This window comes from Aeromonas sp. 601039 (assembly GCF_049174415.1).
In the GTDB taxonomy this organism is placed as follows: Bacteria; Pseudomonadota; Gammaproteobacteria; order Enterobacterales; family Aeromonadaceae; genus Aeromonas; species Aeromonas veronii_A.
Map to the genome: position 1 here is coordinate 115,344 of NZ_JAAKTL010000001.1, position 57,671 is coordinate 173,014.

The 57,671-nt window shown below is 60.6% G+C and carries 48 protein-coding genes and 2 tRNA genes (2 of these 50 cut by a window edge); 25 read left to right on the forward strand and 25 right to left on the reverse strand.

All coding sequences use genetic code 11. The features are described from left to right. The 3 genes from G5195_RS00520 to G5195_RS00530 form a co-directional block, all read left to right on the forward strand. On the forward strand, positions 1–188 hold the 3' end of the coding sequence (locus tag G5195_RS00520) for a DNA-binding transcriptional regulator YciT (protein ID WP_216954124.1). The gene continues 559 nt to the left of window position 1, outside the view; only the last 188 of its 747 coding nucleotides appear in the window; the start codon falls outside the window, past its left edge; its stop codon occupies positions 186–188. Positions 189–314: 126 nt separating this feature from the next. Continuing rightward, entirely contained in the window at positions 315–1,208 is an 894-nt protein-coding gene (locus G5195_RS00525; protein ID WP_216954125.1) for an EamA family transporter, read from the forward strand. Positions 1,209–1,337: 129 nt separating this feature from the next. After that, positions 1,338–3,188, forward strand: a complete 1,851-nt coding sequence (locus G5195_RS00530; protein ID WP_216979081.1) for an extracellular solute-binding protein — start codon at positions 1,338–1,340, stop codon at positions 3,186–3,188. A gap of 94 nt (positions 3,189–3,282) precedes the next feature. On the opposite strand, the gene G5195_RS00535 is transcribed toward G5195_RS00530, so the two are convergent. Together G5195_RS00535 and G5195_RS00540 are read right to left on the reverse strand one after the other, a co-directional pair. Beyond that, on the reverse strand, positions 3,283–3,675 hold the full coding sequence (locus tag G5195_RS00535) for a DUF2750 domain-containing protein (RefSeq protein ID WP_227340849.1): 393 nt from the start codon (positions 3,673–3,675) through the stop codon (positions 3,283–3,285). A gap of 156 nt (positions 3,676–3,831) precedes the next feature. Continuing rightward, complete coding sequence (locus G5195_RS00540) at positions 3,832–4,386, reverse strand: hypothetical protein (protein WP_227340850.1); 555 nt, start codon at positions 4,384–4,386, stop codon at positions 3,832–3,834. On the opposite strand from G5195_RS00540, the gene G5195_RS00545 reads away from it, so the two are divergent. Together G5195_RS00545 and G5195_RS00550 are read left to right on the forward strand one after the other, a co-directional pair. Continuing rightward, complete coding sequence (locus tag G5195_RS00545; RefSeq protein WP_227340851.1) at positions 4,385–4,558, forward strand: hypothetical protein; 174 nt, start codon at positions 4,385–4,387, stop codon at positions 4,556–4,558. The genes G5195_RS00540 and G5195_RS00545 overlap by 2 nt on opposite strands. A gap of 73 nt (positions 4,559–4,631) precedes the next feature. Continuing rightward, positions 4,632–4,880: a TIGR02647 family protein gene (locus G5195_RS00550; RefSeq protein WP_005334209.1), complete on the forward strand. Its 249-nt coding sequence runs from the start codon at positions 4,632–4,634 to the stop codon at positions 4,878–4,880. Here G5195_RS00550 and G5195_RS00555 read toward each other — a convergent pair. The 11 genes from G5195_RS00555 to G5195_RS00605 form a co-directional block, all read right to left on the reverse strand. Next, on the reverse strand, positions 4,867–5,172 hold the full coding sequence (locus G5195_RS00555; RefSeq protein ID WP_421173091.1) for a hypothetical protein: 306 nt from the start codon (positions 5,170–5,172) through the stop codon (positions 4,867–4,869). The genes G5195_RS00550 and G5195_RS00555 overlap by 14 nt on opposite strands. Before the next feature lie 90 nt (positions 5,173–5,262). Next, entirely contained in the window at positions 5,263–5,472 is a 210-nt protein-coding gene (locus G5195_RS00560; RefSeq protein WP_005302803.1) for a cold-shock protein, read from the reverse strand. Positions 5,473–5,680: 208 nt separating this feature from the next. After that, entirely contained in the window at positions 5,681–6,781 is a 1,101-nt protein-coding gene (locus tag G5195_RS00565; RefSeq protein ID WP_421221477.1) for a dihydrolipoamide acetyltransferase family protein, read from the reverse strand. Next, complete coding sequence (locus G5195_RS00570; protein ID WP_421221476.1) at positions 6,778–7,764, reverse strand: alpha-ketoacid dehydrogenase subunit beta; 987 nt, start codon at positions 7,762–7,764, stop codon at positions 6,778–6,780. The genes G5195_RS00565 and G5195_RS00570 overlap by 4 nt, the downstream gene beginning before the upstream one ends. Further along, on the reverse strand, positions 7,757–8,845 hold the full coding sequence (gene pdhA, locus G5195_RS00575; protein ID WP_064338306.1) for a pyruvate dehydrogenase (acetyl-transferring) E1 component subunit alpha: 1,089 nt from the start codon (positions 8,843–8,845) through the stop codon (positions 7,757–7,759). The genes G5195_RS00570 and pdhA overlap by 8 nt, the downstream gene beginning before the upstream one ends. Before the next feature lie 253 nt (positions 8,846–9,098). Next, positions 9,099–9,968 carry a hypothetical protein gene (locus G5195_RS00580; RefSeq protein WP_421235714.1) on the reverse strand — a complete coding sequence of 290 codons (870 nt, stop codon included), beginning with the start codon at positions 9,966–9,968 and terminating at the stop codon, positions 9,099–9,101. Beyond that, positions 9,965–13,954: an amino acid adenylation domain-containing protein gene (locus tag G5195_RS00585; RefSeq protein ID WP_421235715.1), complete on the reverse strand. Its 3,990-nt coding sequence runs from the start codon at positions 13,952–13,954 to the stop codon at positions 9,965–9,967. The genes G5195_RS00580 and G5195_RS00585 overlap by 4 nt, the downstream gene beginning before the upstream one ends. A 126-nt stretch (positions 13,955–14,080) precedes the next feature. Continuing rightward, a complete protein-coding gene (gene dhbA, locus G5195_RS00590; RefSeq protein WP_421235716.1) occupies positions 14,081–14,842 on the reverse strand; it encodes a 2,3-dihydro-2,3-dihydroxybenzoate dehydrogenase in 762 nt (253 codons plus the stop codon). Continuing rightward, positions 14,839–15,771 (reverse strand): isochorismatase family protein, encoded by a 933-nt coding sequence (locus G5195_RS00595; RefSeq protein ID WP_421235717.1) that lies wholly within the window; start codon positions 15,769–15,771, stop codon positions 14,839–14,841. Before G5195_RS00595 ends, dhbA begins: the two co-directional genes overlap by 4 nt. After that, a complete protein-coding gene (locus G5195_RS00600) occupies positions 15,768–17,420 on the reverse strand; it encodes a (2,3-dihydroxybenzoyl)adenylate synthase (RefSeq protein ID WP_421221471.1) in 1,653 nt (550 codons plus the stop codon). Before G5195_RS00600 ends, G5195_RS00595 begins: the two co-directional genes overlap by 4 nt. Beyond that, positions 17,417–18,565, reverse strand: a complete 1,149-nt coding sequence (locus tag G5195_RS00605; protein WP_421221470.1) for an isochorismate synthase — start codon at positions 18,563–18,565, stop codon at positions 17,417–17,419. The genes G5195_RS00600 and G5195_RS00605 overlap by 4 nt, the downstream gene beginning before the upstream one ends. A 266-nt stretch (positions 18,566–18,831) precedes the next feature. Here G5195_RS00605 and G5195_RS00610 point away from each other — a divergent pair, with 266 nt between their 5' ends. Then, entirely contained in the window at positions 18,832–20,784 is a 1,953-nt protein-coding gene (locus G5195_RS00610; RefSeq protein WP_421221469.1) for a TonB-dependent receptor domain-containing protein, read from the forward strand. Between the two features lie 126 nt (positions 20,785–20,910). Further along, positions 20,911–21,975, forward strand: coding sequence for a 3-deoxy-7-phosphoheptulonate synthase (locus G5195_RS00615; protein WP_421235718.1), 1,065 nt, complete (start codon positions 20,911–20,913; stop codon positions 21,973–21,975). A 77-nt stretch (positions 21,976–22,052) separates the two neighbouring features. Here the strand turns inward: G5195_RS00615 and G5195_RS00620 are convergent, their stop codons facing one another. The 3 genes from G5195_RS00620 to G5195_RS00630 all read right to left on the reverse strand — a co-directional run bounded on the left by G5195_RS00620 (position 22,053) and on the right by G5195_RS00630 (position 27,734). Beyond that, the gene (locus G5195_RS00620) at positions 22,053–23,051 is read right to left on the reverse strand and encodes a LacI family DNA-binding transcriptional regulator (RefSeq protein WP_201990420.1); all 999 of its coding nucleotides are present in this window, start codon (positions 23,049–23,051) and stop codon (positions 22,053–22,055) included. A 177-nt stretch (positions 23,052–23,228) separates the two neighbouring features. Next, complete coding sequence (locus G5195_RS00625) at positions 23,229–25,130, reverse strand: transglycosylase SLT domain-containing protein (RefSeq protein ID WP_421235719.1); 1,902 nt, start codon at positions 25,128–25,130, stop codon at positions 23,229–23,231. 99 nt (positions 25,131–25,229) lie between these two features. Further along, entirely contained in the window at positions 25,230–27,734 is a 2,505-nt protein-coding gene (locus G5195_RS00630) for a putative bifunctional diguanylate cyclase/phosphodiesterase (protein ID WP_421235720.1), read from the reverse strand. A 368-nt stretch (positions 27,735–28,102) separates the two neighbouring features. Here G5195_RS00630 and hpf point away from each other — a divergent pair, with 368 nt between their 5' ends. Continuing rightward, complete coding sequence (hpf, locus tag G5195_RS00635; protein ID WP_005334257.1) at positions 28,103–28,441, forward strand: ribosome hibernation-promoting factor, HPF/YfiA family; 339 nt, start codon at positions 28,103–28,105, stop codon at positions 28,439–28,441. A gap of 110 nt (positions 28,442–28,551) precedes the next feature. Here the strand turns inward: hpf and G5195_RS00640 are convergent, their stop codons facing one another. Beyond that, the gene (locus G5195_RS00640) at positions 28,552–29,061 is read right to left on the reverse strand and encodes a VC2046/SO_2500 family protein (protein ID WP_265061165.1); all 510 of its coding nucleotides are present in this window, start codon (positions 29,059–29,061) and stop codon (positions 28,552–28,554) included. 124 nt (positions 29,062–29,185) lie between these two features. Here G5195_RS00640 and G5195_RS00645 point away from each other — a divergent pair. Next, positions 29,186–29,270: transfer RNA gene (locus G5195_RS00645), tRNA-Tyr, on the forward strand. A gap of 34 nt (positions 29,271–29,304) precedes the next feature. Further along, a tRNA-Tyr gene (locus G5195_RS00650) sits at positions 29,305–29,389 on the forward strand. Between the two features lie 176 nt (positions 29,390–29,565). On the opposite strand, the gene G5195_RS00655 is transcribed toward G5195_RS00650, so the two are convergent. Both G5195_RS00655 and G5195_RS00660 read right to left on the reverse strand, forming a co-directional pair. Beyond that, on the reverse strand, positions 29,566–33,366 hold the full coding sequence (locus G5195_RS00655) for a translocation/assembly module TamB domain-containing protein (protein ID WP_421235721.1): 3,801 nt from the start codon (positions 33,364–33,366) through the stop codon (positions 29,566–29,568). Positions 33,367–33,427: 61 nt separating this feature from the next. Then, positions 33,428–35,203, reverse strand: coding sequence for an autotransporter assembly complex protein TamA (locus G5195_RS00660; RefSeq protein WP_421235722.1), 1,776 nt, complete (start codon positions 35,201–35,203; stop codon positions 33,428–33,430). A gap of 514 nt (positions 35,204–35,717) precedes the next feature. Here G5195_RS00660 and G5195_RS00665 point away from each other — a divergent pair. The 10 genes from G5195_RS00665 to mltB all read left to right on the forward strand — a co-directional run bounded on the left by G5195_RS00665 (position 35,718) and on the right by mltB (position 45,587). Continuing rightward, positions 35,718–36,092, forward strand: a complete 375-nt coding sequence (locus G5195_RS00665; RefSeq protein ID WP_245131465.1) for a hypothetical protein — start codon at positions 35,718–35,720, stop codon at positions 36,090–36,092. A gap of 133 nt (positions 36,093–36,225) precedes the next feature. Then, entirely contained in the window at positions 36,226–36,504 is a 279-nt protein-coding gene (locus G5195_RS00670) for a peptidylprolyl isomerase (protein WP_040066119.1), read from the forward strand. A 179-nt stretch (positions 36,505–36,683) separates the two neighbouring features. After that, complete coding sequence (locus G5195_RS00675; RefSeq protein WP_139406362.1) at positions 36,684–37,358, forward strand: DUF1499 domain-containing protein; 675 nt, start codon at positions 36,684–36,686, stop codon at positions 37,356–37,358. 25 nt (positions 37,359–37,383) lie between these two features. Next, positions 37,384–37,965 carry a carboxymuconolactone decarboxylase family protein gene (locus G5195_RS00680; protein WP_005344442.1) on the forward strand — a complete coding sequence of 194 codons (582 nt, stop codon included), beginning with the start codon at positions 37,384–37,386 and terminating at the stop codon, positions 37,963–37,965. Beyond that, entirely contained in the window at positions 37,965–40,118 is a 2,154-nt protein-coding gene (locus tag G5195_RS00685) for an FAD-dependent oxidoreductase (protein ID WP_421221463.1), read from the forward strand. Before G5195_RS00680 ends, G5195_RS00685 begins: the two co-directional genes overlap by 1 nt. Positions 40,119–40,135: 17 nt before the next feature. Further along, positions 40,136–41,356 carry an ABC transporter substrate-binding protein gene (locus tag G5195_RS00690; RefSeq protein ID WP_421221462.1) on the forward strand — a complete coding sequence of 407 codons (1,221 nt, stop codon included), beginning with the start codon at positions 40,136–40,138 and terminating at the stop codon, positions 41,354–41,356. A gap of 77 nt (positions 41,357–41,433) precedes the next feature. After that, positions 41,434–43,068 (forward strand): ABC transporter permease, encoded by a 1,635-nt coding sequence (locus G5195_RS00695; RefSeq protein WP_421221461.1) that lies wholly within the window; start codon positions 41,434–41,436, stop codon positions 43,066–43,068. 23 nt (positions 43,069–43,091) lie between these two features. Further along, positions 43,092–43,742, forward strand: coding sequence for an ATP-binding cassette domain-containing protein (locus tag G5195_RS00700; protein ID WP_421221460.1), 651 nt, complete (start codon positions 43,092–43,094; stop codon positions 43,740–43,742). 16 nt (positions 43,743–43,758) lie between these two features. Beyond that, positions 43,759–44,373, forward strand: a complete 615-nt coding sequence (locus G5195_RS00705) for a CDP-alcohol phosphatidyltransferase family protein (protein WP_042010154.1) — start codon at positions 43,759–43,761, stop codon at positions 44,371–44,373. A 131-nt stretch (positions 44,374–44,504) separates the two neighbouring features. Further along, positions 44,505–45,587 (forward strand): lytic murein transglycosylase B, encoded by a 1,083-nt coding sequence (mltB, locus tag G5195_RS00710; protein WP_227273366.1) that lies wholly within the window; start codon positions 44,505–44,507, stop codon positions 45,585–45,587. Between the two features lie 102 nt (positions 45,588–45,689). On the opposite strand, the gene pgm is transcribed toward mltB, so the two are convergent. Together pgm and seqA are read right to left on the reverse strand one after the other, a co-directional pair. Continuing rightward, the gene (gene pgm, locus G5195_RS00715; RefSeq protein WP_216954158.1) at positions 45,690–47,339 is read right to left on the reverse strand and encodes a phosphoglucomutase (alpha-D-glucose-1,6-bisphosphate-dependent); all 1,650 of its coding nucleotides are present in this window, start codon (positions 47,337–47,339) and stop codon (positions 45,690–45,692) included. Between the two features lie 58 nt (positions 47,340–47,397). After that, positions 47,398–47,907 carry a replication initiation negative regulator SeqA gene (seqA, locus tag G5195_RS00720; protein WP_227273364.1) on the reverse strand — a complete coding sequence of 170 codons (510 nt, stop codon included), beginning with the start codon at positions 47,905–47,907 and terminating at the stop codon, positions 47,398–47,400. A gap of 274 nt (positions 47,908–48,181) precedes the next feature. Here seqA and G5195_RS00725 point away from each other — a divergent pair, with 274 nt between their 5' ends. From G5195_RS00725 to fldA, 4 genes are read left to right on the forward strand one after another with little or no spacing between them, the layout of a single operon-like run. Next, complete coding sequence (locus G5195_RS00725; RefSeq protein WP_227273363.1) at positions 48,182–48,964, forward strand: alpha/beta fold hydrolase; 783 nt, start codon at positions 48,182–48,184, stop codon at positions 48,962–48,964. A 55-nt stretch (positions 48,965–49,019) separates the two neighbouring features. Beyond that, positions 49,020–49,241, forward strand: coding sequence for a DUF2788 domain-containing protein (locus G5195_RS00730; protein WP_005334296.1), 222 nt, complete (start codon positions 49,020–49,022; stop codon positions 49,239–49,241). A 20-nt stretch (positions 49,242–49,261) separates the two neighbouring features. Then, the gene (gene ybfE / locus G5195_RS00735; RefSeq protein ID WP_005334297.1) at positions 49,262–49,558 is read left to right on the forward strand and encodes a LexA regulated protein; all 297 of its coding nucleotides are present in this window, start codon (positions 49,262–49,264) and stop codon (positions 49,556–49,558) included. A gap of 39 nt (positions 49,559–49,597) precedes the next feature. Further along, positions 49,598–50,122 (forward strand): flavodoxin FldA, encoded by a 525-nt coding sequence (gene fldA, locus G5195_RS00740; protein ID WP_005334298.1) that lies wholly within the window; start codon positions 49,598–49,600, stop codon positions 50,120–50,122. A 90-nt stretch (positions 50,123–50,212) separates the two neighbouring features. Here fldA and G5195_RS00745 read toward each other — a convergent pair whose 3' ends face one another. Beyond that, the gene (locus G5195_RS00745) at positions 50,213–50,686 is read right to left on the reverse strand and encodes a DUF4442 domain-containing protein (protein WP_005334300.1); all 474 of its coding nucleotides are present in this window, start codon (positions 50,684–50,686) and stop codon (positions 50,213–50,215) included. Positions 50,687–50,927: 241 nt separating this feature from the next. On the opposite strand from G5195_RS00745, the gene fur reads away from it, so the two are divergent. After that, positions 50,928–51,356 (forward strand): ferric iron uptake transcriptional regulator, encoded by a 429-nt coding sequence (gene fur, locus G5195_RS00750; protein WP_005334301.1) that lies wholly within the window; start codon positions 50,928–50,930, stop codon positions 51,354–51,356. 114 nt (positions 51,357–51,470) lie between these two features. Here fur and glnS read toward each other — a convergent pair whose 3' ends face one another. The 3 genes from glnS to nagE form a co-directional block, all read right to left on the reverse strand. Further along, on the reverse strand, positions 51,471–53,132 hold the full coding sequence (gene glnS / locus G5195_RS00755; RefSeq protein ID WP_005334302.1) for a glutamine--tRNA ligase: 1,662 nt from the start codon (positions 53,130–53,132) through the stop codon (positions 51,471–51,473). A 355-nt stretch (positions 53,133–53,487) separates the two neighbouring features. Then, entirely contained in the window at positions 53,488–56,151 is a 2,664-nt protein-coding gene (locus G5195_RS00760; RefSeq protein WP_421221459.1) for a beta-N-acetylhexosaminidase, read from the reverse strand. Between the two features lie 121 nt (positions 56,152–56,272). Continuing rightward, positions 56,273–57,671, reverse strand: partial view of an N-acetylglucosamine-specific PTS transporter subunit IIBC gene (nagE, locus tag G5195_RS00765; RefSeq protein WP_021231106.1) — the 3' portion only. The gene runs 80 nt beyond the window's last position; the window shows 1,399 of its 1,479 coding nt (coding positions 81–1,479); its start codon lies beyond the right edge, outside the window — the gene reads right to left on this strand; it ends in the stop codon at positions 56,273–56,275.

Sequence of the window (57,671 nt, forward strand, 5' to 3'; positions counted from 1 at the left end):
ACAGCGTGCTGGCCAAGGGGATGACCAATGTGGTGATCACCGACAGCAGCAAATTTGGCGCCATCCACCCGAGCCAGCTTGGCGCGCCGGGCCAGATCAACGTGCTGGTTACCGACGATGCCCTGCCCGCCCCCATGCGGGCCACCCTGGCCGCACGCGGCATCACAGTGCACTGCGTCTCTGCCTGAATCGCACCTGGCCCCCGTTGCCGGGTTGCTCCCCCGCCGGTCGGCTTGACGGCGCCCACCCTGGCGGGGGTATGCTCGTCCTCTTTTGGCCTCTCATGGCAGAGGCCACAGACCGAAGGACACCGCATGCACACCAAAGACAAGTTTCTGGCCGCTCTGGTCATCCTCTGCTGGGGGCTTAACTTCGTGGCCATCAAGTGGGGGCTGGAGGGGATCCCCCCACTGCTGCTGGGTGCGCTGCGCTTTATCGGCGTGGTCTTCCCCGCCATCTTGCTGGTACCCAAACCCGCCATGCCCTGGCGCTGGCTGCTGGCCTATGGCGGCGCCATCAGCCTCGGTCAATTCGCATTTTTGTTCAGTGCCATGAAATTCGGCATGCCCGCAGGTATGGCCTCGCTGGTGCTGCAATCCCAGGTGGTGTTCACCCTGCTTTTTGCAATGATCTGGCTGGGGGAGCGCTGGCAATCCCACCACTGGGTGGCGCTGCCCTTGGCGGGATTCGGCCTCTATCTCATCGCCACTCACGGTGAAGGCAACCTGACCTTGCTCGGGTTTATCCTGACGCTGTGTGCCGCCGCCTGTTGGGGCCTTGGCAACGTCATCAATCGCCAGATTGGTCTGCGCTACCAGACCACGCTGCCGAGCCTGATCGCCTGGGGCGGTCTGGTGCCCATCCTGCCATTTTTCGCCCTCTCCTGGCTGTTCGAAGGGCCGGAGCTGATGGCCAGCAGCCTGCGCGACTTCAGCTGGCAGGGATTGCTGTGCGTGCTCTATCTCTCGTATGTCGCGACCTGGCTGGGTTACGGCCTGTGGGGACGACTGCTGATGCGCTATCCGGTGGCGCAGGTGGCACCGCTCTCCCTGCTGATCCCCTGTGTCGGCATGGTCACGGCAGCGCTGCTGCTCGATGAACATCCAACACCCTTGCAGTGGCTGGGCTCAGCTCTGGTGCTGCTCGGCTTTGTGGTCCATCTGCTGGGTAGCCGACTGCGCTGGTTCAAACCACAGAGAGCGACATGATGAGCGCCTGCCCATTTACGCTATTTCATTGACCTGACAGGATAAAATTTTCATGATGAGCCAGTCCCCATCGGGACTGACATCACCAGTGTGTGATCTGCAGGAAGCAGACTTCAGGAGAGCAAGGACATGCCATCGACCATCACCGCCGGGGGGCGCCGCCTCCCCCCTATCATTCGCGCCACCGCCATCACCCTGACCCTGTGCTGGAGCCCGTTTGGCTGGAGTGCCACACTGCCCGCTGACTTGAAGTGGGAGAGCAACAACCAGGACCCTCTCTATGCCGATCCGGCCGCCAAACGCGGCGGCACCTTTCGCACCTTTATGACCAGCTTCCCCCTGACCCTGCGCAAATATGGCCCCGACTCCAACGGCGGCTTTGCCGGTTACGTGCGGGAAACCAACCTGCCACTGCTGAGCACTCATCCCGTCACCGGCAACCCCATGCCAATGCTGGCAAACGAGTGGGCCTTCGGCGCCGACAACAAGACCCTCTATTTTCGCATCAATCCCAAAGCGCGCTGGTCAGACGGCCAGCCGGTCACCGCCGATGACTGGCTCTTTACCCTCAAGATGATGCGCAGCAAGGAGATCAACGACCCCTGGTACAACAACTACTACAGCACCCAGATAGCAGACATCACCAAGTTTGATGATCACACCCTGGCTATCACCAGCGGCACCGAAAAGAGCCGCCAGGATCTGCTCGAATCGCTGCCCATCAGCCCGGAGCCGAGCCATGCCATCAAGCTCACCGCCAACTGGGTCAAGGAGTACAACTGGAAGGTGTTGCCGGTCACCGGTCCCTATCAGATCGATCAGGTGAAAAAGGGCAAATCGGTCACCTTCAAGCGGATTGAAAACTGGTGGGGGGATGACGAGCGCTACTTCCAGCATCGCTTCAATCCTGCGCGGATCGAGATCAAGGTGCTCAGGGATCTGAACATCGCCTGGCAGCACTTCCTGCGCGGCGATCTCGACAGCTTCCCGCTGGTGATCCCCAACTGGTGGCACGACAAGACCAACACCGCCGAGTTCGAGAAGGGGTATATCGAGCGGCGCTGGTTCTACAACCAGACCCCGCAACCGCCGATGGGGCTCTATCTCAACACCGCCGATCCGCTGCTGCGCAATCTCGATGTTCGCCTCGGCATCCAGCATGCCCTCAATTTCGACAGAATGCTCGCTACCCTGCTGCGGGGGGATTACCAACGCCTCAACAGCTATGGCTCAGGTCAGGGGGAGTTTACCAACAGCGAGATCAAGGCCCGTCCGTTCGCTCCCAAACTGGCACGGGAATACTTTTCCAAGGCAGGCTTTAACAAAGTGGGGCCGCAGGGGATTTTTCAAAACGACAAGGGGCAGTCACTGACCCTCGCCATCACCTACACCACCGCAGAGCACGCCCAGCGGCTCACACTGCTGCGGGAAGAGGCCAAAAAGGCGGGGCTTAATCTGGAGCTCAACCTGATGGATGCATCGGCCGGTTTCAAATCGATGCTGGAGAAAAAGCACCAGAGCGCCTGGATGGCCTGGGCGGGTAGCCGCTATCCCGCCTATTGGGAGTTCTTCCACAAGGTCAACGCCAACAAGCCCCAGACCAACAACATCATGAACATCGATGACGACGCCATCACAGCCTTGGTGGAGCAGTATGACAAGGAGTTCGACTTTGCCAAAAAAGCGGCCCTGTCACGGCAGATCCAGCAGCGGCTCTATGAGCTGGCCAGCTTCGTGCCTGCGTATCAGGTGCCCTACACCCGGGAAGGGGCATGGCGCTGGATCAAACTGCCAAAAGTACCAGCAACGCCCAAGAGCGAGCAGCTCTATTGGCCACTCGGTGGCGACAACAGCGGTTACAGCTATGGCGGTCTGCTGTGGATCGATGAAGAGCTAAAATCCGAGACCAGGGCAGCCATCAAGAGTGGCAAGACTTTCCCGGCCGAGCCCATCATCGACACCACCTATCGCCAGCCCTGATAGCCACAACTCGTTTGGCAAACAGACCTAAAACAAAGACCCCGCCAGATAGCGGGGTCTTTGTTGGCAACCGGTGTTGCGAATAGCTCGGTGATCAGCCGCGTTTGGCCTGCTTCTCGGCAATGGCGTCAGCCACGTCAGCCGGCTCCAGTACGATGCCTTCCTGATCCGGGGTCGGGAACACGGCAACACACAGCTCGTCCTGCTCCATGCCGTCAATCCACCGCTCCAGCCACACCTTGAGGGTGATGGACTGTGGTTTGCAATCGGCCCACTCGCCTTCGGCCCACGCCTTGGCGTACTCCGGGTGCGGCCATACCGGGATGCAATCTTCATCGTCGGTGGTCAGCATCATGACGCCATGCTCGTCAGTCAGGACGAACAGCTCTTCATGCTCGACCAGCTTGCTGATGAAGTGATCGTAACGGTAGTCAGCGTTCAGTTGCAGCGCGGCATTGCGCTCGGTATCGCTCAGTTCATAGCTCATTGGCCAAGTCTCTCTCTCGATAAAGGGCGCCATGTTCACATCTTGTGGTCAGCTTGTCCAGCTTGCCGCCTCCTGACTCCCGTCGGGGAAACAGCAACGCTCATAAGGATAGAGCAGGGCGGCGAATAAAACGTCTCACCCACCTTCCAGACCTGATTAAAAGGTCGGGGTGATCAGCTCTACATCAGGTTGCTCGCTCAACTTCTGTCGCAGCCAGTAGGCAGACTCTACTTCGACGAAACAGAGTTGATCCCGACCGTCAGCCGCACTTTTCATCAACTGCTCAAATCGCTGCTGTTGTTGTTGCTCCCAGAGAGCGGCAAGCTTTTCGCCATGGGCCTCATCCACCACTTCGCGACGAAGTTCGAACAAATTATCTGTGATCGGGCTGTTGATCTTGCCCGCGCTATGCCAGTACATCTGCAAGTTGTCCATCATCTCGGTGTCGTAGTTGGCCAGCGCATCCAGCTCCGCAGTCGCCCCTTCCTGACCAGATATAAAATCGCACCAACCGGCATCGAGATTTGCCAGCTCGCGGGCGCGAGCCCCTTTAGCATGTTTGCGAAGATGGGTAATGTCGCCCCCCTTGCGGGCAGGTAGCCACACCTCTCCCTCATGGCCCTCCAACAAGGAGGTCAGCAAGGAGACTGGGTAAACAGGGAAAGTGGCGGTGTGTGAATGCAGCAGGGATACCAGCGTGATCTTGACCATGAGCAATACCTTGGACTGGGCGAACAGCCGCCAATGGACCGTCCGATATAAAGAATTCCCCTATCCTACCACGTTTGGTCCGGCTCGGCCCTTGGCGAAGCTGTCAGCCAACCATCTGATTACGCCGAAAAAAACAGCATTTGAAACGCAGCATCCAGCCAAAGATCAATAATTTGAGCCAGCGCCCACTAAAGTGGATCCGGGGATGCTAGTTTGCATACATCTTTAGCGTAAGGAGTAAATCCATGATTGGGATCGACCAGGTTTCTAACGAATTCGTGAACGATTTGAAAATACTGGCATGCTTTGATCCGGCCAACATGAGCCTAGGGATTAAATTACGCAGCGATATGTCTGAAGAGTTGTGCCAGGCGGCAGCCCGTCTGCACCAACAGGGGCTCATCAGCGCAGAAGATGGCGGCTATCTCACCCCGTTTGGCATGACCATGGTTGAACACCTGCAACATCTGCTGGTTGCACTCAAACCGCTTTGACCGGCTGTGGTGCCCAAAGTGAAAAGTTGAGTAGCTCCCAGCGCTCCCCTTGGTGAAGATGACAGGCAAACAGCAAAGGACCTTCGGGTCCTTTTACTTTACCATCCACCAGCCACTCCCCCTCCCTTTCAGGGACCAGTCGCGCATTCACCTCATCAGGTTGCTGTGCAGTGCCCATCCGGATCTGGACAAATTGCTGGCAGATCACCTGCGCTTCCATCGCGGATTGAACCGGTACCGGCGTATCTGAAGTCGGAGTCAAGGTGGCAGCAAGCAAGAGCGATAGCAGCATGATTCAGCACATGAGAGTCAGTAGCAGAAGCCAGATAAACAAAAAGCCGTGGCACCAGAGGTACCACGGCTTTCTTAAATTCTGTAAGAATTACAGAGCGGTTACGTTCTCAGCCTGCGGGCCTTTCTGACCTTGGGTCACAGAGAACTGTACGCGCTGACCTTCAGCCAGGGTACGGAAACCGTTACCTTGAATGGCGCTGAAGTGAACGAAAACGTCCGGGCCGTTTTCTTGCTGGATGAAGCCAAAACCTTTGGTTTCGTTGAAAAACTTAACGGTACCGGTGATCATGTTAGACATATCTTTTAAACCTGTATTCAAAATAATTACTTATGCTTTTCAGCGGGTAAAGCTCAAAAAACGGGATTAACTTATGAACAACAGGACAAGATGTGAAACATCGTATTCATTGACATAACTATCGCCCTTTCAAGCTGGTTTGGATTATACGTGGCTTTGTAGATTACGCAAACAAATTTGTGCCCTGCCAACGACAGGGCACAAACCGTTATAAGGTGGCCGCTTCCAACGCTTCCACCAGTGCTCTCAGAAAACGAGCCGCCTCCCCGCCAGTGCAGGCTCTGTGGTCAAATGTCATCGACAGCGGCAATGCCCTGACGGGACGCGCTTCACCATGGATGAACACCACTTTTTCGAACAGTTTGCCAGCCCCTATGATGGCCACCTGCGGCGGCGTGACGATGGGGCTGGCATAGCGGCCTGCGATGGCGCCGAAGTTGGTGAGCGTAATGGTCGCCCCCTGCAACATCTCGCGGGGCACGGCGCGCGCCTTCACATCGGCGATCATCCGATCCAGCCCCTGCCGGATATCCGCCCCCTCCCGCTCGGCCACGTTCTCCATCACCGGCACATAAAGGCCATGCTTTGAATCCACCGCGATGGCTACATTGACCTCTTTGAACAGACGCCGTGAAAGGGTGTCGCCATCAAACCAGGCGTTCATCGAGGGCTCGGCGCGGCACGCCACGCCAATGGCCTTGATAAGGCGCACCGTCACATCCTCATCAGGGCTCCAGTGACGCAAATCCACCTCATCGGTGATGCTGACCGGCACCACAGTCTGATGAGAGAGCTCCATCGCCTTGGCCATGGCCCGCCGTGACCCTTTGAGGAATTCGTTGCCACTGCTCTGCTGTGACTCGAATGCCTGCTGCACATCCAGCTCGGTCACCATGCCGCCGCTGCCACTCCCCTTGATCCGGTCGATATCCAGACCCAGTTTTTGTGCCAATAACCGTACGGCTGGCATGGCTTGCACCAGCGATCCCCCCGGGGCAATGGCCCCCACCACGAAGTGATCCTCGATATGTTGCTGATGGGCGCTCACCTTGCCCACCACGGTGCCATCATCTTCGCCCCCCTCGAACTCCACCAGCGGCGCACCGATATGGAGGATATCCCCCTCGGCGCCACAGAGACGGGCAATCACCCCGGCTACCGGAGAGGGTACATCCACCAGCGCCTTGGCCGTTTCCACCGACAAGAGCACCTGATCGACCGCAACGGTATCACCGGCACTCACCTTCCACTCGACGATCTCGGCTTCGGCCAACCCTTCACCCAGATCCGGTAATTTGAAAAATTTCATAGCCACTGGTTCTCCATCAGCTGATGAGCCGCATCTGCGATATCCTGCTCGGTGATGAGGTAATACGCTTCGTTGCGATAGTAGGGAACGGCTGCATCCACGCCGGTCAGCCGTTTGGGCGGCGCCTTGAGGCTGGGGAGTGCCTGCTCGGTCACCCGCGCCACAATCTCGGCCCCGACCCCGAAGCTGCCACACGCCTCGTGTACCACCAGCAACCGGCCGGTCTTGCGTACCGAGGTGAGGATGGTCTCCATATCCAGCGGCTTGATGGTGGCCAGATCCAGCACCTCACACTGGATATCCTGCTCGGCCAACAGGTTCGCCGCCCGCATCACCTCCTGAATGCAGGCCCCCCAGGCCACTACCGTGATATCCCGGCCCGGGCGCAGGGTAAAGCAGACATCCAGCGGCAGGCCGACACCGTCATCCACCACCTCGGATTTCATCGAGCGATAAATGCGGTCCGGTTCGAAAAACATCACGGGATCCGGATCGCGGATGGCCGATAGCAGCAGGCCATAAGCACGCCTCGGGCTGGAGGGGATCACCACCCGCAGCCCGGGAATATGGGCAAACAGCGCCTCGACACTCTCGCTGTGATGCTCCGGCGAATGGATGCCCGCGCCATACGGGGAGCGATAGACGAGGGGACAGGAGAGGCGGCCACGGGTGCGGTTTCGCATCCGCGCCGCCTGACAGATGATCTGCTCCATCCCGGGGAAGATGAAACCCTGAAACTGGAACTCAGCCACCGGCTTGAGCCCCTGAGTGGCCATGCCAACCGCCACCCCGGCGATCAATCCCTCGGCCAGCGGCGTGTCGATCACCCGCTTGAAACCGAACTTATCGCGCAGTCCCACTGTGGCGCGAAACACCCCGCCGTTGACTCCCACATCCTCGCCGAGTACCACCACATCAGGGTCGTGCTCCATCTCGTGGTGAAGGGCCATGTTGACCGCTTCCAGCAAACTGATCTCACTCATGGCCAACCTCCTGCTTCATCCCCTTGGCAATGACTCGCTCGCGCTGGGGCAAGAGTTCGGCGGGCAGGCTGGCGTAGTGATAATCGAGCATCGCCTCCGGTGGCTGGGGTGCCATCGCCTCATAACGGGCGACCGCTTGCTCCACCTCTCGGGTGGCTTCCGCCAGCAGGCTCTGCTCCTGCTCTTCATCCCACCACCCTTTGCTATGCATAAACTGGCGCAGCCGCTTGACCGGCTCTTTCGCCCAGGCGGCCTCGACCTCGGCCCCGTCGCGATAGCGAGTGGCATCATCGGCCGTGGTGTGATCGCCTAGACGATAACTGACCGCTTCTATCAGGGTCGGCCCCTTGCCGCTGCGGGCCCGTTCGACGGCACTGCGGGCAGCATCGTAGACCGCCACCACATCATTGCCATCCACCTGCAGACTGCGCACCCCGGCGCCAATCCCCTTCTGGGCCAGCGTAGGAGCGCTCGATTGCAGTTTGCGTGGCACCGAGATGGCCCACTGGTTGTTGTTGACGATGATGACCATCGGCAGGTGCCAGACACCGGCGCAGTTGAGCCCCTCCAGAAAATCCCCCTTGGAGGTGCCACCGTCGCCGATGGTGACTACGGCAACGCGCGGTTGATTACGCAGTTTGAAGGCAGACGCAATACCGCATGCGTGGGTGATCTGGGTAGCGATGGGGACGCAGATGGGGAGATCTTCAGAGGGAGTCCCATCGGGTTTGAGAAAATAACTGCCCCGCTCGTCACCGCCCCAATATTGCAGGTTTTTCTCCATCGGTACGCCCCGCACATAGAGGGTGGGCATGTCCCGATAGTAGGGGACGTAGACATCCTGCGGCTGCATGGCGAGACCAATGCCAATCCCCACAGCTTCTGCGCCGAGATGGGAGGGAAAAGTACCGAGTTTGCCGGTTCGTTGCAGCGCTATCGCTTTTTTGTCATAGCTGCGCACCATCACCATATTGCGGTAAAAGGTGTGCAGTATCGCCTTGTCCAGCCAGGTCGGTAAGGTGGCGACCGGGCACCCTTCCGCATCGAGGTAACGAAGGAAAGGGATGTCGACATGGGTCATAACTGGCTCCTTGCCGTTGTAGGCGTCACCGATGCTGGTGACACTTAGATGTAAATACCTTGTTAAATAAAAAGCAAAGGGATTTACTCAGGTAAGACCAGTAGAAACTTCTTTAAAGTAGCGAAGGAGCTGAATTTTCGGCGATGAGTTGCAAGGTATGCCGTAAATGGTGCAACTTTGCAGCGCTGAATGCAGGATGCAAAATGTGAAAAAGGGGAGCCTTGCTCCCCCATTGAGTTACTCAAGTCAGCAGTTACGCCAGCCACTGTTGCAGCTGGCGGGCCATGCCAACTGGCAGCAGGTGAGCGCGACTCAACAAGCGGCTACGCCAGGACTCGGCCAGCAAGGTGGGGCAAATTCGCATCTCCCGCCCCCTGTCAGCAACGCGCACCAACCTGTCGATAAGAGTTTCCAGCGGCGGATGCACCGGCCAGTGGGGATAGAGATCGGCGGTCGCAATCCCTGCCAGATCGCACACTCGCTCCTCTTCCTCATCTCCCTTCCCAGCAACCATTGGCCAGGGGTGAATGACATGCAGCCAGCCCGGCCGTGCTGCCTCCAGCAACTGGCCCAGCGTCGGCTGAGCAAAGTGGGGATCCCCTGCGGCTTTGAGCAGATGACGCGCCCCTGCCAGCACCACCACGCCGCGGGCGGGAAGTGCAAGAAGATCGTCGGCCAGCGCCTGATCCCGTCCCCTGTTGTGTTGCTGCCACCGCTCCGGGCTCATCTCCTGCCACTCGAATGAGGGCTCGCAGAGATGCACCCGCAGCCGCACATGATCGGGGCGCGCCAGATTGCTCTGACGCAGGGCAGCGAATAGGGCCGGAAACTCGGGGGCCATCCAGGCGGGGAAGGCGCAGGAGTCGAGCCAGACCGGATAGAGCCGTGCCAGCGTCAGCGGCTCCCCCTGCCAGCTCTCCTCCCCCACCAACCAGGCATCGAGCAAGCCTTGATGGCGGCGGTTGCCGCACTCCAGCACCAGATCGGTCATGATTCCCCAGAGCGCCGGATCACACAGCCAGGCGTGCTGGCGCCGGATAAAATCCGGGTGCCAGTGCGGCTCCCCCAGCCCCACCAGCTTGCCCGCCTGCAAGGCTTCCCGGATGGCGGCAACCGGGGTCATGCATCCCCTTCCTGCCGGATGTGCGGTTGTTGCCCGACCCCATCGACCCGCTCACAAATAAAAGCGCCGATCTTCGCCAACCAGTCGGGATGCACCATCTCCTGATGCAGGCAGGGGAAGCGCTCATAGCGGATTTCGCCTTTTGTCAGCGGCTCCCAGCCACGTCCATCCAGCCAGGGCTGGCGGGAAGCTGACGCCTCGATAAAGATCACCTCCCCGTGGTAGCAGTAGTCGACCGGCTGACGGATCAGCCGGTTGTTGTGGCCCACCAGCTCAATCATGGCGCTCACCACCTGCTCGTCGAGCATGGCCAGCGCACTCCCCTCCGCTCCCAGCCTGGCCACCACGTCGCCCCGAGTAAGGGAATCGAGCGCCTCGTCCGCAACCGCAATCCCCCCCATCCGCAGCAGCGCATCGAGCATCCGCTGCTCGTCGGGCAACGGCTGGGTCTGCCACTGCTGACAGGGGTAGGCATCGAGCAGCAGCACCATGGCCACCTCCTGTCCCTGCTCTTGCAACATGGCGGCCATCCGGTGCACCAGCATGCCCCCGAGCGACCAGCCGAGCAGCCAGTAGGGCCCCTCGCTCTGCTGACGACGCAGCTCAGTCACATAGTCGAGGGCCAGCTCGTCAAAGCTGGCGGGCAGCGGTGCATCCGGCTGGCAGAGCGCCCGTGCCTGCAGGGCATAGACGGCCATGTCGGTCGGCAGATGGGGCACCAATGGCGCATAACACCAGCCGAGCCCGCCGGCGGGATGGACGCAAAAGAGGGTGGGGCCCGATGTACCCGCCTGCGCACCGGACGCTCGCAGGGGCAACAGCATGGGCATTGCCTCCCGTTCGCCGCCAAGACGGCGCGCCAGCTGGGCAGGGCTCGGCGCTTCGAACAGGCTGGCCAGAGTGAGCGCCTGTCCGGTCGACTCTTCAATGCGCACCACCAGCTGCGCCGCCAGCAGGGAGTGACCACCGAGGGCAAAGAAGTTATCGTCGGCGCCGACCCGCGCCAGCCCCAGTATCTCGGCGAAGAGGCGACAGAGCCGCTCCTCCAGCAGGGTTTTCGGCAGCGCCTGACCCACCGCCAACGCCATATCGGGCAGCGGCAACCCCTTGCGATCCAGCTTGCCATTGGGGGTAAGCGGCAGCTCGGCCAAGTTTACCAAGAGCCCCGGCACCATGTAGTCAGGCAAGGAAGCGCCAAGGGTGGGTACCAGCTCGGCCAGCGTCAGATCTCTGCTATCTGCGGCTACCACATAGGCCACCAGACGGCGATCGCCGGGGGCAAATTCGGGGGCCAGCACCACCGCCTGCACCACCCGGGGGTGGCGCAGCAGCACCTGCTCGATCTCCTCCAGCTCGATGCGCTGGCCACGGATCTTCACCTGAAAATCGAGGCGCCCCAGATACTCGATGGCGCCATCCTCGCGCCAGGCAGCCAGATCGCCGCTGCGATAGAGCCGTCCCGTCCCGAAGGGATTGGCAATAAAGCGCTCGGCAGTGAGCTCGGGCTGACCAAAGTAGCCATCCGCCACCTGTACGCCGCCAATCCAGAGCTCCCCCGCTACACCGGGCGGCACAGGCTGCAACCAGGGGTCGAGAATGTGGATGCAGGTATTCCAGACCGGATAGCCGATGGGCACGCTGGTCACCGCCTCGTCTGCCCGGCAGGGATACCAGGTGACATCCACCGCCGCCTCGGTCGGGCCATAGAGGTTGTGCAGGGGGGCTGAGAATGTCCCATACCAGCGCTGCACCAGATCCGCGGGCAGCGCCTCGCCGGAGCAGAATACCTGGCGCAGGGCGCGGCAACGCGCAGGCTCGGCCTGAGTGACAAAGATCTGCAGCATGGAGGGGACAAAGTGCAAGGTGGTGATCCCGGCCTGCTCAATCAGCTCGGCAAGGTAGGCGGGATCCTTGTGGCCACCCGGTTTGGCGAGCACAAGCCGCGCACCTGTCATAAAGGGCCAGAAGAACTCCCAGATGGAGACATCGAAACCGGCCGGGGTCTTTTGCAGCACCCGATCCGCCGGGCCGATGGGATACATGTGCTGCATCCAGAGCAGCCGGTTGACGATGGCACCATGGCTCACCACTACCCCTTTGGGCCGACCGGTCGAACCGGAGGTGTAGATGATGTAGGCCGCATCTTCCGGCCCGGGAGCTGGCAGCTCACAAGGTGCTGTCGTTGCCAACTCTACCGCCGCCAGCTGCTCTGCCACACCGGGGGCATCGAGGCAGACAAGTGGCGCGACCACGTCGAGCGGCATCTGAAGCGTATGGCTGGTCAGCACAAGCGCAGGCTCGCTGCTGGCGAGAATGTAGCCGATCCGCTCCGCCGGATAGTCCGGGTCAACGGGCACGTAGACGGCACCTACCGCCATGATGGCCTGCTGGGCGAGAATAAGCTCGGGAGAGCGCGGGATCACCACCGCCACCCGGCAACCTGGGCCCACGCCCCTCCCCGCCAGATAGCAGGTTAGCTGGCGGGTACGCTGGCGCAACTCGTCCACACTCCAGCGCTCGGCGCCACACTCCAGCGCGATGGCGCTCTGATCTGCCGCCGCCAGCCCCTCGGCCAGCAGTGCGCTCAGGGTGGTGGTCGGCAACGGATGGTCGGTTTGGTTCCAGCGCGCCAGCTCAGCCTGCTCGCAGGGCAGCAGCAGCGGCAAACGCACCGCCAGGGCCTCGTCATCCGCCTCACTCCAGGCGGCCAGATAGGCCAGCAGCCGGGCAAGATGACGTTCACTCTCCTGTTGGCTGAAGCGCCCCTGACGGGTTTCGAGGGTCAGGGTCATCGCGCCTGCCTCCTCGGCAAAATAGAAGGCGCACTCCTCCACCGGCCCCGCCGCCAGCACCTGCACCTCGCCACGCACCTGGTTGTGTCCTTCACCAAAGCTGAGGGTGCGGGCAAAGGGCATCAGATTGACCTGAGGGCCAAACAGCGGCTGGCCCGGCTGGCGCTGTTGCAACCACTCCTGACGGCAGCCCTGATGACGACGCAGGGCAGTAAATTGCCGCTCAACCTGTGCCAGCAACTCCCCTACCCGGCTGGTGCCGCTCAGCTCAATGCGCAGGGGCACCACATTGACCTTCATGCAAGGGGTATCGGCCGCCGCTGAGCCCAGCCGCCCCATCAGCGGAATACCCAGCACCACCTCGCCAGCGCCGCTCATTCGCTGCACATAGCTGGCCACTGCCGCCAGCAGCAAGCTGTAGGGGTGACAGGCCGAGCGACTCGCCCGTGCCACCAATGCCTGCCACTGGCGGCCTGCCAGCCGCTGTTCGAAACGATAAGTGGGACCTGGCCCTTGCGCCGGACGGCGGGAGAGCGACGCGGGGTTCTCCACCCCGGCCAGCTGCTGCACTAAGAAATCGCGATCCCGCGCGGCGCGAGGCGAATCCTGATAGGCCGCCTCCTCGGCCAACAACTCCTGCTGAGTCGCATAACGGCAGGGGGCAGGCTGTTCGCCCGCACAAAGCGCCTCATACCAGCTCACCACCCGCTGGCAGAGCAAACTCAGGCCAAAGCCGTCGATGGCGATATGGTGCACGGCGATAAACCAGGCCCACCGCCCCTCGCCAAGGTGATAGAGGGTAGTGGCAAACAGCGGCCCCCCGGCCAGATTGAAGGGAACGGCCAGCTGCGCACGCATCTCGGCCTGCGCGGCCGCGAGCGGGTCGGCTTCGCTGCGCAGATCCCGCTCTGCAAGCTGCCAGCAGGCGGGGTTGGCCACCATTTGCGGGCCATCGGCGGTGGCCACAAAGGCGCAGTGCAGACCGGGGATCTCGTCGATGGTCTGGCGCACCGCGCGGGTGAAGTGATGGGGAGCCAGCGCCCCCTCCAGCAGCCAGTACTCGCCGGTATTGCAGGCAGGGCTCTGCGGGTATTTTTGCTGGGCAAACCAGATGCCCGCCTGAGCGATGGTAAGTGGCCAGCGCGGCTGCTCACCACGCTGGTGGGTGGCGCGCATCGCCATTGTCTGTTCCATGGGAATGTCCTTGCGCAAACATAGAGCGGGCAGCGGCTTGCCCCTGCCCGCATGGCTGAAAAGCGAGGAGGCCAGGCCTCCTCCATAAAGTAGAGTGTCACACCTGCCAGATCGGCTGCGCGCGGGCTAGACCCCCAGAGTGGCACCGCCATCGACCACCAGATCCTGCAGGGTGATATGGCTGGCGGCATTAGAGGCGAGAAACAGCACGCAGGCAGCCACCTCGTCGGGGGTCCCAAGTTTGCCAAGGGGGATCCCCAGCTTGAACTGCCCAGGCAGGCCCGCGATGGTGCGCAGCTCCCCTTCGCGCTGTTCCCCCTCCTGCCACATGCCGTACAGCATCGGGGTTCGGGTCGAGCCCGGCGACACCAGATTGCAGCGCACGCCGTAGGGGGCAAGCTCCAACCCAGCAGTTCGGGTCAGGCTGGTCAGCGCCGCCTTGGAGGCGCCATAGATGCCCATCCCCACTCGCGGCACCCGACCGGCATTGGAGGAGACATTGACGATGGCGCCCCTGCGCCGTCCCTGAAACCAGGGGGTCAGGGCTCGCATCAGGTAGAAGGGGGCGAAGGTGTTGATGGCAAAGGTGCGCTGCAAGAGGGCGTCATCCACCTCATCGATCCTGCCGGTCGCCAGTACGCCCGCGACATTGACCAGCACATCGGGCCCCAGCCCCTCGTCGAGCAGCTGTTCGCAGCAGCGGGTCACAGCCTCGCTGTCGCTCACATCGATCACCACTCCCTTCACGTTGCCGGGCAGTGCCTCGGCCAGTTGCAGATCGAACGCCACCACGCTGGCCCCTGCCTCGGCAAAGGTGCCCGCCACCGCATGGCCAATTCCCTGCGCCGCGCCGGTCACCCAGACGGTTCTGCCTTGCCACTCGCTCATGGGGTGCACTCCGGTTCGCTGACGTGCTCTTCGTTGGCCTGATAAGCCGTGTCCTGACTGACATTCAGCTGACGGGAGAGGAGCGCCCACCAGTTGGCCAGGGTCGGCGTGCGAGCCAGCTCGGCCAGCTCCACCACCAGCCCCTGCTGATGCCACTCTTCCACCAGCCCCATCACCGCCAGCGAGTCGAGACCGTAGTCGAGCAGGTTGTCATCCTCGGTGGGCTGCTCATGCTGCATCTCGGCGGGCAGCCGCGCCAACACCTGAGCACGCAGCGACTCGCGAGTCAGGGGGCGTTTGCTGGCCGCCATCACCTCGGCCACGGTAATCACCCGACCGGCATTGCGGCTGACGTAGGAGAGCGCCAGCAGATGATCTTCGCGGGAAAAGTCGGCGATGGCATCTGCCACCAGGAAGGGGCGGATATCCCGCATAAAGGCATCGACCGCCGTCTGCATCACCCCGATATGGCCGTAGATGCCGCAGATCACCAGCTGATCCCGCCCCCATCCGGCCATCAGCTCGGCCAGCGGTGAACGGCAAAAAGCGCTGTAGCGCCACTTGGTCAGCACCGTATCCTGCGGCTCGGGGGCCAGCGCCGAAACAATCGGCTGACGCTCCGGCGCTCGGGTCAATCCGGGCCCCCACATGTCGTTGAGCAGCGCCCGATCGGCCTGACTCTGCTCGGCGGGCTGGGCGGTATAGACCACCGGCATGCCAAGAGCTCGCGCCTGACGGGTCAAGGTGGCGATATGGTCGATGACCTGATTGATCAGCGGATTGTCCGCCCCGTAGAAATCGACGAAATAGTGCTGCATATCGTGGACCAGCAAGGCGGCGCGGCCCGGTTCGAAAGGCCAGTTCACCCGCCCGGTGGGCAGCTCTTCTGCGGTAGGCAGCGGATAGGCGGCGAGGGATTGAATGGTCATGCACACTCCTTGGCGAGCTGCTCGCGCAGCGTCTGTTTGTCTATCTTGCCGACCGGGGTGTGGGGCAGTTTCTCCACCAGCACCAGGCGATCGGGCAGTTTGTAATCGGCCACCCCCTGCTCGCGCAGGAAACGGCGCAAACGGGGCAGATTGAGGGGGGCGCGGCACATCAGAAAGGCGCAGCTGCGCTCCCCGAGCATGGGATCAGGCATGGCGACCAGTGCCGCCTGCCGCACATCTGGATGGGTAATTAGCAGCTCTTCAATCTCGAGAGCGTCGATCTTCTCCCCACCCCGGTTGATCTGATCCTTGTTGCGCCCCACCACCATCAGATGACCGCTGGGCAAGCGGCAGACCAGATCGCCGGTGCAGTAGAAACCGTCTCGGTCAAAAACCCGCTGATTGTGGGCCTCGGCCTTGAAGTAGCCACGAAAGGTGTAGGGGCCACGCGTCCAGAGCTCGCCGCACTCACCATCGGGCAAGGGGCGCCCGTCGCTATCCCTCACTTCCACCTCGTCGCCCGGGCTCATCGGGCGGCCCTGGGTATTGACGATGTGCCACTGGTCATCCTCGATGCGGGTGTAGTTGACCAGCCCCTCGGCCATGCCAAACACCTGCTGCAAACGGCAACCAAGGCGGCTCGCCACCGCCTCGGCATGAGCCGGGCTGAGGCGCGCACCTCCCACCTGCACACACTCCAGAGAGGTCTGCGGATAGTGGCTGGCCACCTCCAGCCAGAGCGCCAGAGCCGGTGGCACCAGTGCCGCCCAGTTGACCTGATGGCGCTGCACCAGCGGCAGACAGGTTGCGGCGGAAGGATCCTTTGCCAGCACCACGCAGCCACCGACATAAAACACCCCGAGTGCCCCGGGGGAGCTCAGGGGAAAGTTGTGGGGCGCTGGCAGAGCGCAGAGATAGATCACCCGCTCATCCCAACCGCACACCGCTACGCTCTGGCGCACGCTGTAGCCATAGTCATCGTGGGTGCGGGGGATCAGTTTGGGGGTGCCGGTACTGCCGCCGGAGAGCTGGAAAAAGGCGACCTGATCGGCCGGAGTCGGTGCAGGTGTTGGCGCAGCAGCCACCTGCACAGAACCATCAGTACTAGCCATCAATTCAGGCCGACGCCATGCAAATCCAGACTGAAGATCACCCCCTTCAGCCTGCTCGAACAGCTGTGTCTGGCAGGAAGGAGATACCAGCTCATCAAGGGCCGCGAGGCTCCCCGCTTCACCGGCAAAGCCGGGATGGGAGGGGCTGAGAACCAGCAAGGCGGGCTCAATCTGGCGGGCAAAGGCCACCAGCTCGCGCCGCTGATGGCTGTAGAGGGCATGCACCGCCACTACGCCGCAGCGGATCAGGGCAAACCAGCAGATATAGAACTCGGCGCAGTTGGGCAACTGCACCAGCGCGGTATCTCCGTGGCCCAGCCCGCGCGCGGCCAGCCGCGCCGCCAGTGCATCGACCTCACGCTTTAACCGGCCATAACTGAGGGTGCGTTCGCCACAGATCAGGGCCGTGCGCTCGGGATAACGTTCGGCGGAGTCATCGAGCAGGGCGGTGAGCGGTTGTCCGCACCACCACCCTTGTGCCCGGTAGTGGGCAGCCAGCTCGACAGGCCAGGGGGTAAAGGGCACCAGCGGCTTCATGCGGTTACCTCCGGCTCCCGGCTTTCGAGGCCGAAGGCACGCAACATGGTGCCAAGCTTGGCGGCGGTCTCCTGCCACTCCGCTTCCGGCGAAGAGCCCACCACAACCCCGGCGCCGGCATAGAGCCGCAGTTGCCTGCCAGCCAGCACGCCACAGCGGATGGTGACCACCCACTCGCCATTGCCATCGGCATCCATCCAGCCGACGGCGCCACAGTAGAAGCGGCGATCGTACCCCTCAAGCCGGGCGATGGCCTGACGTGCTGCCGAGAGCGGCGTGCCGCACACCGCCGGTGTCGGGTGCAACGCCAGCGCCAGTGCCAGCACGGGAGAGGGCTCATGGAGCCGCCCGGCGATGCGGGTCGAGAGGTGCCACATGGTAGGAGTGGCGATCACCTGCGGCTCCAGAGGGACGTCCAGCTCGCGGCAGAAGGGATCGAGGACGGTGGCGACCGCATCGGCCACCAGCGCATGTTCATAGCGATCCTTCTGCGCCCCCAGCAGTTCGACACTGGCCGCCTGTTGATCGGAAAACGCGTGGCGCGGACGGGAGCCCGCCAGCGGATTGCTCACCACCGCCATCTCGCTGCGCGATACCAGCAGCTCGGGGCTGGCGCCAAGCAGGGTCTCCCCATCCGGCAGCGGGATCTGGAACACATAGGCGCCCGGATTCTGGGCCAGCAGAGAGCCATAGGCGTGTGCGGGTGAGGTCTGCTCTGCGCTCTGCACATCGATGGCGCGCGACAGCACCACCTTCTCGAGCTGACCCTCGCTGAACTGCTGCAGCGCCGCCCGCACCGCCCCCTGATAGTGGGCAGCGCCGGTCACTTCGCTCACCTCGCCATGGAGCTGGCAACAGCGGGTGGGTAACAGTGCATCCCGTTTGACCCACTGCGATTGCGCCGGGATCACCAGATGCCAGGGGGATTGGGTATCAAACGGAATGGCGCCGATGGCGATGGGATTGACCATCCCCTGCTGGCGCAACTGACGCAGATGGGCGAGCAGCTTCTCCGGCGGGATGCCGGTAAAACTGTCGTGGATACCGGAGGCGACCAGTACCCTGTCACCGCTGGCAAAACAGCACACTTTATCCAGCCCGACCGCTGTGGCGGGCCACTCTCCTTCCAGTGCATGGTCACACATGACGGTGCTACTCCTTGGAATGAATCACTGCCTGATACGACTTAATGTGAGTCATTTGACTCACCAGATATCAGGGTGAACGGCATCCTAACAAGGAGCGAAAAAACGATCAATACAAATGAGAATCAATTTCATTAACTTCTTTTTAGTCAAAAGAGGGTGACGAACGAAACTGAGCTTCGCCGATAAAAAAGAGTTGCGATCGGAGCAAATTCAACTTGATAATGATAACGCTTATCATTTGAATATTATGGAAGATGTAAATAATGAAATCCTCAACCTCCCGTTTTATTGCTCCCTGCCTGCTGGCCACTACCATCGTCACCCTGCTGACCCAGCAAGCGATCGCCGCCAGCAACGCCCCTCAAGCCGATGAGGTGATCACCGTCACCACCACGGCGCACAATACCCGCTCGGCACCGGCCTCTATCTCTGTCATCACGGCCGAACAGATCGCCGCAGCGCCGGTCAATGACCTTGCCGACCTGCTGCGCCACGAAGTGGGCATTCAGGCTGAAGCTGACACCAATGGCCGCAGCGATATCGGTATTCGCGGCATGTCGGGCAAATACACCCTGGTACTGGTAGATGGCAAACGCCTCTCCTCCTCCAATGCCCTGTGGCGCGGCGGCAACTTCGACAACACTCCCGTGCCCCTTGGCATGATCCAGCGGGTCGAGGTGATCCGTGGTCCCATGTCAGCACTTTACGGCTCCGATGCCATCGGTGGTGTCATCAACATCATCACCAAGCAGCCGGGCAAAACCTGGCAAGGGGCGGCCGATGCCGACTTCAAGGCCATCGAGGGCAAGGATGGCGGCGATCAGCACAGAACCAACCTGGGCTTTACCGGCCCGCTGACCGATAACCTGCTGATCCGGATGAATGGCGAAGTGTACGACCGTCAGGCCTGGACTCCGCCCGAAGCGGCCGACGGCATCCCCCTCATCGAAGCCAAACAGACCCGTAACTTTGCCTCCACCCTGAGCTGGCTGGTGGATGAGCAGCAACGCTTCGAGTTTGACTATCTCTACAACCAGGATGAGCGGCCTCTCGATATCTTCCGCAAGACCGGCAACAAGGTTCACAGCCGCCAGCAGCAGAATGATCGCAACCTGTTTGGCCTGACTCACAAGGGGAACTGGAGCTGGGGTGACACCACCGTCATGGCCAACTACGAGACCTCCCAGATCGACGACTTCAACACCAGCTACTCGGCCCCGCAGCAGCGGGAGCTAGAAGAGAACACCCTGACCCTCAAGGGCTATACCAACCTGGCGCTGGCCAACCACTACCTGACCCTGGGTGGTGAATATCTGGACCGGGAGCTGGTGGATGCGGTGAGCTACAAGGATATCGGCGGCAAAGAGAGTCACTCTCAGGAGGCGCTGTTCGCCCAGGATGAAATTGGCCTGACCGACAGCCTGACCTTCACGCTGGGCGGCCGTTACGATCACCACGAGATCTACGGCAGCCACTTCACCCCGCGCGGCTATCTGGTCTATGAGATGAACGATGTGGTGACAGTGAAAGGCGGTGTCAGCCAGGCCTTCAAGGCACCGGCACCGCACCAGTACTCCAATGGCTATAGCATCGAGAGCTGCGGCGGCAGTTGCCGCATCTATGGCAGTGACAAGGTCAAGCCGGAAACCAGCACCAACTACGAGCTGGGCGTTATCGCAGGGCAAGGGATCTGGGAAACCAGCGCCACTCTCTTCTACTCCGATATCGACGACATGCTCACCTTCAAACAGCTGCCGAACTCCACTGACCGCACCTGGTACAACCTGGAGAAGGCCACCACCAAGGGGCTGGAGCTGACCGGCAGGCTCGATCTGACCGACAACATCAGTCTGGGTGCCAACTACACCTACCTCAAAGCAGAAGGCGATCAGGGTCAGGCACTGCCCGAGCGGCCGGAGCACAAGGCCAACGCCAAGATCAACTGGCAGGCCACCGAGCGGGTCAATGCCTTTGTCGGCACCACCTACACCGGCACCCAGTTTGCCGAGCAGACCGTCAACAAGGTTGTCGTACTGCACAAGCTGCCAAGCTATCAGACCTTCGATCTCGGCACCGGCTTCAAGGTCACCGAGAACTTTGACCTGCGACTGGGGATCAACAACCTGACCGACGTGCGCCTGCAAGAGAAAGACACCGTCTTCCAGAACGTCGAACCGGGTCGCAGCTACTACGTCAGCGGCTCAGCCCGCTTCTAAGGTAGCCGAGGCCGATATAACAGAGCGCGGGCCCATGCCCGCGCTCTGTTAACCAAGAGAATAAGGGGAAGATCCCCACTGGACAGCAAAGAGCATGCAGATTTCCATTTGTCATCAGGATCACTCATGTTCACCTCACTTCTGAATGCTTCACCCCTTGCCACCCTGCCAACCCCTGACGAGATGTTAAAGGCCAGACCCTGTCCGGCACGGCTCGCTCGCCAGATCGCACGCAGCCGCCAGCAAGCCCGCCATATTCTGCATGGAGAGGATGATCGCCTGCTGCTGGTGATCGGCCCCTGCTCCATCCACGATCCGGCAGCCGCCCGCGACTATGGTGGCCGGCTCGCTGAACTGCAGGGCCAATACGGGGAGCAGCTGCAACTGGTGATGCGCACCTATTTCGAAAAGCCGCGCACGACGCTCGGCTGGAAAGGATTTATCTTCGATCCCGACCTCGATGGCAGCGATCAACTGGAAAAGGGACTAACCCAGGCCCGCGAGTTACTGTTGGCCCTTGGACAGGAAGGGCTCGCCTGTGCCACCGAATTTCTCGATCTCACCAGCATGCTCTATCTGGGGGATCTCATCAGCTGGGGTGCCATCGGCGCCCGCACCACCGAATCCCAGCTCCACCGCCAACTGGCCTCGGCCCTTCCCTGCCCCATCGGTTTTAAAAACGGTACCGACGGAAATATCCGGATCGCGGTAGAGGCGATCCTCGCCAGCCGAGCGGCCCACCTCTATACCCAGCCTTCCGGGGATGGCCAGCTGGCACTGGTGCGCAGCCATGGCAACCCCGACTGCCACCTGATCCTGCGCGGTGGCCGCCAACCGAACTATCAGAGCCATCATGTGGCAGAGGCTGGCGACTTGCTGCGCCAGCATCATCTATCATCTAGGCTGATGGTCGATTGCAGCCACGGCAACAGCCAGAAGCAGCATGCCCGCCAGCTGCTGGTTGCCCGAGATATCGCCGACCAGCTGGGCGCTGGTAGCCATGCCATCGCCGCCATCATGGTGGAAAGTTTTATCTGCGAAGGGCGTCAGGAGATTGGCAGCAAACCGCTACGCTACGGCCAGTCGATCACCGATAGCTGCATCAGCTGGGAACAGACAAGGCAGCTGCTCGATATGGTGGCAGAAGGGGTGGAGGCGCGCCGTCAGCAGCGGATCGCCCTCGCGGGATAAATGGCGGATTATTCAGATAACGCAGAAAACACTGTGGCCCCGATGGGGCCACCTTGTTGTTCGCTGTTTGACACTCGTCAGGCGACTGACTCCCGCTCCACCAGCTGGGCTTCAAACTTGAGCGCCAGGCCGTCCACCGGCTTGTGATCGAGCAGGCGCAGCGCCAGCTCGGCAGCGCGGCTGCCCATCTCCTCGATGGGGTAGCGCACCGTGGTGAGCTTGGGATAGATGTAGCGGGCGTAAGGGATATCGTCGAACCCCACTACCGACACCTGCTGCGGGATCTTGTAACCCCGCTCCAGCAGGCAAGAGATCGCCCCCGCCACCATGCCGTCGTTGAAACCGAGCACGGCAGTGAACTCGACACCACGGGCCAGCAGTTCACTCATCGCCACATAGCCGCCATTTTCGTCGGCAAAGGCGCGGCTGACGAGTGCAGGATCAAAGGCGATCCCGGCTCTGGCCAGAGTCTGGGTGTAACCGGCCATCCGCTGCTGACCATCGACAAACTCTTCATCATCGGAGGTGATAAAGGCGATGTTGCGATGCCCGGCATCCAGCAAGTACTGGCACGCGGTGGTGATCCCCGCCTGGTTATCGAGCCAGACGCAGCGATCCTCAAAGCCCGGTACCTGACGGTTGATGAAAACGATGGGGGTAGAGCCAGCCGCGAGCTCGCTCAGCTCCTCGTCCGGAAGCGCCTTGCTGTGGAGGATCAGCGCATCGCACTGGCGCTGCAGCAGCGCCTGAATGGCGTGACGCTCGCGCGCGATATCATGGTTGCCAGACATGACGATGGTGAACTTGTTGGCCTGATCGACCATGGTTTCGATGCCACGCATCATCTGGGCAAAGAAGGGGCCGCCGCAGAGGTCGCCCACCAGCACGCCAATGCAGTTGGAACGCTTGCTGACCAATGCCTGGGCAAAACTGTTGGGTCGAAAATTCAGTTCCTTCATGGCCGCCAGTACGGCCTCACGCTTTTCCGGTGCTACCTGTGCCGTGTTGTTGATAACCCGCGACACGGTGGAGATAGACACATTTGCCAGCTGAGAAACGTCTTTAATCGTTGCCACTATCCATTCCTTTATTGTGGGGGAACCTGTCGATGCCGACGCCCGAGTATACCCTGCGGCCTGATGCAATTCCCGGAGCCAGGTCACCAGGCATGTTTCCTTTGGTAACAAAACCTTACCCGATGATACCCGGCAGCAGGGAAATTTGAAAACAGGGGCCGGCTTGCGGCCCCCGACTCAATAGGCGTGATTGAGCTCCCGCTCTGACATGAAGCGCAGCGGCTGCTGCAGCTTGTGCTGATAAATGAGATCGAACGACAACACGTTTTGCACGTAGTTGCGGGTCTCCTTGTAGGGAATACTCTCGACCCACACATCCATCGGCTTGTTGTCACTCTGCTCTCGCCAGCGTTTTACCCGTCCCGGCCCGGCGTTGTAGGCGGCCGCCGCCAGGATCCGGTTGCCGTCATAGACATCCAGCAAGCGCTTGAGATAGGCGCTTCCCAGACGAATATTCATTTTCGGATCAAACAGTTGCTGCTCGTTGCGATAGGGCACCCCCAGCTTGCCGGCAGTCTCTTTGGCGGTGGCAGGCATCAGCTGCATCAGACCGCGCGCCCCCACCGGCGACTGGGCCAGCGGATAGAGGGCACTCTCCTGACGGGAAATGGCATAGAGCAAACTGGTGTTCATGGTGCGCTCTTGCGCCATCTGGGAGAAGGTACGCTTGAGCGGCAGCGGGAAGCGCAGGTCGAGGGCATCCCACGCTTCGGCGCGAATGCTGGCGAGAATGGCCAGCTCGTGCCAACCCTGATTGAGGGCGATATGACCAAACTCGATGCGCTGGGCCACCGGATTGCGATCCATGTTGTGGATCCACTCCGAGCGGGCCGCAGCAATCTCGTTCATCGACAGCAGCTCGCGCACCCGCAACAGGAAGGGCCAGCGCTGGCTGGCCGTACGCCAGTCCGGTACATGCTTGACGCTCTGGTTCTTGATGCGATAAGGCACCCCGGTGCGCTGGGCGGCCATGAAACCGTAGAAACCGCGCAAGTTGGCGGTCTCCAGATAGAGATCCCGCGCCGGTTTTTGCTGCCCCTGCACTTCAAGGGAGCGCGCCATCCAGTAGCGCCAGCGATCCTCTTTCTGACGGGCCATCGGCATCATCTTCACCCAGCCGGAGAGGCCACGCCAATCCTGCTCCCAGATGGCCAGTCGCGCCCGCAGCTCGGTAATGTCGGGATCCGCCAGCTTTTTCACCGTGCTGTCGACCCAGCTGCGCTGGGCAATGGAGCGATCCAGCAGCAGGCGGCGAGCAATGGCACGCTCTACCGGTTTCACCTCGGCCTGGGTCAGGCCAAAACGGCTGCGAAACAGCGTAAGCTGGCGCAGCACCGACTCCGGCTCCTGATTGGCATAGCGGGTCAAACCAAGAGAGAGCAGCTTGCGGGAATAGGGGTTGCTGCTGAAATAGGCCGGGTTCATCACCTTGGCGGGCTGCTCGAACAGGGTCACCATCTGATCGCCATAGCTCTGCAAGCCGCTACCCAGGGTCGCGCCAAGGTGGCGGATCAGGTTGGGGTTTTCCGCCTCGAACGCCAGCGTCATCCGCTGCCAGATCTTCTCCTGGGTACGCTGACCGGATGCCTGCCACAGCTGGAACAGCGGGGAGCAGGCATCGGGACGGGATTGACCGCTCATCCAGATCTTGCCCGCCCCCTGCAACGCCTCTTTCTGCTTGCCGGTGTAATAGAGCGCCTGATAGTGCATGCAGAGCAGATCGGTGGAGCTCGGCTTGGCCGGATAGAAGCGCAGGAACTGCGACCACTGCTGGCTCTGGGCCAGATAGGTCAGATAGCTGCGCTCCAGCCGGTTGGACTGGGGGGTATCTCCATGCTGGCGGATAAAGCGGGTCACATCGTTGTAATCCGCCGCCCCCGGACGAAAGGCGAGCTGATAGTAATCGAGGTAAGGGAGCAGGGGGTAATGGGTCAACCGGGCACGAATTTGCTGGAAACGGGCCTGATCATTGGCCCGTACGGCGTCATACGCCTGACGGTAGAGCGTCTGGTCGGCAGTCTGCGCCATCAGGGTCGGCACGAACAGCGCCGACAAAACAATTCCCCATACAGCTTTCACTGAGCATCTCCATTGAGGGCAATACACCGCCCGGTGGCGGTGGGTCTACTGCCTCTCATTCTACCCGTTGCCGGGCAGCGCTACAGCGGGGAGCAAGGACTATTTTTCTGCCTCGCTCAGCTGCATTTCACGCAGTTGCTCCGGTCTGGTCAGCCGCTGTACATATTTCTCCAGATAGGGCACCGGCAGCGGCTTGGAGGCGAGATAGCCCTGATAGAAACTGCACCCCTGCGCCTTGAGAAACTCCAGTTGCTGGCGGGATTCCACCCCTTCCGCCGTGACGTTGAACCCCATATGGCGCGCCATGGCGATCACCGCCTCGACGATGGCCATGTTGTCGCCATCTTTCGGGATGTCCTGAATGAAGGAGCGGTCGATCTTGAGCTCATCGGCAGGCAGCCGCTTGAGGTAGCTCAGGGAGGAGTAACCGGCGCCAAAATCGTCGATGGCAAAGCTGATGCCGAGCTCCTTGAGCTCGGTCATCTTGCTGATGGTGTCCTCGGCATGACCCAGCACCACGGACTCGGTGATCTCCAGATTGAGGCAGGCCGGATCCATGCCGGTTTGCGCCAACACATCGTGGATCCGCTCGACAAAATCGGTGGCATGGAACTGCTTGGCACTAACGTTGACCGAGATCTGCGGAATGTGGATGCCGTTTTCCTCCCACAGCACATACTGGGCGCACGCCTCGTGCAGCACCCAGTTGCCGATATCGACAATCAGGTCCGTCTCCTCGGCGATGGGGATAAATTCGGCCGGCGAGACCAGCGAGCGACCGGCTGGCTGCCAGCGGATCAGCGCCTCGACACCAATGATATCGCCGCCATCGACCATATGCTGGGGCTGATAGTAGAGGGTCAGCTCTTGCTGGCTGAGGGCGTTGCGCAATTCGTTGTGAATGAGCAAACGGCGATCCGCCTGCTGCTGCATCGAGGCATCGAAGAAGCGACGGGTCTTGCGGCCAGCGGACTTGGCCTGATACATGGCGGTATCCGCCTGCTTGAGCAGGTCATCGACCCCCTGCTCCCGATCCGGAAACAGGGTAATGCCGACGCTGGCGCCGATGTGCAGCACTTGCCCCACATAGGTATAAGGAGCGGCAATCTCGGTGATGAGCCGCTCGGCAATGATATCGGCCTGCATCTCCGCCTGGGGCGGGCTGGCCGAGAGCGATGGCAGCAGCAGTACAAACTCGTCACCACCGAGGCGGGCCAGACAATCCCCCTGTCTCACCAACCGTTTGAGACGGGCGGCGACCTCTTTGAGCAACCAGTCACCGGTGGCGTGGCCGAGGGAGTCGTTAATGGTCTTGAAGTGATCGAGATCGATAAAGAGCAGCGCGCCAATCAAGCCATCGCGGGTCGCCTCGTTGAAGGTCTGCACCAGGGTCTCATGCAACTGACGGCGATTGGGCAATCCGGTCAGCTCGTCGTAATAGGCGAGATCCTGAATGCGCCGCTCGGCCGCCTTGCGCTCGGAAATATCTTCAAAACAGATGACAAAGTGGCTGATCACCCCCTTCTCGTCCTGCACCGGCGTCACTATCTCCCACTGGGGATAGGTGTGACCATCGACATGGCGACGCTGGGTCTCCCCCTGCCAGCGGCTGAGGGTATTGAGCTCGTAGCCGAGCCCCCCCAGATTTGGCCAGAGATCCTCTTCCAGATGCAGGCCCAGCACCGACTGGCTGTCAAAGCCGGTGATCTGACTGAAGGCGTTGTTGACCCGCAGGATCTTGAACCCCGGATCCGTGATGATGATCCCCTCATGGGTCTCGAATGCAACGGCAGAGAGGCGCATCTGGGCATCTGATTGCAATCGCTCCAGCTCGGCCACCATCCGTACCGAAAAGGTATTGAGCACCGAGGTGAGGTTGCTGGTATCTGCCGGGGCCGAATAGAGCAGCGCCAGATGGCCCAGAAGTTGGCCTCTGGCATCAAACAGCGGCTGACCATAATAAGTCTGCCCGGCCGCCAGCCAGGGTTGATACTCCTGCGACTCGTCGATCACCTCGAAACAGATGGCCCCTTGCTTGTAGAGCTCCTGACAGGGGGAACCCGCCAGCGGATAGTCCTTCAGCGCCAGCCCGTCGGCAGCCAGCACTTTGACCCGGTCTGCACCACACAACTCCCCCACCCAGACCGCATCCACCTTGAGGATATGAGCCAGCTGGCTGACCAGGGTATTGAAGAAATCGAGCCCGGTGCGGGCAGAGAGCGCCTGCGCCAACTGGGTGAGCAGGGTGGTTTGCAGCAACGGCAAAGAGAGGTTGAGAGAGGAGACCGCACTGTTGGCGGTATCAAGAGGGGCCAGCCAGCCACAGCAGATCTGCTGGGTAGGCACAAACTGGCCGCTCCAGAGCACATGGTTGAGCTGCCCATGATCATCTTTCAGATGACCGATAAACTGTTCAGGCAGATGTGATTCATGAAGCCGGACGAGAAAGTCGGCAAAGCCTGCCTCATCTTCCGGTAACAGGCGAGCGGCCCAGGGATGATTGCCCTCCCCTTGCCACTGCTGGTAGGCCCCCTGATCAGAGAGACTCCACTGATCATGTTGCCGATCGAAAAACCACATGACTTGCGTGGCCTGCTGCTTCATTTACCACTCCAACACAACAACCAACCACGTTTGATGTCCAATCAGGCATAGCAACGCCCCCTGCATCCGCTCATGAGATCAGAGGTTGCGAGGGAAGAGTACAAACATGCGATATCAAGCAGTGGAAACCGGACATGAGGTCGACACGAAGTGCTGCCAAGAAGGGACAGAAACGATCCTATTCCCGTCATACTGCCTGCCAGTTTCATGGAGCTCAAGCTGTTTTTGGCACGAAACCGGAAAAGATCACAATTTATAAGTTGCTGAATAGCCAAGGGAAGGTTATGTGACATAGATCACATTTCAATCTTTACCAATGAGTAATCTGAAGGTGAAGACACAAGCGAGACGACCCGAAGGGGGCCAATATGAAAATCGAAATTACCAGCAAAATCATCGACATCACCCCGGCTATCCGCGAGCGCATCGAATCCCGTTTTGAAAAGCTCGAACGTCTTCAGGTGCCTCTCATCACACCCCATGTGATTGTTTCCAAAGAGCGTCTGATGTTCACTGTCGAAGCCAGTGCTGGCATCCCCAACGGCAAACTGTTTGCCCAGGCAGAGCATGAGGATCTCTACGCCGCCATCAACGAACTGGGGCAAAAACTGGAGCGCCAACTCAACCGTCACACCGAAAAGCCGATTGCCCGTCGTGCCAACGCAGCGCTCAAAGAGCAGCCGCAACCGGATGAAGCTGACGCTTGATAGCATGCCGCAAGGCTAAAATTCTAAAGAGCATAAAGGCGGGGTCACCCGCCTTTTTGTTGCCTATGATTTGCCGACAAGCATCGCGTTACACCAGTGAACAGGCGCCATCAACTGAGCCAGTGCAACCGGGTATCCACCCCCTGTTGCAAACGGTCGAGGATCGGCAACAGTACCAGCGGATCCTCCTGGCGTGGCATATCGGCCAGCTTTCCTTGCAACCGCTCCCGCGCCAGCGGTGACAGGTTGTCGTAGACAGCCTCATCCAGCAGCGGTTGTTTGACCGCCAGCGGCGGTGTTTGCAGCGCCAGCCAGAGCCGCACATCCACCATGCTTCCCCCCTGCTGCAGCCGCTCATTGATGGCACTGCAGTCACTCCCCGCCCCTTCAGCCACCAGCACCTCTGCCGGTCTCAGCGCAAAGTGCAGACGCCAGTCACGGCTCTGGGGAGTGGCCACCGGTTTGGCATCAAACCAGGGCTGCTCCTCCACCGCGTCGGTCAGCAGGGCCAGATGCAACCGGAAATCCGCCCGATCCCCATGCTGCAGGTCACGGTTGAGGCGCTGCCCCAACTGGCCCTCATCAACGAGCAGGTGATTACGGATTGAACTGGGCAGCATGAGATAACTCTCGAAAATGGCGATTTCACTGGTTATCGGCCACAAATCCAATTCTTTTAATGGAAAAATCCTGCTTGGGGGTTCACAAAACCGGAAGATCTGTTAGTATGCGCCTCGCACTTGTGGAGGGGTTCCCGAGCGGCCAAAGGGATCAGACTGTAAATCTGACGGCTCTGCCTTCGAAGGTTCGAATCCTTCTCCCTCCACCATTTCAAGTGCGACAATTTGAAAGCAATACCCTGTGGAGGGGTTCCCGAGCGGCCAAAGGGATCAGACTGTAAATCTGACGGCTCTGCCTTCGAAGGTTCGAATCCTTCTCCCTCCACCATCATTCAGAAAACCCGGCCTAGTGCCGGGTTTTCGCATTTTTGGCCCATCGCAATTCATTCTCCCTCTGCACTGCCAACCTTTATCACGGCTTGCCCGCGGCCGATCGCGCAATACAAAACGGGAGGCCTGCGCCTCCCGTTTAGATTCATATCAGCCCTGTTACGGGATGAAGCGTTACAGAGTAAAGCGATAGAAGATATCGACCGCCTGAGCCACCCCGCTCATCGCCTGCAGATAGAGCCGTGGCAATACCTCGTAGCGCAGCTTGAACTCGGCGATGGGGCTGAAGACCCCGACCCCGTACTGGAACTGCAGGCCCGGCAGCAGATATGCAGACAGAGTCACCTGGGTGTTGTCACCACTGCCCGCCGTATCGAGGGAGACATCGCTCATCCCCAGCGACTCGCCGATGCTCGACACCACGCCGTTGGCCTGACTCACCGCGCCGGCTACCAGCAGGCCGTTGAAACCGCCATCCTCACCGCCGGTCTGCAACCCTTTGCCGCGCAGCAGATAGGAGAGCTGTTCCGACTGCGCCATCTGCGGTTCGGAGTAGACAGTGATCTCCGGCTTGCTGGCAGGGCCAGTCACCCGCACCCCGACCGTCACCTGACCCTCGATGGTATCGGGATCCCGGTTGGCCTCGATGTTGAGGAACGGCCGATCCAGCGGACCGGAGAAGAGGATCCGCCCCTCCTTGATGATGAGGTTCTGACCATAGGCCTTGAAGCGGCCGTTGGTCAGCACCAGCTGGCCGTTGCCTGCCAGCGGTTTCTCGGGATCCTGACGGATATTGAGGCCACCGGAGACATCGGTCTTCAACCCCATGGCATCGAGCTTCACATCGTTGCCAAGGCGGATCGCCACCTTCATCGCCAGCGGCAGGCTGGCCTGCTTGGGAGCCGGGGGCAGATCGTCATAGACCACGGTCACATCATCGGAGACCGCCACCGCCGAATCCGGCAAGCTCTTGACCAGAATGCGTGCCCAGGGAATATCCACCTGACCGGTAATCCGGGTCTCCTCCCCCAGCGACACCGCGATATCGGGCGAGACTCTGACCCGGCCCATGCCCGGATATTGCGCCTCCAGATCCTTACCCTGAATGGTGAGGCTGCCGCTGACCGGCATCTTGGCCCAGCTGAGCCAGCCGCCCAACGCCAGCGGCCCCTTGCCCACCAGCATGGAGCCATCGAGCTCGGCGCGATTTCCCTCGATCTTGAGGCGGGTCACCAGCTTGGTCAGGGTCACCATGTCGGAGTGGGTCTGCACTTCACCGTCACGCAGGTTGAGCTGGCCAAACAGCAGGGGCGCCGCCAGGGTGCCGTCGAAGCGGGCATCGGCGGAGATGATCCCTTGCAGGGAGCGCACCTCAGGGATGAGCGGCGCAAAGGTATTGAGCTTGAGATCGTCAAACTTGAGCTGACCGCCGAGCAGACCGCGACCGGCGGGCTCCCTGATCAGCAGATCGGTATCGATATTGCCGATCTGCTTGGAGGCAAAATCGAGGCGAATGGCCGCCTGCTGACGCTCGAAATCCAGGGCCAGTGCCAGCTGCTGATAGTCGGTCTTGAGACCATCTGCCACAAAAGTGCCCGGCGTGGTGCGCACCACAGCATGCAGGGTCGGCTGATTGCCACGCCAGCTGGCGCGGCCATCGGCCGAGAGCATCGCCTGCCAGCGGAAGTTGTCCGGCAACCAGGGGCGTAGCCGCTTGAGATCAAACTCGCTCAGGGCAAACTCCAGAGTGCCCTGCGCAGCGGAAACCTGACTCCCCTTGACGCAGAGGCTGGCCCCCTGGGAGCCGAGGCAGAGATCCCCCATCGCCAGCCGCTGACGCGGCAGATCGAGATCCAGCGCCCAGGGGGAGCTCAAGTCCCAACGGCGCAGCGGGGTTTTCAACCGCAACTCGGAGAGCGCCCCGCGCCAGTGATCCCCGCGCACGCCGCCACCCAGTTTGAGGTTGGCCGCAACAGGGTCACCCTTCATGGTCAGGGTCAACAAATGCTGACTGATATCGCCGCTGAGGTTCAGGGCCAGCTGGCTGAGCTTGGTTTCGCCCTGTTTCAGCTGCGCCACCAACAACGCGAGCTCACCGGCCGGTTTGGCGCCGATCACCGCATTGCCCTTGAGGCTAATACCCTTCAGGTCGGTGCCGGCATAGTAGAGCCGGTCGGAGGCCAGATCCGCATCGATTTTTGGCGTCTGCTGATTGCCACTGACCTTCACCTGCCCCTTGATATCCCCTTTCAGGCCGGGATAGATGCCCCCCAGCTGGGGAGCCTGCAGGTTGGCATCGAGCTTCCACTGGGCTCTGCTGATACTGCCCTTGGCCTGCAACTGGTTGGGGCCACTTTGCAACGAGATCGCCGGGATCTGCCACTCCATCTTGTCGTTGCCGCTGAGCTCCCCCTTGAGGGCCAGCGGGTACTGGTTGAGTTTGCCATCCACCTTGAGCTTGGGCAGTTTCAGCTCCCAGTGACCCGCCTCGTTCATCACGAAACGGCTCTCCAGCTCACCGGCCAGCGTCCCTTTCAGCTCGGGCAGCAGCTCGGCCGGATTGATCCCCTTGAACAGGGTGGTCCCCTGCCACTCGATCCCCTTGTTCCAGGCGAGCTTGCCATCAAGCTTCAGCTCACCCTTGAGGGCATTGAGCTGCAAGGCGATCTTGCTGAGCCGCTCCAGATCCCCCTTCCCGTCCAGCGCAAGCTTGAAGGGGGGGACATCGGTCCCCTTGCCGGAGGTATTGAGGGCAAACTGGTAGCCGGAGAGCTTGCCCTTGGCAGTCAGGCTCCCCTTGTCCAGCCGATAGCTCGGCTCATCTTTGGCAGGCTTATGAAATGGCCAGCCGAGGCTCTTCCAGTCGAGGGTCAAATCAAAAGGGAGATCCGGGTCGAGGGCTGCCAGCGAGCCCTTGAGATTGGCTGCAATCGGCCCCTTGGCCGACAACGCTAACCCCAGCTTGCCGACCGAACCGCTCAGCGCCAGCGTGGCCTGCTCACCCTGCAGCTCACCATCCAGCAGCCCCTTGCGGGCCTTGGCATCTAGCGTCACTGCCAGCGGGTAGTCGTCACTGAGCTGGATGTGTCCCTTGAGCGCCAGATCGGCCATGGCGTGGCGCAGCGAGAGCTCGCGCACCTCGATGCGATCATCAACGGCAGTGGCAGAGAGCAGCAGCTTGTCGAGCCCTTCGATCAGCTCGCCCTGTTTATATTGCACCAGGGTCGCACTGACCCCTTCCAGCTGGATGGGGAAAGGAAGGTGAATGGCGGGCAGGAGAATGGGGGCTGCCTTTGCCGTGTTCGCAGCAGGCGTCCCTTTACCCTGTTTGGCTGTCTCGGCGCTGGCCTTGTCGTTGCGCGCCACCGCAGTTCCGGCTTGCTTCTCGTTAGCGGCCGGCTGTTTGGCAGATTTGGCTGTGCTGGCGGGTGCCGCGTCATCCAGCGTCACCGTCAGGTTATCGAGCACCGGGCCGCGTACAATCAGCCCCTTGCGGTTGAGGGTGGCGCCGATATCGAGGGACCCCAGGGTCACAGCCACACCGGGAACCGCCAGATCGAGATCGGCCACCTTGAGGCTATCGACCTGGATCTTGAGTGGCAGCGGGCGCCAGACAAAGGGTTCGGAAGGCTCTTCCGGAGCAGGCTCGGAATCGGCTACCTTGACCACCGGATGGGTCACCGCCAGGGATTTTATCCAGAGCTTGCCCTGCAGCAACTTGCCGAGATCCCAGTCGAGCACGGCACGATCCACTGTGACATCCACCAACTCATCCTGCCAGCCCACCCCTTCCAGGGTCCAGCCATAGCCAAGCTGACCGGCCACCAGCTCCCCCTTGAGAGAGGGCAGCGCCGCCCTGGCCTGTTGCCACAACCACTTGTTGCCCTGATGGGTAAAGCCCAGCAGGCTGACGCCGATGAGCAGCAGGAACACCAGCCCCATCAGCCAGAGAAAAATGCGTTTTAGCCAGATCACAATGCAGACCCCCGCGCAAGATACAGCCGCAGCGGCCAAAGAAAAAAGCGTTTAGACAACATCATAATTCAGGCCCCAATGCGAAATGCAGCCGCAAGGGCTTGTCCTCCTCTGATACCCCGACCGCCAGATCCAGCCTGACCTGACCGATGGGGGTGACCCAGCGCACACCGACGCCGGTACCTATTTTCCAGGGCTCGCTGTAATCGGTGGTGGAGGTGCCGCCATCCACAAACATGGCCCCCAGCCACTTCTCGCTGAAGCGGTAGTTGTATTCCAGACTGGCCACGCTGGTGTAACGACCACCGGTCAGCTTGCCATCCGGCCCGGTGGGGGAGATGCTCTCGTAACCAAAGCCGCGCACCGTCTGATCGCCACCGGTAAAGAAGCGCAAAGACGGCGGCACCAACGAGAAGCTGTCACCTATGATGGCCCCCTGCTCGGCCCGCATCAGGAATCTGTGGTTATCGCCAAGAGTTCGCAGCCACTTGCTGCGCCCCCACACCCGCATAAAGCTGATGTCGGAGCCCCATCTGGGATCGGAGAACTCCAGCGTCAGCTGCTGGCGATCCCCCCAATCGGGCACCAGAGTGCCGCGCACCCGCAGCCGGGACCAGGAGACCCCGGGGATCAGCAGCAAGCTGTTCCCCTCGTCGGCACCCTGGGTATAGATCTCGTTCTCCAGCCGGATAAAGACGTCCCGATCCCAGCTCTCCGGCCGCCGCGTCCAGCGGTGCACACCGATAGTGGTGAGATCGGAGCGGGTATCGTTGTTGTCCTTGTACTGGTAGCCGGTCTGGATGGAGTAGTAGTCCCGCAGCGGGTTACCCACCGGGATCTGGTAGTCGAAGCTGAGCTCTGCCTCCGGCGCCGACACCTTGGCGGTGGCAAACAGGCGGTGGCCGTAGCGGTTGACCCAGGGCTTCTCCCAGGTAGCACTCATCCGCGGCCCTACGTCGGTGGCATAACCGATACCGGTCTCGATTTCGTGATCGACCCGGTTATCCAGCGTCACCGCGATGGGCACCCGATAGTTGCTCGCCTCGCTCAATACTGGCTTGATATCGACCTGACGGAACAGCTTGGTGGAGGAGACATCCTGTGACATCTCGGCCAGACGGATGGCAAGATAGGGATCGCCGCTCTTGATGTTGATAAGCGGGCGAATAAGGTGAAGCGCTTCGGGGGTGGCATCGTAGCGGATCTCGCCAAAACGGTAGCGATGGCCCGATTCGAACAGAATAAAGATCTCCGCCGTCCCCTTGTCCGGGAACACCTTGACCTGACTCTTGCTCAGCTTGGCATCAAAGTAACCGCGGGCCAGCCCGAGGCTGCCCAGATCGGCCTTGATGGATTCATATTTGGCGTGGTTGAGGGGCTCGCCCTCTTTGAGGGGCAACTTGTCCAGCAGGGCGCTGTAGAGCTCGTCGCTGCCCGCATCCCCCTCCAGCAGAATATCGAGGCGGGAGACGATGACCGGCTCCCCCTTGTCCACCTCAATCACCACTTTGGACGGGGTTTTCTTGTCGCGGCTCAGGGTGATTTTCGGCTGGTAGTAGCCATAAACCTGCAGCGCCTTTTGCACGCTCTCGGTGATTTTGGCTCGAGCCGGGCGGTATTGCCGCTCCTGATAGACTGGCAGGGCATTGAGATAGGCTTCAACGTTATCCTTGTTCTCCCCTTTCAACCCCTTGACCTGATAGGTGAGCTTGGCGGCAAACGCGGGCGAAGCCAGCAGCGACAGCAACAGGCCCCCCCCCAGTACCCGCAGGCCGCGGCGAAACGCAGAGCCAGACAGTGAACGCCCTGCCAGCAGGGATGAAATGCATCCTGTCAAAGGTCAATATTCCTGAATCTGTGGTGAAGGAAACCAGCGCCCTTTCGGGCCAACCCCGAATGCGGCGCAGCACGCCATGCAGTGCATGGCCGCGACACAAAAATGCGCGCCAGAAAAATGGCGAACCTTATCCTAACATAGGCATCCGCCAGCGACAGCGCGGCGCCATTGGCAAATTCGCCATATCTTTTAAGAGGTTGACCACAAATCACACATTTTGGTGACAATGACGCCGCCCGCTTTCCCGATGGAAGCGAATTGACCTGCCCTGAATAAGGCTCACCCCACCATCAGGCACCATTTGTCACCTCTCCTCCTCTCTTTGCAACCAGAAACCCACCACGACAGAGTTTGTCGGCATCGCCCCACCCTCACCGTTTAACAGGCCCGGCACACCCTAAAGCCCGCCGTAGCGGGTGATTAAGAATTGCTCGTTCAGCGCAATCGAATTATCCCGCTGCCTTTACAGACGTCCCTCCCTCACACTTGAACCATCAACTGAAGGAGACACATCATGCATGCACGTAGCGAACAGATGGCTGACTATATTGCCGATCGTCTCGAGTTCATCACCTTTCTCGCCTGTTGCAGTGCCTTGCTGGCCCTGCTGACCGGCATGAGTGGCCAGCAGGCGCTGGCCTTTACCGCCCTGAACCTGCCGTTTGGCCTCGGCATTCTGCTGGCGATGGCGATGCTGGCCCCCCTGCCCGTCCACTGGCGGCTGCCGGGCATCACCTTGCTGCTGGCAGGTTGCGCCCTGATGACCCTGCAACTGGGGGGTGAGTGGCTCAATCCGCTGGCCATCTGGAGCCTCTACGCCCTACTCGGGCTGGAGATCATCTGGCAATCGCGCCCCCGCGCCGTGCTGGCCACCCGCGCTCGCCAGTAACAGGGCTGACGAACGCCGTTAAATGGCGGGTTGTGATGGCTGACGCCGGTGGCAAATTGGGGTACTCTTGCGCCCCGATTTGCCACTACCCTTGGCGTTAACAACCTTCGCCATCACTCCCAGGAGCGCCCCGATGAAAAAAGCCTGTGCCCAGCACATTCTGGTCAAGACCGAAAAACAGTGTCTGGAGATCAAGGAGAAGATCGAGAAGGGAGCCGACTTCGGCCAGATGGCCAAGCGCTTCTCTACCTGTCCCTCAGGCAAGCGTTTTGGCGATTTGGGAGAATTTTCCAAGGGAGATATGGTGAAAGCATTTGACGATGCCGTCTTCAAGGGTGAACTGCTCAAGGTGCTGGGGCCGGTGCGCACCAAGTTCGGCTTCCATCTGATCAAAGTGCTCTATCGCAACTAAGTCATCGCAATTGACCATTTTCTCGGTGAAGCTCCCGTCAGGCGGGCTTCACCGACCTCTGCATCTCCCTCGCAAAACTGACCAAAACCACGCCAAACCATCATCAATTTACTAACGTTATCAGGCAATTAAGTTTATCCTTCTCGGCATTGTCCACATTCGACGATGGATCCCGTGCTATGCCCCGCTCTTGCTTGTGGCCCCTGCTGGCCTGGTTACTCCCGCTCGCTGGCGCCCTCGGCAGCCGCTTTCATCTCTGGCCCTGGTGGATCGGTTTTGCGATCTGTCTCATCGGAGCCCTTGTCTCCCTGATCTTGCTGGTACGCCTGCCCTGGAGCCGCAACCGCTATGCCAGCGGCCTTGGCGCCTTGCCACTGCTGCTACCGCTGACCTTTGTGCTGCAGGCGCTGCGCATGCCGCTGATCAACGATGTGAGCACAGATCCCTACAATCCCCCCCAGCTACGCTGGGCGGCAGAGCTGAGAACGGCGCAGGATCTGCCAATAAATAGCGCACCGCTGAAAGCAGTTGAGGCAAAACCCGGTCCTCTCTTTACCAGGGCCTCTCCTGCCGAAGTGCTGATTGAAGCCAACGAGCTGATGCAGGAGCTGGGCTGGCAGATACGACCCAGCCCGGATGGCCTGGATGCAGTGGTCACCACCGGCTGGTTCGGCTTTCAGGATGATGTGGCGCTGCGGGTCTTTGCCGGCCCCAAAGAGACCCGCATCGATATGCGATCAGCCTCCCGTCAGGGGCAAAGCGATCTGGGCACCAACCGTGCGCGGATCGAGGATTTCCTGACCCGCCTGAACGAGCGGTTGGGCCAAGCCTACAAACCCAATTTGAAACCGTAAGAGTGAAACAACAAGAAGGTAACTGATGCGCGTTGAGGTCAAACCCGACCGGGAATATGCCTGGTTTATCCGCCCCTTTTTCTGGCTGCAAAAGCGCAACTATGGTCAGGTGCTTATTCCGGGCAAGTGCTGGGGCCGCTCGCCGCGCCTGTTTGCCGCCGTCGCCACCCTCTACGGGGTCATCAACCGCAAGCGCTCCCCCATCGATCCCGTGCTGCGCTCGCTGGTGACGGTGCGGGTCTCCCAGCTCAACTGGTGTCGTTTTTGCGTCGACATCAACGCCATGACCCTGGTAAAGAGAGCCGGCTCCAGCGAGAAGGTGGAGGCGCTGGCCAACTGGCGCGAAAGCTCCTTGTTTGACGAGCGGGAAAAAGCGGTGCTCGACTACACCGAAGCGATGACTGGCCTCGATGGGGTGAGCGATGAACAGGCGGCCCGCCTCAAGCCCTGGTTCGATGACGATGCCATGGTGGAGCTGACCGGCCTTATCGCCTTCCAGAACATGTCGGCCAAGTTCAACGCCGCCCTCGATATCGCACCGCAGGGCTTCTGCCAGCTGCCTGTGCAACCGGAACGCCCTGCCCAGCCAGACAGCAAGGACGCCTGATGAACCGGACCCGCCTGCTGCTTGCACTGGTGATGGGGAGCCTTATCGGCACCTTTTTTGCCCTCGATCTTGGCCGTTACCTCACTCTGGACGCCTTGCAGGCCCAGCAGGCGGCAGTGGCGCAATGGGTCGACAGTCACTTTGTCTCGGCCAGCCTGCTGTTCGTGCTTATCTATGTGCTGAGCACCGCCCTCTCCCTGCCCGGCGCCAGCCTGCTCACCCTGGGTGGTAGCGCAGTGTTCGGCGTCGCCTGGGGGCTGCTGCTGGTCTCCTTTGCCAGCACCATAGGCGCAACCCTGGCCTTTCTCAGCGCTCGTTTTCTGCTGCGCGACTGGGTCACCGCCCGCTTTGGCGACAAGCTGGCCACCTTTCAGTCCGGCATGGCGAAGGAGGGGGCCTTCTATCTGCTGAGCCTGCGCCTCATCCCCATCTTCCCCTTCTTTCTGGTCAATCTGCTGATGGGGCTCACCCCCATCAGAGTCAGCACCTACTACTGGGTCAGCCAGCTTGGCATGTTGCCCGGCACCTTCGTCTATGTGCTGGCGGGCAGCGAGCTTGGCCAGTTAACCAGCACCGGCAATATTCTCTCCCCCGGCCTGATGGTCGCGTTGACCCTGCTGGGGCTGATGCCCTGGCTGGTCAAGAAATTGACCGACAAGCTCGCGCTGCGCCGCTTGCTCTCCCCCTACCGCAAACCCGCTCGCTACGACTACAACCTGCTGGTGATCGGTGCCGGTGCAGGTGGGCTGGTCACCAGCTATATCGCGGCAGCGGTGAAGGCCAAGGTGGCGCTCATCGAGAAACACAAGATGGGGGGCGATTGCCTCAACAGCGGTTGCGTCCCCTCCAAGGCGCTGATCCGAAGCGCCCGCTTTGCCGCAGAGCAGCGTAAAGCCGACGAGCTGGGCTTTAGCCCAAGCCACTCCCGCGCCGATTTTACCGCCGTGATGGAGCGGGTAGCGGAGGTTATCAAGGAGGTCGAGCCACACGACTCCATCGAACGCTATCAGGGGCTTGGAGTGGAATGCATCGAAGGGGAGGCGCGGCTGGTCTCCCCCTGGGAGGTGGAAGTGAACGGCCAGCGCCTTGCCAGCCGTCATATCGTCATCGCCTCCGGCGCCCGGCCGCTGGTGCCCAAGCTGCCGGGGCTGGATCAGGTGCCTTACCTCACCTCGGATAGCCTCTGGCAGCTGCGCACTCCGCCGCGTCGCCTGCTGGTGCTGGGCGGTGGCCCTATCGGCTGCGAGCTGGCTCAGAGCTTCGCCCTGCTCGGCATTCCCGTGACCTTGGTGGAACTCTCGGAGCAACTGCTGCCCCGCGAAGATAGAGAGGTAGCCGACGCGCTGGCCGATCAAATAAGCCGCGATGGCGTGCAGCTACTCACCGGCTGGCGCGCCGAACGAGCCGACTATCTGCCCGCAGCCGATGGGGATCTCCCCATCCGGCTGCAACTGCGCCGTGGCGATGAGACACAGGTGGTGGAAGGGGATCAACTGCTGCTGGCACTGGGTCGGGTCGCCAATGTGAGCGGCTTCGGGCTCGAAGCGTTGGGGGTCGAGCTTGCCCCCAGCGGCACCCTAGCGGTCGATGGCTTCCTTGCCACCAACTTCCCCAGCATACTGGCGGTAGGAGACGTAGCGGGCCCTTACCAGTTCACCCACTTCGCCGCCCATCAGGCCTGGTATGCGGCAGTAAATGCCCTGTTTGGCCAGTTCAAGCGCTTTCGGGCCGACTATCGGGTTATTCCGGCGGCCACCTACACCACGCCGGAGATTGCCCGGGTCGGCCTCAATCGCAAGGAAGCCGAAGCGCAGAGGATCCCCTTCGAGGCGACCCGCTTCGAGCTGGCCGAGCTGGATCGCGCCATCGCCGATGGAGAGCGCCACGGTTTTGTCGAGGTGCTGACCGTGCCGGGCAAAGATACTATCCTTGGCGCCACCATAGTAGGCACTCACGCCGGTGAACGGATCGCCGAATTTGTGCTCGCCATGCGTCACCGCCTCGGCCTAGGCAAGATCCTCGGCACCATTCACGCCTACCCCACCCTGATGGAGGGGAACAAATACGTGGCGGGTGAATGGAAACGGGCCCACCAGCCTACCCGGGGGCTGGCGTTGCTGGCCCGTTATCACCGCTGGCGCCGTGGCGCCTGACAATCAGGGAAACGTTTATGCTCAAGCCATTCTCACAACTCTGCTCACACCTCAACTCACACTGCAGATCTCGGCTCAAACAGCGGCTAAACGCCCTGCTGTGCGCCCTGCCACTGCTGGCCAGCGGCCCGCTGTTAGCCAGCCCTGATGACAACTGGCAACAGACCCTTGAGGAGGCGAAGGGGCAGACCGTCTACTTCAACGCCTGGGGCGGCAGCCCGGAGATCAACGCCTATCTGGTGTGGGCCGGGCAGGAGCTGGCGCGCGACTATCAGGTCAAGCTGGTGCAGGTGAAGGTGGATGACATCGCCCAGAGCGTCAGCCAGTTGCTGGCCAACAAGCAGGCGGGCAAGCAAGCTGGCGGCCCCATCGACCTTCTCTGGGTCAACGGCGAGAACTTCAAGGCGCTCAAGGAGCAGGGGCTGCTCGGCGCTCCCTTTACCGCCGAGCTGCCCAACATGGCGCATGTAGATAGCACTCTGCCGGTGAGTGAGGACTTCACCCTGCCGGTGGAAGGGCTTGAAGCCCCCTGGGGCATTGGCCAGCTCAATCTGATGGTCGACACCGAGGAGGTCGCCAGAGCGCCCACCTCGGCAACAGCCCTGCTGGCGTGGGTCAAGGCCCATCCCGGTCGCTTCACCTATCCCAAGCCGCCCCAGTTCCATGGCTCCAGTTTTCTCAAGCAGATCCTGCTGGAGTTGACGCCAGACCCGGCCCCCCTCTATCGGGAAGCGACCGAGAGCGAGTTTACCCAACTCACCGCCCCGCTCTGGGCCTGGCTCGATGAGCTGCATCCGGCACTCTGGCGCAAGGGAAAACTGTTCCCTACCAGCGCTGCCGAGACCCGCCAACTGCTCGATGATGGCGAACTGGCCATGGCTATCAGCTTCAATCCGCAGGAGGCGCAGAGCGCTGCCCAGATTGGCGCCCTGCCCCCCAGTGTGGAAGCGGTCGCCATGGAGAAAGGGGCGCTCACCAACAGCCATTTTCTCGCCATCCCCTTCAACGCCAGTGCCCGTGCGGGTGCCAAGGTGGTGGCCAACTTCCTGCTGAGCCCGGCGGCGCAGGCACGAAAAGCCAATCCGGCCTTCTGGGGTGATCCCAGCGTGCTGCGGGCCGATGCCCTGCCTGACTCCGCCAAGGGGCAACCGGCACTGCGCTTCAAAGCGGTGGCCGAGCCTCACCCCAGCTGGCAGCTCAAGCTGGAAGCGGCCTGGGCCGAGCGTTACGGTCACTGATGAGTGCCGCTGGTCACCCGCTTTCCCGCTCCCGACCGTGGCGCCAGTTGACACGCCACCCCACTATGAGTACGGGGATGGCGGTCATTTATCTGGCACTCTTCGTCATCCCATTGCTGGCGGGGCTGTGGCAACTGCTGGCGGAGGGGATGGCCGCCTCTCATCTCGCCTTGCTGCTCGCCCAACCCGGTCTTTGGCACTCAGCAGCACTGAGCCTGTGGATTGGCGCCGCCTCGACCCTTGGCAGCCTGCTGTTGACCGCCCTGCTGCTGGCCCACAGCGACAGCCGGGCTTTCGGGCTGCTCCGTCGCCTGCTCTCGCCTATGCTGGCCATGCCCCACGTCGCCTTTGCCATCGGCTTTGCCTTTCTGCTCGCCCCCTCCGGCTGGCTGCTGCGGCTCCTCTCGCCAGCTCTAACGGGGTTTGATCTTCCCCCCGATTGGCAAACCATTCGGGATCCTTGGGGGCTCGGGCTGATTGCACTGCTCGTTTTCAAGGAGACCCCCTTTTTGCTGCTGATGGCGATGGCCGCGCAGCAACCCATCCAGCTGGCACGCCAGCAGTGGCTGGGGACAAGCCTTGGCTTCAGCGCCCCCCAGATCTGGTGGCGCCTGCTGCTGCCGGCGCTCTGGCCTGCCCTGCGCCTGCCCATTTATGCGGTGGCGGCCTACGGAGTGGCGGTGGTGGATCTCGCCCAGCTGCTCGGGCCTGACACCCCCGCCCCGCTGGCGGTACGGCTGTGGCTTTGGTATCAGGATCCGGATCTGCTCTGGCGCGGCGCCACCGCCAGCGGCGCCCTGCTGCTGCTCGCTATCACGGCGCTGCTGATCGCCATGCTCAGATTACTGGAGTGGCTTCATCAAGAGGTGGGCAAAGGCTGCTGGCTCGATGGCAAACGAGCTGCGTCCCACTCCTTTGCCAACCGGCTCGCAGCAGGCTCTGCACTCACTCTGATCACCCTCAATCTGGCGGTGCTGGCGGCCCTGCTGCTCTGGTCACTGGCGCGCCGCTGGCCCTTTCCCGCCCTCTGGCCCAGCCAGTGGAGCAGTCATTACTGGCTGGAACTGCTGCCAACCCTGCTGCCACTGCTGGCAACCAGCGTACTGCTGGCGCTGGTGAGCGGCTTGCTGGCACTGGGAATGGCGGTGTGTAGTCTGGAGGCGCAAGCCGGGCGCCGCCCCTGGCCGCTCTGGCTCATCTGCCTGCCGCTGTTGCTGCCACAGGCTAGCCTGCTGTTTGGTATCCGGCTCGGGTTGGACTGGCTTGCACATGACGCGATAAGCAGCGGCATTGGCTGGGGCTGGGTGCTCTGGAGCCAGCTGCTGTTTGTCTTTCCCTATGTCTATTTGTGTCTGCTCGGCCCCTATCGCCAGTTCGATCCACGGATCACCCAGAGCGCCCTGCTGCTGGGGGCAACGCCATGGCGAGCCTGGTGGCAAGTGAAAGCGCCGCTGCTGGCGCGCCCGCTGCTGTTTGCCTTCAGCGTCGGGGCGGCGGTGAGTTTGGCCCAGTATCTGCCGACCCTGCTCTTTGGTGCTGGCAGAGTGGTCACCATCACCACCGAAGCGGTGGCCATCGGCAGCGGCCTCAACCGGCGGCTGGCGGGGCTCTACGGCCTGCTGCAACTGCTGCTGCCGCTCGTTATCTATCTGCTGGCGCTATGGCTGCCAGCGCGGATCAATCCGGCGCTCAAGGGGGGCGGCTCACGATGAACTCTCACGATGGAAACAGCCATATGCTGAGCACCACGCCTCTTCGACTTTACCTTGATGAAAATCTGCTGCTTTCGCTGCCCCCCCTGCAGGTGGCCCCCGGCGAGGTATTGACCCTGATGGGGCCAAGCGGCTGCGGCAAAAGCTCCCTGCTGGCGGGGCTGGCCGGGGTACTACCGAGCGCGCAGACAGAAAATGGCCCGATCCGGCTGGAGGGGGAGATAAGGCTCGGCGAGCGGCCACTCAACACCTTGCCTGCGCAAGCGCGGCGCATCGGCATGCTGTTTCAGGATGACCTGCTGTTTGACCATCTGACGGTGGCGGAGAACCTGATGTTCGGCATGCCTGCGATCATCAAGGGAAAACGTGCGCGGCGGGAAAAGGCGTTGGCCGCATTGGCGCAGGTCGCACTGGCAGATCAGGCTGACAAGCTGCCACAGCTGCTGTCAGGGGGGCAGCGGGCGCGGGTCAGCCTGCTGCGAGCCCTGCTGGCGGAACCCGACGCCCTGCTGCTGGACGAGCCCTTCTCCCGCCTCGACAAGCCGCTGCGGGCCGCCTTTCGCGAGCTGGTGTTCGCGCAGATCAAGGCGCTGGCCATCCCCGCCATCTTGGTGACCCACGATGCGGAAGACGCACCGGGCACCATACTCAACCTCACCGAATGCCACTGTTAACCGAGGAGTGTTCACCTTGTTTGATCGCCATCTGATCCCCGTGATCCGCAGCCCCCTCACCCAGCTTGCCAAACCGCTCTGCCGCGCCGGGATCAGTGCCAATCAGGTGAGCCTCACCGGCTTTGCCATCGGCATGTTGGCGCTGCCGCTACTGGCCTTTGGCTGCTATCAATGGGCGCTCGCAGCCATTCTGCTCAACCGGCTGCTGGACGGGCTCGATGGCGCCGTGGCGCGGGAAACCGGCATCACCGACTGCGGCGGCTTTCTCGACATCACCCTCGACTTTATTTTCTACGCCGCCGTGGTGCTGGGCTTTGCCCTCGCCGCCCCCGCCAATGCGCTGCCCGCCGCCACCCTGCTGTTTGCCTTTATGGGCACCGGCTCGAGCTTTCTGGCGTTTGCCATCATGGCGGGCAAGCGGGGCATCGACAATCCGGTCTACCACCACAAATCCCTCTACTATCTGGGCGGCCTCACCGAGGGGAGCGAGACCATCGCCCTCTTTGTGCTGATGTGCCTGTGGCCCGCCGCCTTCGCCCCGCTCGCCTACGGCTTTGCCCTGCTCTGCGCCATCACCACCCTGACCCGACTCTGGAGCGGCTACCACACTCTACGTCCCCCCCAGCCATAAACAGCACAGCCCTCACCGGAGGGCTAATCCATCGCACGATGAATTGGCGGCAAACAAGGCGCACGGAACACTTGCACGGGGATGACAATGTTTTACCATTGCGACACTTTATCAGTCTCTTTGAGAACCCTATGCGTCGCCTTGCCTCTCTTCTCACTCTGTCATTATTCCCCCTGCTCGGTGGCTGCAGCAGCGCCCCCGCGCCAAAGCCCGTGGTCGTCCCCCAACCCAAGAGCGCCTTTATCAATCAGGCGCCATCGAGCAAACCCGTTTATACACAAGGGGTTAGCAAGGGGGACTTCGCCAATCGCCCCAACGTGGACCGGTTCGTCCAGAAGATGGTCGAGAAGCACGGTTTTGACAACGCCCAGCTGCATCAGGTGCTGGCACAGGCAGAGCGTTACGACTGGATCATCCGCCTGATGGATGCCCAGGCGCCGACCACCGCCAAGCCCACTGGCCCGACCGGTGCCTGGAACCGTTATCGCGCCAAGTTCATCACCCCCGACAACGTACAGAACGGCGTCAACTTCTGGCGTGAATACGCAAGCGAGCTGAACCGGGCGGAGCAGATCTACGGGGTGCCGCCTGAGATCATCGTCGGCATTATCGGGGTCGAGACCCGCTGGGGCCGGGTGATGGGCAAGACCCGCATTCTGGATGCGCTGGCCACCCTGGCGTTTGATTATCCGCGTCGCGCCGAGTTCTTCACGAGCGAGCTGGAAGCCTTCCTGGTGATGACCCGCGATGAGGGGATGGACCCCACCGAACCGAAGGGCTCCTATGCGGGCGCCATGGGCTACGGCCAGTTTATGCCCTCCAGCTTCCAGCGCTATGCGGTGGACTTTGACGGCAACGGCCACACCAACCTGTGGGATCCGGTGGATGCCATCGGCAGCGTCGCCAACTACTTCAAGGCCCACGGCTGGGAGAAAGGTCAACCGGTGGCGGTGCGCGGTCAGGGCCAACTGCCCGGCTACGAGCACGGCTTCCAGACCCGCTACCCGGTCGCCACCCTGCGCCGCGCAGGGCTGACGCCCACCAGCCCCCTCGGCAACCACAGCGAGTCGAGCCTGCTGCGTCTCGATGTCGGCACCGGCTACCAATACTGGTACGGCCTGCCCAACTTCTACACCATCACCCGCTACAACCACAGCACCCACTACGCCATGGCGGTATGGCAGTTGGGGCTGGCGGTGAAGGCGGCGCGCTGACAACTCGCTGGCATAAAACAGACAATGAAAAAGGAGCCATCATGGCTCCTTTTTTATATCCAACGTTCAACCCCATCAGGGGCTCAAGGATGACTACCTGATTTAGACGCCTGCCTTGGCCAGCGCAGCGGAGACGATCTGCTGGGCCTCTTGCTGGATGAGGTCGAGGTGCGTGTCGCCCTTGAAGCTCTCCATGTAGATCTTGTAGATGGACTCAGTGCCAGAGGGGCGCGCCGCGAACCAGCCGTTCTCGGTCACCACCTTGAGGCCGCCGATGGCGGCATCGTTGCCCGGCGCCTTGGTCAGCTTGGCGATGATGGGCTCACCCGCCAGAGTGGAGGCTTCCACCAGTGCCGGATCCAGCTTGGAGAGCACGGCTTTCTGGGCGCTGTTGGCCGGGGCGTCGATGCGGCGGTAGCTGGAGCGGCCAAATTTGGCTTCCAGTGCGTCGTAATGAGCCTGCGGATCCTTGCCGGTGACCGCCAGAATTTCTGCCGCCAGCAGCGCCAGAATGAAGCCATCCTTGTCGGTGGTCCAGACGGTGCCATCTTTGCGCAGGAAGGAGGCGCCTGCGCTCTCCTCGCCACCAAAGCCGAACTCGCCGCTGTAGAGGCCATCCACGAACCACTTGAAGCCGACCGGCACCTCTTTCAGGGTGCGGCCAATCTCGCCGGCCACCCGGTCGATCATGGAGGAAGAGACCAGCGTCTTGCCGACGGCCGCATCCGCAGACCAGCCGGTGCGGTGGGTAAACAGATACTGGATCGCTACCGCCAGATAGTGGTTCGGGTTCATCAGGCCGGACTTGGTGACGATGCCGTGACGGTCGTAGTCAGGGTCGTTGCCAAGGGCGATGTCGAACTTGTCCTTGAGCGCGATCAGGCTGGCCATGGCGAACGGGCTGGAGCAGTCCATCCGGATCTTGCCGTCTTTATCCAGGGTCATGAAGGAGAAAGTCGGGTCGACCTTGTAGTTCACCACCTCGATGTTCAGGCCATAGGTCTTGGCGATGACGTCCCAGTAGGCGACGCCGGAGCCGCCCAGCGGATCGACACCGATCTTGATTCCCGCGTTCTTGATGGCATCCATGTCCAGCACGTTCTTCAGATCATCCACATAGGGGGTGACATAGTCGTGCTCGACCACGAACGGGCTCTTGAGCGCCTCGGCGAACGGCATGCGCTTCACGCCGGCCAGACCCGCTTCCAGAATGGCGTTGGCACGATCCTCGACCCACTTGGTGATCTCCCCTTCGGCGGGGCCACCGTGAGGCGGGTTGTACTTGAAGCCACCATCTTCCGGCGGGTTGTGGGACGGAGTGATCACCACGCCGTCAGCACGGGCAGCCGGTTTGCCTGCATTGTGGCGCAGGATGGCGTGAGAGATGACCGGGGTCGGGGTAAAACCGAGGCCGGCCTGAATGCGGGTTTCAACGCCGTTGGCGGCCAGCACTTCGACGGCGCTGGCAAAGGCGGATTCGGACAGAGCGTGAGTATCCATGCCGACAAACAGCGGGCCAGTGATGCCGGCCTGCTGGCGATACTCCACCAGCGCCTGGGTCACCGCCAGAATATGGGATTCGGTAAAGGCGCTGTGCAGGGCGCTGCCGCGGTGGCCGGAGGTACCGAAGGCAACTCGCTGCTCGGGGCGGCTCATGTCCGGCTTGTTGAGGTAGTAGGCGCTGACCAGACGGGGAATGTTGGTCAGGTCGCTTAAACGGGCCGGCTGACCGGCGTGGGAATGCTGAGCCATGGCGTTTTCCTTGCGTAATGGCGGCCTTGCCGGGCAAGGCCTGAGTCTTGAAAAACCGTTAGATTGCGCCGCACACCTGCGCGATCACCTCGTCGCCGTAACCCATGCTGCTCATCAGCTGGGCCACCATGTTCTGCTTGCGACTGGTGTTGGTGTTGGTGATTACCCAGAACGGGGTTTCCGGTACCGGCTTGGGCTTGGTGGTGCTGCCACTGGCGCGCAGAGCCTCGGGATCCCGCGAGAAATAGACGCGCTTGCGCCCCTTGATTTCGGTGGCCTGGGTAAACCCGACCGGATCATCCCGGTAGAGGGTACTCAGCACCTGCATGAAACGGTTGATGGACTTCTCTTCCTGCTGCAGCTCGCCAGAATCAAGCAGGGCTTGCAGCCCTTGCCGGGTGGCTACCGCACTGGGCTGCGCGACGGCAACGGGCTCGGCAACCGGCACACCTTGGTTAGCAGGCTGTTCCAGCAGACGGCGCAGGATATCGGAGGCACTCTCACCAATGTGCCGGGTCTGGCTGGCGATATAGAAGTAGAGATCGTCATCAAGCTCGATGGTTTTCATAGGGATGCGCTGGACTCGTCGAAATTCGGATGCGGCGATTATACATAGGCAAACCCGACAGCCCAAGCAAGGGGCTGGCAGATGTACATGAATCTCATCGAGAATACGGCATAATAGCGGCCCAAGTGTGTGATCAGCCGCACTGATAGCCGATCCGGACGGGATTTTTTAGAAAAAAAACCACATAAAATCCCAATCCATTGGACGAAATCCTTTTCTTTCCAGTGCGTTAAATAAAACAGCGATACGCACCCACGACCGACAAGGTGTCATTTTGCAACAAAACAGCATATTGAACTTCAAGGAGCAGGGTCAGGGACCGGCGGTCATTCTGATCCACGGCCTGTTTGGCAGCCTCGACAACCTCGGCCTGCTGGCCCGTGCCCTCGGCGAACACTATCGGGTGGTCAGCGTCGATCTGCGCAACCACGGAGCCTCCTTTCATAGCAGCGAGATGAGCTATCCGGCGCAAGCGGCCGACATCCTGACCCTGATGGATCGGCTGGAGATTGCCGAAGCCACCCTGATTGGCCACTCGATGGGTGGCAAGGTGGCGATGCAGGTCGCCAAGCTGGCGCCAGAGCGGGTGACCAAACTGGTGGTGGCCGACATGGCGCCGGTCGCCTATCCCCACTCCCGCCACCAGAATGTCTTTGCCGGACTCAACGCCACACGACGCACGCCGCCGCAAAGCCGCAGTGAAGCAGAAGCCATGCTGGCGCAGCATATCGAGATCGCCGGGGTACGCCAGTTCCTGCTCAAATCGTTCGCCAGAGGCGAGCATGGCTGGGGATGGTGCTTCAATGTGCCCGCCCTTGAGCAAAACTACGCCAACATCATGGGCTGGCCAGAGGATGAACGCCGCTTCGAGGGGCAGGTGCTCTTTATCAAAGGGGGGGATTCTGACTATATGCAGCCCCAATACAGCGAGACGGCACTGGCCCAATTCCCGGCGGCAAAGGTGCGTGTCATCGCGGGTACCGGCCACTGGCTGCATGCGGAAAAACCGGCTCTGTTCAACAAATTGGTTGTGGATTTCCTGTCGACAGGCGGTTAACAGTTTCAAATCCTTTGTGATATAGTGCGCCGGTCATAAGGAGTGTGCGCAATCCATGCTAAGTGAACATATCGACCTGATCGAAAGTTTGGGCCTCAAGTTATTCTTTGTGGCCATTTTCATATTGATTGGCCTGGCCATTCAGGACGTGCTCAAGCGCGGCAACGTGCCCCGTTTCGGTCGTTTTATCGTCTGGTTGGTACTGTTTCTGGGTTGTGCGGGTTTTGTCGCCAAGGGGCTGATCGAACTGGGCTGGGAAGGCTCAGGACTCGGCTAACTTATTTTCATCTGTGATGTATGGCCAAACAGCAAACTGATCGAACAACACTGGATCTGTTCGCAAATGAGAAGCGCCCCGGCAGGCCAAAGACCAATCCACTCCCCCGCGAGACCCAGCTCAAGATCAACAAGCGTAACCAGCTTAAGCGCGATCGGGAAAATGGGCTGAAGCGGGTAGAGTTAAAGGTGGAGGCCGAGTTGCTGGAGCGCCTGAACCAACTTGCGTTACAACAGAACATCAGCCGAGCCGAGCTGATCCAATCTATCCTGAAACAACAGATTGAGTCCGCCTTTGCGGTGGACATTGCAGTCTGAGCGTTGAGCATTAACACCAAATACGGGTAACTAAACACTATGGCAAGTGTAGGTCTGTTTTTTGGCAGCGATACCGGTAACACCGAAGCTGTCGCCAAGATGATCCAGAAAGAGCTGGGCAAAAACCTGATTGAAGTCCGTGACATCGCCAAGAGCAGCAAGGCCGACATCGAGAGCTTTGATCTGCTGATGTTCGGCATCCCGACTTGGTACTACGGCGAAGCCCAGGCCGACTGGGACGACTTCTTCCCCGATCTGGGCGAAATCGACTTCACCAACAAGCTGGTCGCCATCTTCGGTTGCGGTGATCAGGAAGACTATTCCGAGTACTTCCTCGACGCCATGGGCACCCTGCGCGACATCGTCGAAGCCAAAGGCGCCATCATCATCGGTCACTGGCCGACTGCCGGCTACGAGTTCGAAGCCTCCAAGGCACTGGTCGATGACAAGCACTTTGTCGGTCTGGGTATCGATGAAGATCGCCAGCCGGAGCTGACCGCCGAGCGCGTCAAGGGCTGGTGCAAGCAGCTGCACGAAGAGATGTGCCTGGGCGAGCTGGAGTAATCCGCCTCCCCTCATACCTCTGACAACAAGGGCCCCGACGGGGCCCTTGTTGTATCTGCTTGTTGCGATGCCTGCCTTTATTCTTCCCTGTTATTCACCTCTGTGCTCCGGTTTGGCCCGCACATAGAGGGTGCGCTTGACCTGCGCCACCAGCTCGCCGCTCTTGTCTTGTACCGTCACCTCGAATTCGGGGAAATGCTTGTTGCCACCTTCAGTCGCCGCCACGATTTCGGCCAGCTTGCCCTCGGTCAGGTTGAACTCGGCCACCAGCTTGCCCTTGCCCGGCTTGATGTAGTTGATGCTGCCCGCCTTGTCCCAGACGTAGTAGCGATTCTTGAAGTAGCCCATCAGCATCAGCGGATAGATGGGGTCCGTCATGGCAAACATGCTGCCGCCAAACTGGGTGCGGTTGGCGTTCTTGTTCCACCAGCGGGATTTGAGGGTCACCCGGCAGTAGCGAAAGTCATCGCTCAGGGTCTCTATCTTGATACCGGCCCCCCAGAAAGGGGGCCAGGCGTTGAGTGCGCGGCGCACCCAGGCCGCATTGTCAAAAAGCCAATCCATGGATCTCATCCGACCAGAATATGAAAGTTACATCTTATCAACATCTGCCATGCCAGCAAGTCGGACGACACGATTGATTATTTCAATCCAACCGGCCATTTATGGCTAAACCCCTTGAATTGCTGGGTTTATTTTTAGGGAGGCTACGACCTATAATGGCAGGCCAAGCGAGTTCAAGGTTGCCATTCCTGCGGCAGTCCATCAGAATAACCCCACCTTCGAGAATGCGAATAAGTAGAATATGGCAGACAACAACCAAGCGTTAAAAAAGGCCGGGCTCAAGATCACCTTGCCCCGGGTCAAAATCCTGGAAATCCTGCAACAGCCGGACTGCCAGCACACCAGCGCCGAAGATCTCTATAAACGACTGATCGACCTGGGTGAAGAGATTGGTCTCGCTACCGTCTATCGCGTTCTCAACCAGTTTGATGATGCCGGTATCGTTACCCGTCACCACTTCGAAGGTGGCAAGTCGGTATTCGAGCTGGCCACTCAGGAGCACCACGACCACCTGGTTTGCCTTGACTGCGGCAAGGTGATCGAGTTCTCCGACGAAGTGATCGAACAGCGCCAGCGCGAGATCGCCAAGAAATTCAATATCCGTCTCACCAACCACAGCCTCTACCTCTACGGTCACTGTGCAACAGGTGAGTGCAAGCACGACGAATAAGTCGCCCGTGACTTGCAGATAACGGACAATAAAAAGCCAGCATCAGCTGGCTTTTTATTGTCCGGCGCAGGCCGTTGGCATCGCACAGGGCAGGGTCTCCCCTGCCCCATCGGCTTAGCCTTCGACTTTGCCCCAGGAGTCACGCAGGGCAACGGTGCGGTTGAACACCAGATGCTCCGGGCTGGAGAGCTTGTTGTCGGCGCAGAAGTAACCTTCACGCTCGAACTGGTAAGCCTGCTCCGGCTTGGCGTTCTTCAGGGATGCCTCGACACGGGCCCCCTCGATGATCACCAGGGATTCCGGGTTCAGCGCAGCTTCAAAGTCATCCTCGGCGCCCGGGTTCGGCACCTTGAACAGACGGTCGTAAAGACGCACTTCCGCTGGCAGGGAGTGAGTGGCGCTGACCCAGTGGATCACCCCTTTCACCTTGCGGCCATCGGCCGGATCCTTGCCCAGAGTCTCGGGGTCGTAGGAGCAGTAGATGCAGGTGACCTTGCCATCGGCATCTTTCTCGATGCGCTCGGCCTTGATCACATAGGCATTGCGCAGACGCACTTCCTTGCCCAGCACCAGACGCTTGAACTGCTTGTTCGCCTCTTCTTTGAAGTCCGCTTCATCGATGAAGATCTCGCGTGTGAAGTTCAGCTCGCGGGTACCCATCTCGGCATTGCTCGGGTGGGCCGGGGCTGTCAGCACTTCGTCGGCAGCCAGGTTCTCGATGACCACTTTCACTGGATGCAGCACGGCCATGGCGCGCGGCGCATGCTCGTTGAGGTCTTCGCGGATGCAGGCTTCCAGCATGCTCATCTCGACGATGTTGTCCTGCTTGGTGACGCCGATGCGCTTGCAGAACTCGCGGATGGAGGCCGGGGTGTAACCACGACGACGCAGACCGGAGACGGTCAGCATGCGCGGGTCATCCCAACCATCGACGTGCTTCTCGGTCACCAGCAGGTTCAGCTTGCGCTTGGACATGACGGTGTATTCGAGGTTCAGACGAGAGAACTCGTACTGACGCGGATGGCAGTCGATGGTGATGTTGTCCAGCACCCAGTCGTACAGGCGACGGTTGTCCTGGAACTCCAGGGTACAGATGGAGTGGGTGATCCCTTCCAGCGCGTCCGAGATGCAGTGGGTGAAGTCATACATCGGGTAGATGCACCACTTGTCACCGGTCTGGTGGTGGTGGGCAAACTTGATGCGGTAGATAACCGGATCGCGCATCACCATGAAGGGGGATGCCATGTCGATCTTGGCGCGCAGGCAGGCGGTGCCTTCGGCGAACTCGCCGTTCTTCATCTTGGCAAACAGCGCCAGGTTCTCTTCCACGCTGCGATCTCGGAACGGGCTGTTCTTGCCAGCTTCAGTCAGGGTGCCACGGTACTCGCGCATCTGCTCGGGCGTCAGCTCGTCCACATAGGCCAGACCCTTTTCAATCAGCTCGATGGCGTAGCCGTGCAGCTTGTCGAAATAGTCGGAGGAGTAGCAGATCTCGCCGTTCCACTGGAAGCCGAGCCACTGTACGTCCTGCTTGATGGACTCTACGTACTCGATATCTTCCTTCACCGGGTTGGTGTCATCGAAACGCAGGTTGCACTGGCCCTGATAGTCGCGGGCGATGCCGAAGTTCAGGCAGATTGATTTGGCGTGGCCGATATGGAGATAACCGTTCGGCTCGGGCGGAAAACGGGTATGCACGCTGCTGTGCTTACCGCTGGCCAGATCTTCATCAATGATCTGACGAATAAAGTTAGTTGGGCTGTTCGCCTGACTCATGGCTCACCTCAAAAAAGCGTCACTGGCGGAAGTTGTGCCGGCTGGCACCCTCATCCCCCCGCCGTCAAGCCGGATATGATCCCTTATTACGGGCGCTGTCTCAACCTGAATTTGGCACTTCCGGGCCATTTCCCGGCCATTGCGCCGCTAAAAACGGCGTGGCTTGGCACATTGCACCCCAAATGCATAAAAAAGCCCCGCACTAGGCGGGGCTGAAAGTGATGAAAAACACAAAACAGACAATTACACACAACAAAGGCTCACACGCACAGTCAACCTTTCCCAAATCCGATGCGCCATCGCCCTTGGGAAAGGCGGGTCTTGCGACCCACCTCATGTTAACGGTTGACTGCTATCAGTTCAGTTCGGTGACGCGGCTGGTGCGCTTGCCATCGAAGCTGGTGGTACGCAGGTAGACCTTGCCATTCACGCTCGGCTTGGCCGCGGCGTCATAGGCACTCCAGTTGGTACCGTCCAGGCTGTACTGGATGGGCAGACCCGGCAGATCCACGTTCGCTTCCAGCACACCGTTCACTACCTTGGCACCCGGTACGGAGAGGCGGTATTCAACACCGGCCTGATCCAGTTTCGGCAACACGCGCTGACCCAGTACGTTGGCAAACTGGTTCCACTCTTTGTTGAGGGTGGCCTTGTTGACGAACTTGGTCTCGCCGGAGAACTCGCGGTTCTTCACGTAATCCAGCTCGAAGCCACCTTTGTGCCAGGCACGCTCGGCCACAGAGAAGATACGCGGGTAGACCATGTACTCGTACTGAGCATCGGTACGCACGGTTTCACTCCACTGCTGACCGGAGATCCCCTTGAACTTGACCGGATCCTGGTCACCCTTGGCCACGAAGGCGTTGCCGTCGCGGTCAACCGAAGTCTCGGCGTTCTGCGGCAGGTTTTCCGGGGCGAAGGCAAATACCTTGCGGGTGTCGTTGAAACGGGTTGCCCAGTAGTAGCCACGCTCAGCCGGGTGTACTTCGTTCGGGAAGTCGAAGTAGAGGTAATCCGGGTTGGACAGCACCACTTGGTAACCCTTGTGGGCCCACTTCATCGCTTCGTTGAAGCCACCCCAGTAGAGGGTTTCCCAGAAGTTGACACGGGTGTTGTCGGTGGCGAAATCCTTGGCACCGCTGGCGTACTTCAGACCATCTTCCCACGCCTGCAGGGTAGAGAAGCCGCGGTCTTTGACCATCTGGCCCACTTCCTTGGCGAAGTAAACCGGCAGCTCGCCCACTTCCTTGATCTTGCCTTCATCGATCATCTTCTGGCACATCGGGGACTTGCCAAACGGCTTGTCCTGCTTGCTGGAGTCGACGTTACCTTTCCAGGCGACCAGCTCTTCTTTCTTGGTGACGGCCGGATCCTGATAGCCACCGCCCTGCATGATGTTCTTCGCCTCATCACCACCGTAGTGCCATGCGGTCAGCGGCTGACCGGCGGCCTGGTGCATCTGGGCAACTTCATCCATTACCTTGGCCACGAAGGTGGCAGCACCCGGCTGGCAAGGGTTGATGAAGGACATCTTGTCGTAGAACTGGACCGAGGTGACATTGGAGGTGTCAGCCGGATCAGTCAGACGGAACTGGTTAGCTTCCGCTTCTTTGCCTTCCGCCATCAGACGCTTGTAGCGCGCTTCCATGGAGACCACGGCAGCACGGGCGTGAGCCGGCATGTTGATCTCGGGGATCACGATCACACCGCGAGCCTTGGCATAACGCACCAGATCCACGTAGTCAGACTTGCTGTAGAAACCGGAACCCTGGTTGTCGCTGGTCGGGCCGGAACCCAGTTGCGGCATCAGGCACTTGGTTTCGGACTCGTCGTGGCAACGCTGGCTACCGACCTGGGTCAGCTCCGGCAGACCCGGGATCTCCAGACGCCAGCCTTCATCGTTGGTCAGGCCAAGGTGCAGCACGTTGAGCTTCATGGCAGACATCTGGTCAACCAGCTTCTTCATGGTATCCAGACTGCGGAAGTGGCGGGCCACGTCGGTCTGCATGCCACGGTATTCAAAGCGCGGCGCGTCCTCGACGGTCATCGGGCTCACCAGCTTGTCATCAACACCCAGCAGGGAGATCAGGGATTGTGCACCCCAGAATGCCCCGTCGATATCGCGACCCTGGATCACTGTGCCCTTCTGACCGATGGTCATGTCATAGCCTTCAGCCTGCTTGAGCTTGCTGCCGAGCTTGATGGTCACCGGGTAGCCGGTGTCGGAGAGGGTAACACCCAGCTTGGTCAGTTGAGCCTTCAGGGCCTCGGCGCGATCGCTCGGCAAGTCCAGGGCATTGAGTTTGATGGTAGAGAAGTCAACCTGCGGGCCAGCTTTGACTACCTGCTTCATCGGGGTCGGCAGGATCTGGTTGTCAATCTTGCCAGCCGGCAGCAGGGTGCTGGTCTGGTTGGCCGCGAAACGGGTTTCGCTGTTCATCAGGATGTTCTTGTCATCCTTGGTACGCTTCCAGCCATCAGCCGGCATCGGCTTCTCGTAGGTGCTGGCATCATTGATGTTGCTCATGCTGGCCAGTACTTTCGGCTCGGCACCTTCGCTGGCGACATACCAGTTCGGCATGATGTCAGATTCGAACAGTACCCAGTATTCCACCACCAGCGGCACTTCGACCGTGGCATCCTTGGCAAAGCCCTGGAACTTCTCGGTTGGCGTCAAACGATAGAGATCGCCGGTCAGGTGAGTAATGGTGAACTGGTCGTTATCCACACGCTGGATACGACGGATGGAGGAGACGTAGATGCTCCAGTCTTTGGAGGTCACGTCCGCACCGGTATTGGTCAGGTGCAGCTTGGCAACGCCACAGCTCGCCCACTCGGAACCGAGCGCCTGGCAATCGAGGCCGGCACCGGCACCATCGTTGGTGACCACTTCATACTTGACCACCAGGTTGTTGGCGAGGGAGTCGACCACAGCCTGCTTGGCGGCATCGGCTGCCTGGACCTGGCTGACAAAAACGGTAGACATGGCAATGGCTAACAGAGAATGTTTCAAGTTCATAACTGCTGCTCTCATTTGAAGTAAAGGTTGGATTTTCTTGGCTTTTTTATATGGGGCCCCTGAGCGGGGCCCTTAGTTATGTCAACAATGGACTTAGACTTGAGGTGAGCGAGTCGCTCGATTAACGCAGGGCTTTCATCTCACCGGCGATGATTTCGGCCAATGGGCCCAGAATCACCTGCAGGTTCTGCTCACCGAGTTTGACCACACCGGCCGCACCCAGGGCTTTCAGCTTGCGCTCATCGACGATGCTGCGGTCTTTCAGAGTCAGACGCAGACGGGTGATGCAGGCATCGATGGAGACCAGGTTCTCTTGACCACCCAGCACTTCCAGGTATTGCTTGGCCAGCTCGGTACGGTTGGTAGATTGAGCGGCAGCCGGAGCAGTATCTTCGTCATCTTCACGACCCGGGGTTTTCAGGTTCAGCTTGGCAATCACTACGCGGAACACGGTGTAGTAGAGGCCGAAGAAGACCAGACCCTGAGGGATCAGCATGTACCAGTTGGTCGCCAGCGGGTTACGGCTGGAGAGCACCATATCCACCAGACCGGCACTGAAACCGAAACCGGCCATCCACTGCATGGAGGCAGCGATGAACACGGAGATACCGGTCAGTACGGCGTGGATGACATACAGTACCGGCGCCACGAACATGAAGGAGAACTCGAGCGGCTCGGTGACACCGGTGAAGAAGGAAGCAAAGGCAGCTGCGATCATGATGGAAGCAACTTTCTCTTTGTTCTCTTTCTTGGCGGAGTGGTAGATGGCCAGAGCGGCACCCGGCAGACCGAACATCATGATGGGGAAGAAGCCAGCCTGGTACATACCGACCACGCCTTTCACCTGCTCCAGGCTCTTGCCAGCGGCCAGAGCGGCATCGATGGTAGCCTGACCACCCAGGAAGTTCGGGATGTCGTTGATACCGGCCACGTTGAACCAGAACACGGAGTTCAGGGCGTGGTGCAGACCGATCGGGATCAGCAGACGGTTGAAGAAGGCGTAGATACCGGCACCGGTAGAGCCCAGGCTCACGATGGACTCACCGAAGGAGACCAGACCACCGTAGATTGCCGGCCATACGGCCATCAGGATGAAAGATACGACGATCATCACCACGGAGGTTACGATCGGTACCAGACGACGACCGGAGAAGAAGGAGAGAGCCTTGTGCAGCTCGACGCTGCTGAAGCGGTTGTACAGCTCAGCGGCGATAACACCACACAGGATACCCACGAACTGGTTGCTGATCTTGGCAAACGCGGCAGGAACCTGTTCCACCGGAATGCTCTTGATCTGGGCCACAGCGCCCGGGCTCAGCAGGGTGGTAACGACCAGGAAGCCGACCAGACCTGCCAGCGCAGCAGAACCGTCTTTATCCTTGGACATACCGTAAGCGACACCGACTGCGAACAGTACGGACATGTTATCGATAATGGCTGCGCCCGCTTTAATCAGGAAGGCAGCCAGCGCACTGTCACCACCCCAACCATTCGGGTCAATCCAGTAGCCAACCCCCATC

Bases quoted from the DNA above. Each gene is read 5' to 3' on its own strand.
- G5195_RS00675 (WP_139406362.1), top strand. From the start codon at position 36,684: ATGCCCCGCTCTTGCTTGTGGCCCCTGCTGGCCTGGTTACTCCCGCTC.
- G5195_RS00685 (WP_421221463.1), top strand. From the start codon at position 37,965: ATGAACCGGACCCGCCTGCTGCTTGCACTGGTGATGGGGAGCCTTATC.
- G5195_RS00595 (WP_421235717.1), bottom strand. From the start codon at position 15,771: ATGACCATTCAATCCCTCGCCGCCTATCCGCTGCCTACCGCAGAAGAG.
- mltB (WP_227273366.1), top strand. From the start codon at position 44,505: ATGCGTCGCCTTGCCTCTCTTCTCACTCTGTCATTATTCCCCCTGCTC.
- G5195_RS00610 (WP_421221469.1), top strand. From the start codon at position 18,832: ATGAAATCCTCAACCTCCCGTTTTATTGCTCCCTGCCTGCTGGCCACT.
- G5195_RS00585 (WP_421235715.1), bottom strand. From the start codon at position 13,954: ATGGAACAGACAATGGCGATGCGCGCCACCCACCAGCGTGGTGAGCAG.
- glnS (WP_005334302.1), bottom strand. From the start codon at position 53,132: ATGAGTCAGGCGAACAGCCCAACTAACTTTATTCGTCAGATCATTGAT.
- fldA (WP_005334298.1), top strand. From the start codon at position 49,598: ATGGCAAGTGTAGGTCTGTTTTTTGGCAGCGATACCGGTAACACCGAA.
- dhbA (WP_421235716.1), bottom strand. From the start codon at position 14,842: ATGAGCGAGTGGCAAGGCAGAACCGTCTGGGTGACCGGCGCGGCGCAG.
- G5195_RS00570 (WP_421221476.1), bottom strand. From the start codon at position 7,764: ATGAGTGAGATCAGTTTGCTGGAAGCGGTCAACATGGCCCTTCACCAC.
- pdhA (WP_064338306.1), bottom strand. From the start codon at position 8,845: ATGACCCATGTCGACATCCCTTTCCTTCGTTACCTCGATGCGGAAGGG.
- G5195_RS00670 (WP_040066119.1), top strand. From the start codon at position 36,226: ATGAAAAAAGCCTGTGCCCAGCACATTCTGGTCAAGACCGAAAAACAG.
- G5195_RS00600 (WP_421221471.1), bottom strand. From the start codon at position 17,420: ATGAAGCCGCTGGTGCCCTTTACCCCCTGGCCTGTCGAGCTGGCTGCC.
- hpf (WP_005334257.1), top strand. From the start codon at position 28,103: ATGAAAATCGAAATTACCAGCAAAATCATCGACATCACCCCGGCTATC.
- G5195_RS00630 (WP_421235720.1), bottom strand. From the start codon at position 27,734: ATGAAGCAGCAGGCCACGCAAGTCATGTGGTTTTTCGATCGGCAACAT.
- G5195_RS00700 (WP_421221460.1), top strand. From the start codon at position 43,092: ATGCTGAGCACCACGCCTCTTCGACTTTACCTTGATGAAAATCTGCTG.
- G5195_RS00555 (WP_421173091.1), bottom strand. From the start codon at position 5,172: ATGCTGCTATCGCTCTTGCTTGCTGCCACCTTGACTCCGACTTCAGAT.
- G5195_RS00640 (WP_265061165.1), bottom strand. From the start codon at position 29,061: ATGCTGCCCAGTTCAATCCGTAATCACCTGCTCGTTGATGAGGGCCAG.
- G5195_RS00560 (WP_005302803.1), bottom strand. From the start codon at position 5,472: ATGTCTAACATGATCACCGGTACCGTTAAGTTTTTCAACGAAACCAAA.
- G5195_RS00580 (WP_421235714.1), bottom strand. From the start codon at position 9,968: ATGACCCCGGTTGCCGCCATCCGGGAAGCCTTGCAGGCGGGCAAGCTG.
- G5195_RS00695 (WP_421221461.1), top strand. From the start codon at position 41,434: ATGGCGGTCATTTATCTGGCACTCTTCGTCATCCCATTGCTGGCGGGG.
- G5195_RS00745 (WP_005334300.1), bottom strand. From the start codon at position 50,686: ATGGATTGGCTTTTTGACAATGCGGCCTGGGTGCGCCGCGCACTCAAC.
- G5195_RS00760 (WP_421221459.1), bottom strand. From the start codon at position 56,151: ATGAACTTGAAACATTCTCTGTTAGCCATTGCCATGTCTACCGTTTTT.
- G5195_RS00615 (WP_421235718.1), top strand. From the start codon at position 20,911: ATGTTCACCTCACTTCTGAATGCTTCACCCCTTGCCACCCTGCCAACC.
- G5195_RS00665 (WP_245131465.1), top strand. From the start codon at position 35,718: ATGCATGCACGTAGCGAACAGATGGCTGACTATATTGCCGATCGTCTC.
- pgm (WP_216954158.1), bottom strand. From the start codon at position 47,339: ATGGCTCAGCATTCCCACGCCGGTCAGCCGGCCCGTTTAAGCGACCTG.
- G5195_RS00545 (WP_227340851.1), top strand. From the start codon at position 4,385: ATGAGCAATACCTTGGACTGGGCGAACAGCCGCCAATGGACCGTCCGA.
- G5195_RS00690 (WP_421221462.1), top strand. From the start codon at position 40,136: ATGCTCAAGCCATTCTCACAACTCTGCTCACACCTCAACTCACACTGC.
- G5195_RS00730 (WP_005334296.1), top strand. From the start codon at position 49,020: ATGCTAAGTGAACATATCGACCTGATCGAAAGTTTGGGCCTCAAGTTA.
- G5195_RS00605 (WP_421221470.1), bottom strand. From the start codon at position 18,565: ATGTGTGACCATGCACTGGAAGGAGAGTGGCCCGCCACAGCGGTCGGG.
- G5195_RS00535 (WP_227340849.1), bottom strand. From the start codon at position 3,675: ATGAGCTATGAACTGAGCGATACCGAGCGCAATGCCGCGCTGCAACTG.
- G5195_RS00565 (WP_421221477.1), bottom strand. From the start codon at position 6,781: ATGAAATTTTTCAAATTACCGGATCTGGGTGAAGGGTTGGCCGAAGCC.
- G5195_RS00680 (WP_005344442.1), top strand. From the start codon at position 37,384: ATGCGCGTTGAGGTCAAACCCGACCGGGAATATGCCTGGTTTATCCGC.
- G5195_RS00525 (WP_216954125.1), top strand. From the start codon at position 315: ATGCACACCAAAGACAAGTTTCTGGCCGCTCTGGTCATCCTCTGCTGG.
- fur (WP_005334301.1), top strand. From the start codon at position 50,928: ATGGCAGACAACAACCAAGCGTTAAAAAAGGCCGGGCTCAAGATCACC.
- G5195_RS00530 (WP_216979081.1), top strand. From the start codon at position 1,338: ATGCCATCGACCATCACCGCCGGGGGGCGCCGCCTCCCCCCTATCATT.
- G5195_RS00540 (WP_227340850.1), bottom strand. From the start codon at position 4,386: ATGGTCAAGATCACGCTGGTATCCCTGCTGCATTCACACACCGCCACT.
- ybfE (WP_005334297.1), top strand. From the start codon at position 49,262: ATGGCCAAACAGCAAACTGATCGAACAACACTGGATCTGTTCGCAAAT.
- seqA (WP_227273364.1), bottom strand. From the start codon at position 47,907: ATGAAAACCATCGAGCTTGATGACGATCTCTACTTCTATATCGCCAGC.
- G5195_RS00550 (WP_005334209.1), top strand. From the start codon at position 4,632: ATGATTGGGATCGACCAGGTTTCTAACGAATTCGTGAACGATTTGAAA.